This is a genomic window from Sinomonas atrocyanea, assembly GCF_030811715.1.
Lineage (GTDB): Bacteria > Actinomycetota > Actinomycetes > Actinomycetales > Micrococcaceae > Sinomonas > Sinomonas atrocyanea_A.
The window spans coordinates 1-56442 of sequence record NZ_JAUSRH010000005.1; the positions used below are offsets into that span (position 1 = coordinate 1).

51 protein-coding genes and 2 pseudogenes (1 of these 53 only partly in view) are annotated in these 56442 nt (G+C 70.0%); 17 read left to right on the forward strand and 36 right to left on the reverse strand.

From position 1 onward, the window contains the following. Positions 1–175 precede the first annotated feature (175 nt). The 4 genes from J2W21_RS09465 to J2W21_RS09480 form a co-directional block, all read right to left on the reverse strand. On the reverse strand, positions 176–655 hold the full coding sequence (locus J2W21_RS09465; RefSeq protein WP_307114261.1) for a carboxymuconolactone decarboxylase family protein: 480 nt from the start codon (positions 653–655) through the stop codon (positions 176–178). 54 nt (positions 656–709) lie between these two features. Further along, entirely contained in the window at positions 710–1900 is a 1191-nt protein-coding gene (locus J2W21_RS09470; RefSeq protein ID WP_307114262.1) for a 4-hydroxybenzoate 3-monooxygenase, read from the reverse strand. Positions 1901–2060: 160 nt separating this feature from the next. Beyond that, complete coding sequence (locus J2W21_RS09475; RefSeq protein ID WP_307114511.1) at positions 2061–2810, reverse strand: IclR family transcriptional regulator; 750 nt, start codon at positions 2808–2810, stop codon at positions 2061–2063. Between the two features lie 82 nt (positions 2811–2892). Then, positions 2893–3972, reverse strand: a complete 1080-nt coding sequence (locus J2W21_RS09480) for a tellurite resistance/C4-dicarboxylate transporter family protein (RefSeq protein WP_307114263.1) — start codon at positions 3970–3972, stop codon at positions 2893–2895. 71 nt (positions 3973–4043) lie between these two features. Between J2W21_RS09480 and J2W21_RS09485 the strand changes: the two genes are divergently transcribed. The 4 genes from J2W21_RS09485 to J2W21_RS09500 all read left to right on the forward strand — a co-directional run bounded on the left by J2W21_RS09485 (position 4044) and on the right by J2W21_RS09500 (position 7427). Continuing rightward, a complete protein-coding gene (locus J2W21_RS09485) occupies positions 4044–4670 on the forward strand; it encodes a HutD/Ves family protein (RefSeq protein WP_307114264.1) in 627 nt (208 codons plus the stop codon). Between the two features lie 185 nt (positions 4671–4855). Continuing rightward, positions 4856–5566: an HD domain-containing protein gene (locus J2W21_RS09490; protein WP_307114265.1), complete on the forward strand. Its 711-nt coding sequence runs from the start codon at positions 4856–4858 to the stop codon at positions 5564–5566. Between the two features lie 69 nt (positions 5567–5635). Continuing rightward, positions 5636–6427: an IclR family transcriptional regulator gene (locus tag J2W21_RS09495; protein ID WP_307114266.1), complete on the forward strand. Its 792-nt coding sequence runs from the start codon at positions 5636–5638 to the stop codon at positions 6425–6427. A 133-nt stretch (positions 6428–6560) separates the two neighbouring features. Beyond that, a complete protein-coding gene (locus J2W21_RS09500) occupies positions 6561–7427 on the forward strand; it encodes a CPBP family intramembrane glutamic endopeptidase (protein ID WP_307114267.1) in 867 nt (288 codons plus the stop codon). Here the strand turns inward: J2W21_RS09500 and J2W21_RS09505 are convergent. Continuing rightward, on the reverse strand, positions 7388–8947 hold the full coding sequence (locus J2W21_RS09505; RefSeq protein WP_307114268.1) for a hypothetical protein: 1560 nt from the start codon (positions 8945–8947) through the stop codon (positions 7388–7390). The two genes, J2W21_RS09500 and J2W21_RS09505, sit on opposite strands and share 40 nt — an antisense overlap. A gap of 240 nt (positions 8948–9187) precedes the next feature. Between J2W21_RS09505 and J2W21_RS09510 the strand changes: the two genes are divergently transcribed. The 3 genes from J2W21_RS09510 to J2W21_RS09520 are packed head-to-tail and all read left to right on the forward strand — an operon-like array spanning position 9188 to position 11690. After that, positions 9188–9739 (forward strand): flavodoxin domain-containing protein, encoded by a 552-nt coding sequence (locus tag J2W21_RS09510; RefSeq protein ID WP_307114269.1) that lies wholly within the window; start codon positions 9188–9190, stop codon positions 9737–9739. Positions 9740–9766: 27 nt separating this feature from the next. Further along, positions 9767–10399, forward strand: a complete 633-nt coding sequence (locus J2W21_RS09515; RefSeq protein ID WP_307114270.1) for a VC0807 family protein — start codon at positions 9767–9769, stop codon at positions 10397–10399. Between the two features lie 55 nt (positions 10400–10454). Further along, positions 10455–11690, forward strand: coding sequence for an MFS transporter (locus J2W21_RS09520; protein ID WP_307114271.1), 1236 nt, complete (start codon positions 10455–10457; stop codon positions 11688–11690). A gap of 261 nt (positions 11691–11951) precedes the next feature. On the opposite strand, the gene J2W21_RS09525 is transcribed toward J2W21_RS09520, so the two are convergent. Continuing rightward, the gene (locus J2W21_RS09525; RefSeq protein ID WP_307114272.1) at positions 11952–12662 is read right to left on the reverse strand and encodes a hypothetical protein; all 711 of its coding nucleotides are present in this window, start codon (positions 12660–12662) and stop codon (positions 11952–11954) included. 425 nt (positions 12663–13087) lie between these two features. Between J2W21_RS09525 and J2W21_RS09530 the strand changes: the two genes are divergently transcribed. Next, complete coding sequence (locus J2W21_RS09530; RefSeq protein ID WP_307114273.1) at positions 13088–13333, forward strand: hypothetical protein; 246 nt, start codon at positions 13088–13090, stop codon at positions 13331–13333. A gap of 73 nt (positions 13334–13406) precedes the next feature. Here J2W21_RS09530 and J2W21_RS09535 read toward each other — a convergent pair whose 3' ends face one another. The 5 genes from J2W21_RS09535 to J2W21_RS09555 all read right to left on the reverse strand — a co-directional run bounded on the left by J2W21_RS09535 (position 13407) and on the right by J2W21_RS09555 (position 19345). After that, on the reverse strand, positions 13407–14714 hold the full coding sequence (locus J2W21_RS09535) for an MFS transporter (protein ID WP_307114274.1): 1308 nt from the start codon (positions 14712–14714) through the stop codon (positions 13407–13409). After that, positions 14707–16164: an FGGY-family carbohydrate kinase gene (locus J2W21_RS09540; RefSeq protein WP_307114275.1), complete on the reverse strand. Its 1458-nt coding sequence runs from the start codon at positions 16162–16164 to the stop codon at positions 14707–14709. The genes J2W21_RS09535 and J2W21_RS09540 overlap by 8 nt, the downstream gene beginning before the upstream one ends. A gap of 26 nt (positions 16165–16190) precedes the next feature. Further along, positions 16191–16979, reverse strand: a complete 789-nt coding sequence (locus J2W21_RS09545; protein ID WP_307114276.1) for an SDR family NAD(P)-dependent oxidoreductase — start codon at positions 16977–16979, stop codon at positions 16191–16193. 95 nt (positions 16980–17074) lie between these two features. Beyond that, positions 17075–18517, reverse strand: coding sequence for an FAD-binding oxidoreductase (locus J2W21_RS09550; protein WP_307114277.1), 1443 nt, complete (start codon positions 18515–18517; stop codon positions 17075–17077). A gap of 228 nt (positions 18518–18745) precedes the next feature. Beyond that, positions 18746–19345, reverse strand: a complete 600-nt coding sequence (locus J2W21_RS09555) for a glycerol-3-phosphate responsive antiterminator (RefSeq protein ID WP_307114278.1) — start codon at positions 19343–19345, stop codon at positions 18746–18748. A 279-nt stretch (positions 19346–19624) separates the two neighbouring features. Here J2W21_RS09555 and J2W21_RS09560 point away from each other — a divergent pair, with 279 nt between their 5' ends. Then, positions 19625–20290, forward strand: a complete 666-nt coding sequence (locus J2W21_RS09560) for a peptidoglycan-binding protein (protein WP_307114279.1) — start codon at positions 19625–19627, stop codon at positions 20288–20290. A 12-nt stretch (positions 20291–20302) separates the two neighbouring features. Further along, the gene (locus J2W21_RS09565) at positions 20303–22684 is read left to right on the forward strand and encodes a hypothetical protein (RefSeq protein WP_307114280.1); all 2382 of its coding nucleotides are present in this window, start codon (positions 20303–20305) and stop codon (positions 22682–22684) included. Between the two features lie 317 nt (positions 22685–23001). Here J2W21_RS09565 and J2W21_RS09570 read toward each other — a convergent pair whose 3' ends face one another. The 4 genes from J2W21_RS09570 to J2W21_RS09585 all read right to left on the reverse strand — a co-directional run bounded on the left by J2W21_RS09570 (position 23002) and on the right by J2W21_RS09585 (position 28516). After that, positions 23002–23334, reverse strand: coding sequence for a hypothetical protein (locus J2W21_RS09570; protein ID WP_307114281.1), 333 nt, complete (start codon positions 23332–23334; stop codon positions 23002–23004). 53 nt (positions 23335–23387) lie between these two features. Beyond that, positions 23388–24659 carry a carboxylesterase family protein gene (locus J2W21_RS09575; RefSeq protein WP_307114282.1) on the reverse strand — a complete coding sequence of 424 codons (1272 nt, stop codon included), beginning with the start codon at positions 24657–24659 and terminating at the stop codon, positions 23388–23390. Positions 24660–24808: 149 nt separating this feature from the next. Beyond that, positions 24809–26788 carry a flavin-containing monooxygenase gene (locus tag J2W21_RS09580; RefSeq protein WP_307114283.1) on the reverse strand — a complete coding sequence of 660 codons (1980 nt, stop codon included), beginning with the start codon at positions 26786–26788 and terminating at the stop codon, positions 24809–24811. A gap of 117 nt (positions 26789–26905) precedes the next feature. Continuing rightward, complete coding sequence (locus tag J2W21_RS09585) at positions 26906–28516, reverse strand: FAD-binding oxidoreductase (RefSeq protein WP_307114284.1); 1611 nt, start codon at positions 28514–28516, stop codon at positions 26906–26908. Between the two features lie 80 nt (positions 28517–28596). Between J2W21_RS09585 and J2W21_RS09590 the strand changes: the two genes are divergently transcribed. Continuing rightward, positions 28597–29577, forward strand: coding sequence for a LysR family transcriptional regulator (locus tag J2W21_RS09590; protein WP_307114285.1), 981 nt, complete (start codon positions 28597–28599; stop codon positions 29575–29577). A gap of 19 nt (positions 29578–29596) precedes the next feature. Here J2W21_RS09590 and J2W21_RS09595 read toward each other — a convergent pair whose 3' ends face one another. Beyond that, a complete protein-coding gene (locus J2W21_RS09595; RefSeq protein WP_307114286.1) occupies positions 29597–30931 on the reverse strand; it encodes an NtaA/DmoA family FMN-dependent monooxygenase in 1335 nt (444 codons plus the stop codon). A 194-nt stretch (positions 30932–31125) separates the two neighbouring features. Next, entirely contained in the window at positions 31126–32511 is a 1386-nt protein-coding gene (locus J2W21_RS09600; RefSeq protein ID WP_307114287.1) for an MFS transporter, read from the reverse strand. Positions 32512–32718: 207 nt separating this feature from the next. Here J2W21_RS09600 and J2W21_RS09605 point away from each other — a divergent pair, with 207 nt between their 5' ends. From J2W21_RS09605 to J2W21_RS09615, 3 genes are read left to right on the forward strand one after another with little or no spacing between them, the layout of a single operon-like run. Then, positions 32719–34215 (forward strand): 4-hydroxyphenylacetate 3-hydroxylase N-terminal domain-containing protein, encoded by a 1497-nt coding sequence (locus J2W21_RS09605; RefSeq protein WP_307114288.1) that lies wholly within the window; start codon positions 32719–32721, stop codon positions 34213–34215. Positions 34216–34249: 34 nt separating this feature from the next. Then, a complete protein-coding gene (locus J2W21_RS09610; RefSeq protein ID WP_307114289.1) occupies positions 34250–35692 on the forward strand; it encodes an MmgE/PrpD family protein in 1443 nt (480 codons plus the stop codon). A 46-nt stretch (positions 35693–35738) separates the two neighbouring features. Beyond that, positions 35739–36887 carry a flavin reductase gene (locus J2W21_RS09615; protein WP_307114290.1) on the forward strand — a complete coding sequence of 383 codons (1149 nt, stop codon included), beginning with the start codon at positions 35739–35741 and terminating at the stop codon, positions 36885–36887. Positions 36888–37163: 276 nt separating this feature from the next. On the opposite strand, the gene J2W21_RS09620 is transcribed toward J2W21_RS09615, so the two are convergent. From J2W21_RS09620 to J2W21_RS09640, 5 genes are all read right to left on the reverse strand, one after another. Then, positions 37164–37325 (reverse strand): alcohol dehydrogenase catalytic domain-containing protein, encoded by a 162-nt coding sequence (locus J2W21_RS09620; RefSeq protein ID WP_307114291.1) that lies wholly within the window; start codon positions 37323–37325, stop codon positions 37164–37166. A gap of 141 nt (positions 37326–37466) precedes the next feature. Beyond that, a complete protein-coding gene (locus J2W21_RS09625) occupies positions 37467–38303 on the reverse strand; it encodes an ABC transporter ATP-binding protein (RefSeq protein WP_307114292.1) in 837 nt (278 codons plus the stop codon). A gap of 50 nt (positions 38304–38353) precedes the next feature. After that, the gene (locus J2W21_RS09630; RefSeq protein ID WP_307114293.1) at positions 38354–39190 is read right to left on the reverse strand and encodes an ABC transporter permease; all 837 of its coding nucleotides are present in this window, start codon (positions 39188–39190) and stop codon (positions 38354–38356) included. Beyond that, complete coding sequence (locus tag J2W21_RS09635) at positions 39183–39959, reverse strand: ABC transporter permease (RefSeq protein ID WP_307114294.1); 777 nt, start codon at positions 39957–39959, stop codon at positions 39183–39185. The genes J2W21_RS09630 and J2W21_RS09635 overlap by 8 nt, the downstream gene beginning before the upstream one ends. 6 nt (positions 39960–39965) lie before the next feature. Beyond that, the gene (locus J2W21_RS09640; protein WP_307114295.1) at positions 39966–40967 is read right to left on the reverse strand and encodes an ABC transporter substrate-binding protein; all 1002 of its coding nucleotides are present in this window, start codon (positions 40965–40967) and stop codon (positions 39966–39968) included. Positions 40968–41240: 273 nt separating this feature from the next. On the opposite strand from J2W21_RS09640, the pseudogene J2W21_RS19800 reads away from it, so the two are divergent. Beyond that, positions 41241–41492 (forward strand): annotated as a pseudogene (locus tag J2W21_RS19800) (aldehyde dehydrogenase family protein); the annotation flags it as partial. Positions 41493–41503: 11 nt separating this feature from the next. Here J2W21_RS19800 and J2W21_RS09645 read toward each other — a convergent pair. From J2W21_RS09645 to J2W21_RS09665, 6 genes and pseudogenes are all read right to left on the reverse strand, one after another. Further along, positions 41504–42148, reverse strand: a complete 645-nt coding sequence (locus J2W21_RS09645) for an MBL fold metallo-hydrolase (RefSeq protein ID WP_307114296.1) — start codon at positions 42146–42148, stop codon at positions 41504–41506. Between the two features lie 73 nt (positions 42149–42221). Beyond that, a pseudogene (locus J2W21_RS19805) lies at positions 42222–42437 on the reverse strand (MBL fold metallo-hydrolase); the annotation flags it as partial. A 20-nt stretch (positions 42438–42457) separates the two neighbouring features. Then, positions 42458–44182: an FAD-dependent monooxygenase gene (locus tag J2W21_RS09650; protein WP_307114297.1), complete on the reverse strand. Its 1725-nt coding sequence runs from the start codon at positions 44180–44182 to the stop codon at positions 42458–42460. 5 nt (positions 44183–44187) lie between these two features. Further along, positions 44188–45042, reverse strand: coding sequence for a fumarylacetoacetate hydrolase family protein (locus J2W21_RS09655; protein WP_307114298.1), 855 nt, complete (start codon positions 45040–45042; stop codon positions 44188–44190). Positions 45043–45092: 50 nt separating this feature from the next. Continuing rightward, positions 45093–45968, reverse strand: coding sequence for a VOC family protein (locus tag J2W21_RS09660; RefSeq protein ID WP_307114299.1), 876 nt, complete (start codon positions 45966–45968; stop codon positions 45093–45095). Between the two features lie 81 nt (positions 45969–46049). Continuing rightward, positions 46050–46739, reverse strand: a complete 690-nt coding sequence (locus J2W21_RS09665; RefSeq protein WP_307114300.1) for a GntR family transcriptional regulator — start codon at positions 46737–46739, stop codon at positions 46050–46052. Positions 46740–47475: 736 nt separating this feature from the next. Here J2W21_RS09665 and J2W21_RS09670 point away from each other — a divergent pair. Continuing rightward, positions 47476–48351, forward strand: coding sequence for an Ltp family lipoprotein (locus tag J2W21_RS09670; protein WP_444965508.1), 876 nt, complete (start codon positions 47476–47478; stop codon positions 48349–48351). Positions 48352–48451: 100 nt separating this feature from the next. On the opposite strand, the gene J2W21_RS09675 is transcribed toward J2W21_RS09670, so the two are convergent. The 7 genes from J2W21_RS09675 to J2W21_RS09705 are packed head-to-tail and all read right to left on the reverse strand — an operon-like array spanning position 48452 to position 55192. Further along, positions 48452–48862, reverse strand: a complete 411-nt coding sequence (locus J2W21_RS09675) for a rhodanese-like domain-containing protein (protein ID WP_307114302.1) — start codon at positions 48860–48862, stop codon at positions 48452–48454. 2 nt (positions 48863–48864) lie between these two features. After that, the gene (locus tag J2W21_RS09680; protein WP_307114303.1) at positions 48865–49497 is read right to left on the reverse strand and encodes a bifunctional 4-hydroxy-2-oxoglutarate aldolase/2-dehydro-3-deoxy-phosphogluconate aldolase; all 633 of its coding nucleotides are present in this window, start codon (positions 49495–49497) and stop codon (positions 48865–48867) included. 18 nt (positions 49498–49515) lie between these two features. After that, a complete protein-coding gene (locus J2W21_RS09685; RefSeq protein ID WP_307114304.1) occupies positions 49516–50448 on the reverse strand; it encodes a sugar kinase in 933 nt (310 codons plus the stop codon). A gap of 6 nt (positions 50449–50454) precedes the next feature. Then, positions 50455–52023, reverse strand: coding sequence for an N-acyl-D-amino-acid deacylase family protein (locus J2W21_RS09690; protein ID WP_307114305.1), 1569 nt, complete (start codon positions 52021–52023; stop codon positions 50455–50457). Between the two features lie 26 nt (positions 52024–52049). After that, positions 52050–53363 carry an amino acid aldolase gene (locus J2W21_RS09695; RefSeq protein WP_307114306.1) on the reverse strand — a complete coding sequence of 438 codons (1314 nt, stop codon included), beginning with the start codon at positions 53361–53363 and terminating at the stop codon, positions 52050–52052. 27 nt (positions 53364–53390) lie between these two features. Further along, positions 53391–53783, reverse strand: coding sequence for a RidA family protein (locus tag J2W21_RS09700; protein ID WP_307114307.1), 393 nt, complete (start codon positions 53781–53783; stop codon positions 53391–53393). A gap of 38 nt (positions 53784–53821) precedes the next feature. Beyond that, positions 53822–55192: an MFS transporter gene (locus J2W21_RS09705; protein WP_307114308.1), complete on the reverse strand. Its 1371-nt coding sequence runs from the start codon at positions 55190–55192 to the stop codon at positions 53822–53824. Positions 55193–55342: 150 nt separating this feature from the next. Here J2W21_RS09705 and J2W21_RS09710 point away from each other — a divergent pair, with 150 nt between their 5' ends. Continuing rightward, positions 55343–56083, forward strand: a complete 741-nt coding sequence (locus J2W21_RS09710; protein WP_307114309.1) for a helix-turn-helix transcriptional regulator — start codon at positions 55343–55345, stop codon at positions 56081–56083. 57 nt (positions 56084–56140) lie between these two features. On the opposite strand, the gene J2W21_RS09715 is transcribed toward J2W21_RS09710, so the two are convergent. Continuing rightward, positions 56141–56442, reverse strand: partial view of a DUF4230 domain-containing protein gene (locus J2W21_RS09715; protein WP_307114310.1) — the end only. Its footprint extends 313 nt past the window's final position; 302 of the gene's 615 nt are visible here — the last part of the coding sequence; its start codon lies off the right edge, out of view — the gene reads right to left on this strand; its stop codon occupies positions 56141–56143.

Below are 56442 nucleotides of genomic sequence, written 5' to 3' on the forward strand. Positions count from 1 at the left end.
CCGCACGGACGGTGCCGGGAAGCACGAACGGCCCTGGCCCGCACGGACGGTGCCGGGAAGCACGAACGGCCCTGGCCCGCACGGACGGTGCCGGGAAGCACGAACGGCCCTGGCCCGCACGGACGGTGCCGGGCAGCACCGGTCGTGCGGGCCAGGGCCGGTCGTGGGAAAGAGGCTAGGGCTGGACCTTGTGCCGGCTCACGATCGAGACGCGGTTGAACGCGTTCATCGTCACCGCCGCCCAGGCCAGCGCGGAGAACCGGGCGTCGCCGAGCTCGGCGCGGGCCTTGGCCAGCGTGTTGAGCCGCTCCTCGTCGTCGGGCAGGAGCGTGACGGCCTCGGCGACGTCGAGCGCGGCGCGCTCGAGCACCGTGAACAGCCCCGCCTCCCGCCACGCCGGCAGGACGTGCAGCTTCCGCTCGGGCACGCCCGCCTCGACCGCGAGCCGCCCGTGCAGGTCGAGGCAGTACGCGCAGCCGTTGATCTGCGAGATCCGCACCGAGGCGAGTTCGACGACGGCGCGCGGCAGCCCGGCGTCGTCCGTCGCCTTGCGCACGGCGAGGGTGAGGCCGTTGAGGGCCTTCCACGCCGCGGGGTCCGACTTGTCGAGGTAGAAGGAGGGCTCATCAGTGAGGTCCGGGACTGCGTTGGTCATGGACCCATCTTCGCCCGCGGCCCCTCGCCGCGGGCGAACGGCGCGGCAGCCCGACTACTTGCCCTGCCACCCCGTGTAGCACTCGGCGATGTAGGCGCGGCCGTGCTCGGACTCGAGCAGCGAGCGGAGCTCCCCGAGCTGGCGGGCGCGGAAGAAGTCGTGGTTCTCCTCGCTCGGGACGGTGTGGAGGAGCGTGGTCATCCAGTAGGAGAAGTACTGGGCCTTCCAGACGCGGTCGAGGGCGCGGTCCGAGTAGGTGTCGATCAGCGCGGTCGAGCCGGACTTGAAGTAGGAGTCGAGGGACTCGAAGAGGAGCTTGACGTCGTGCAGGGCGAGGTTGAGGCCCTTGGCGCCCGTGGGCGGGACGGTGTGGGCGGCGTCGCCGGCGAGGAACAGGTTCCCGTGCCGCATCGGCGCCTGGACGAACGAGCGGAACGGCAGCACGACCTTGTCCGTGATCGGCCCTTCCTTCAGCTCGAAGCCGTTGCCGTTGACCCGCAGGCGCAGCTGCTCCCAGATCTGCTCATCGGTCCAGTCGGCCGGATTGGTGGTCGGGTCGCACTGGAAGTACATGCGCTGCATGGTGTCGGTGCGCTGCGAGATGAGAGCGAAGCCGTGGGCCGAGTTGGCGTAGATGAGCTCGGGGGCGCTGCGCGGGGCCTCGGTGAGGATGCCGAACCACGCGAACGGGTAGGCGTTGAAGTACGTCTTGCGGCCGGACTCCGGGATCTGGTGGCGGCAGTACGAGCGGGACCCGTCGGCGCCGACGAGGATCTGGGCGCGCAGCTCGAAGTCGTGCCCGTCCGCGTCGGTGAAGTAGACCTTGGGGGTGCCGAGCAGGTCGTAGACGTCGGTGTTGGAGCACGAATAGCGCACGTCGCCGCCGTCGGCCTCGCGGCGGGCGGCGAGGTCGTCGAAGACGTCGTTCTGCGGGTACAGCCACACCGACTGGCCCACGAGGCCCTTGAAGTCGATGCGGTGGCCCTCGCCGTTGACCCGGAACTCGGTGCCCTCGTGCTCGTGGCCGTTGCGGAGCACGTTGTCCACGCCCGAGTTCACGAGGAGATCCACGGAGCCGGCCTCGAGGATGCCGGCGCGGATGGTGGCGGAGATCTCCGCGCGGCTGCGGATCTCCACGACCGTGCTCTCGATGCCCGCCTGGTGCAGGAGGTGGGAGAGCATGAGGCCTGCGGGGCCTGCGCCCATGATGGCCACCTGGGTGGTGATGACGGTGCGATCGCCCATGATCGTTCCTTTCGGGTTCTTCGGGGCACGGGACCGGCGGGATCCGCTGCGGCGTGCGTCTCCCTCGAGTGTGACGCGGCTCGCTCGCCCGGCGAACTGAGATTCCGTTGATCGGAACCAGGACGGAAAAACGAGAGCATCGGTATCGCCGCCGCGCCCCCTACTCCCCCGGCGCCCCGAGCTGCCGCCCGATCCCGCGGGCGGCCGTCTTGAGGGGCGGCACCAGCTGCTGCATCCGCACCTCCGCGAGAGGTACGACGACGCCGATCGCCGCCACCGCGCGCCGCTGGCGGTCGTAGATGGGAACCGCAATGCCCCACGTGTCAGGATCGACCACGCCGGCGAGCTCGGCGTACCCATGGGTCGCGGCGGCGGCGAGGAGCTGGCGCACGTGCTCGGTGGTCGCCTTGCCGGTCGGGTCGCGGAAGCGCGCGAGGTAGGCGGCCTGGACGTGCGGCGGCTGGGCGGACATGAGCGCCACCCCCGCGGAGGAGACGTGCACCGGCATGCGCCCTGCCACCTTGGCCCGGTTCGCCACGGAGCCGCGCCGCGAGAGGCGCTCGACGAACAGGACGTCGTCCCCCTGCAGCACCGCGAGGTTCACGTTCTGGTTGAGGACCTGGTGGATGTCGTCCATGAACGGCAGGGCGGCCTGGCGCAGCACGAGCGTGGGCGAGTTGCGGTTCACGAGCTCCCACAGCCGCAGCCCCAGCTGGACCTTGCCGCCGGGCGCCTGCTCGAGGAGGCGGTGGCCGGCCAGCTGGTTGACCAGCCGGTGCGCGCTCGTGAGCGGCAGGCCCGCGCGCGCGGCCAGCTCGCCGAGCGGCAGGGAGCTGACGCCCTCGGGGAACGCCTCCAGGATGCGCACCACGCGGTCCACCACCGAGTCCCCGGACCCCGAGTTGGCCATGGCTCCCCCTCCGTTGCTGGCGGCCGATTCCATTCAATGGTCCCACGGACAACGGGGGTCAGCTCCGCCCAGAAGGTGGGCCTCAGACGGCGCGCGGGGCACGCGGGCGCACGAGGGTGGCCCACAGGTGCCACAGCATGCCGAGGAACGCCGCCGTGAACGCGGCGACGGCGACCCACAGCTCGGCCCGGCCGATGAACTCGACGATCGGGAGCCGGTCCGCCCGGCCGAGGTAGATGCCGGCCACGGCATACATGCCGAGGGGGAAGATCACGCTCCACAGGCCGGGCTCGTACGCGAGCGGGACGCGGTGCACGAGGTGCCGCCACCAGCCGGCGGCCAGGAGCACGGGAAAGAGCCAGGACGCGAACGCCCAGAACACCACCGACGCCCCGGCCACGAGCCCCCGCGTCGCGTCGGCCATGGGCGCGCCGGCCATCTCGGCGATCCGCGCCCCGGCCAGGACGCTGATCGCCATGGCTCCCATCGCCACGAAATAGTGCGGCCGCAGGTCCTCGGGCCGGATGGGATAGGTCATGAGCCGCAGGGACACGAAGATGCCCACGGCGGCATAAAGGATGAGCCCCACCGACCAGGCCACCACGGCGACGAGGGCGAGGGCCGGCCGCCAGTCGTCCCCGGCCGCCGGCTCGAGCGACGCCGAGGCCACCGCCACCGACTGGCTCGCGACGCACCAGATGAACCACGACCCGTTCGCGTGCCGCACCACGGGCCGCTCCTCCCGGCCCAGCACCGCGGTCCACGGCACCACATAGCCGAGCACCGCCCACACGGCCGCGGACACGGCGAGGAGCGCCGCGGTCGCGCCCAGCCAGCCGGCCATCCCGAGGCGGACGCCGAGCACGTTCGTCCCGGCGATGAACGTGAAGAAGCCGAACGCCCGCCCTGGGTCGAGGAAGTCGCGGGTCATGTCGGCGCGGAACCCCACGAGCCTCGCGAGGCTCAGGACCAGGATCACCGCGTACGAGAGGGCGCAGACCGCGAGCAGCGCGGACGAGAGCCAGTAGATGCCCTCGAGCTCGAGGCCCACGGAGATGATCCCCGAGGCCATCGTGAGCGCGAAGTACCCAGGAGTGAGGGTCTGCACCGCCGCGCCCACGCGGGCTCCGAAGGCCTTCGGCAGGGTCGCGGCGGCGCTCATGGCACCCAGCTTAGGCCGCCTCCGCGCGGCCTCCCGCCCCGTAGCCTTGGAGCACCGACGGAAGGACGCCCATGCCCGCGCACATCATCCGCTTCGCCGACCTCTCCCCCGCCCGCTGGCGCAACGGCGGCGGGACAACCGTCGAGATCGCCCGCGGGCGCACCCACACCCGTGCCGACCCGGCCGGCAACGACCGCGCCGCCGGCGAGGACTGGGACTGGGACTGGCGGCTCAGCATCGCCGACGTGGACCGCGCCGGCGACTTCTCCACGTTCGAGGGCATGGACCGGGTCCTCACCGTGATCGACGGCGAGCTGCTCGTCCTCACGGTCGACGGCCGCGAGCACGGGCTCGAGCGCTACCGCCCCCTGAGGTTCGACGGCGGCGCGCCCGCGAGCGCGGTGCTCCCCACCGGCCCCATCCGCGACCTCAACCTCATCACCCGCCGCGGGGCCTGCTCGGGGTACGTAACCATCCTCGAGCTGTCCAAGAAGCGCTCCCTCCCGCTCGGGCCGGGCCAGCTCGGCGTCCTCCTGCAGGGCGACGCCGTGGCCGCGCCGGGTGGGGATACCGCAGACGACCCCGGCACTCCCCTCGCGCGCTACGACACCGTGGTCGGCGGCGAACCTGCCCCGACCGTGAGCGGCCGCGGCTTCCTGGCCGTGGTCTCGGTGGAGGCCGAGCAGCCGGACGAATAGCCCCGGGCGTGCCGACACAACCGGGCATTTCGACACAACTCAGGGCCCAGATCCGGCCTCATCTGCCGCAGGAGCTGCCGAGTTGTGTCGATATGCCCGGCGCCTGGGCGCACCGCCCCGGAGCACTTCCACCCAGCGGAAGCGGACGGTGGCGCGGGCCACGCCCGCCGCGGTGGACTGGTCCCATGGCTCTCAAGCACACCGCGACCGCCAACCACGTGGGCCGCGACGTGAGCGCGTCCATCCCCGACGAGGCGGACGGCGTGTTCAGCCTGGCCGACGGGCTCGGGGGAGAGCTCGATGTCGAGCTGGCACGGATCTGGCCGCGGGCCGTGGTGCACCTGGGCGTGCGCAGCAACGACGCGCACACGCTCTACGCCGTGGCGATCGCCCGGTCGCTGCTCGCGGCGCACCCCGAGGCCGACGCCGGCGTGGTGCTCCCGGCGATCATGCTGCACGACATCGGCTGGTCCAAGGTCCCCCCGGACGAGGTGCTCGAGGCCATCGCGCCCGGCGGCGGCCGGCCGGACCTCGTGCTGCTGCACGAGAAGGAAGGCGCACGGCTCGCCGAGGGGATCCTCGCCGAGGCGGGCGTGCCGCACGAGCGGGCGGAACGGATCGTGGAGATCATCGACGGGCACGACTCCCGCCGGGAGGCCCTCTCGATCGAGGACGCGATCGTCAAGGACGCGGACAAGACGTGGCGGCTCACCCCGCACGGGCTGGACACGGTCATGGACTGGTTCGGGCTCGACCGCGGGCAGGCGCTCCGCCTGTGCGCCTCGCGCGTGAACGGGCACCTGTTCACCGACGCCGCGCAGGCGCTCGCCCGAGGCCTTGCGGCCGTCGAGTCGGCCAACCTGTGGCCGGAGCGGGCGGCGCTAGAGTTGCCCTAGCCGCGGGGCGCTGGGCCCGGCAGCCCCCGCGACGGGCGGGGGCAGGCGGTCACGGGCGAGGAGGCGCGGATGGCGGGCGGCAGCAGCGAGCCGGGCCGCACCGTGACGTCCAAGGCCCTCGCGATCCTCTTCGCGTTCGAGTCCGGGCGCCGGTCCCTGAGCCTGTCCGAGCTGGCCGAGGCGGCGAACCTCCCGCTGAGCACCACGCACCGGCTCGTCGGCGAGCTCGTCGACTCAGGTGCCCTGGCCCGGGACCCGCAGGGGCGCATCCAGCTCGGGATCCGCCTGTGGGAGCTGGGCCAGAACGCCGGCCGGGCCCTGCGCGACACGGCCCGCCCGTACCTGCAGGACCTGTTCTCCCTCACAGGCGAGACCTCCCATCTGGCCATCCGGGAGGGCCACGAGGTGCTCTACATCGACAGGATCTACGGCACCAAGCGGGTGCCGCGGGCCTCGCGCGTGGGCGGCCGGCTGCCCATGCACGCCACAGCGGTGGGCAAGGTGATCCTCGCGTTCGAGGAGGACTGGGTCCGCGACGCCTACTTCAACCGCCAGCTCGAGCAGCCCACGGCCTTCACACACGTCAACCCGGCGCGGCTCGCCGACGAGCTCGTGCAGATCCGCGAGCAGGGCTACGCCACCACCGCCGAGGAGGTGCGCCTGGGCTCCGCCTCCCTCGCGGTCCCGGTGTTCCACACCGGCCGGATCGGCGCGGGCCTGGGCATCGTGGTCGCCTCCTCGCAGGCGGCCGGCATGCTCCGCCACCTCCCCACGCTGCGGGGCATCGCGGCCCAGATCGAGCGGGCCACCGCGCACATCCCGCTCGAGACGCTCCGCGCGAGCGCGAAGATCGAGAGGTGACGGACGACGGCGGGCGGCCGCCCGCCGTCGTCCGCCCGGCTCCCGTGGTCGGCGCCCAGGAGGAGACCATGTCCCCTGCCCCGGCGGCTCCTGCAGGGTGAGCATGGGAGGAGGGCCAGGGATCGAGGACACGATGAGGACCACCCAGGCAGGATTCAGCGCCTTCCTCCGGCGGCACTCCGTGGCCGCCTACTACGTGCTCGCCTTCGCCATCTCCTGGGGCGGGATCCTGGCCCTCCTGGGGCCCGCCGGGATGGTGATGACGGGGGCGACGACGCCGCCTGCGGCCGGGGGCGCGCTGCTGGCGGGCCCGGCCGGGGCAGGCATGATCCTCACGGCAGTCCTCGAGGGGAAGGCCGGGTTCCGGGAGCTGGCGCGCAGGCTGCGCCGCTGGCGCGTTGGGGGCCGGTGGTACGCCGTGGCCCTCCTGACCGGGCCGCTGGTCATGCTCGCGACCGCGGCTGCGATCTCGCTCGCTGTCCCGGGCTTCTATGGCGGCTTCGCGTCCCCGGGCGACCTGTGGAGCACGGTGGCGGGCGCGCTCGCGGTGGGCGTCTCGGTGGGGATCTTCGAGGAACTCGGCTGGACGGGGTTCGCGCTGCCGAGGCTGCGGCGGCGGCACGGCATGCTGTCCACCGGGATCCTCATGGGGGTGCTGTGGGGCGCCTGGCACTTCCCGATGTTCGCCGGCAGCGCCGATCCTTCCGGCGTCCTGCCGCCCGCGCTCATCGTGGCCGTCTTCCTGTTCGCGTGGCTGCCGCCGTACAGGGTGCTCATGGTGTGGGTCTACGACCGCACCGGGAGCCTGTCCCTGGCGATGCTCATGCACGCCCCGATCTCGGCCACCACGCTCGTCCTGTCCGCGATGGCCTCCGAGGCGAACGGGGGCGTCGCCATCCTGTTCCCGGTGCTCGGCTGGGGCGCTGCCCTGTGGGTGATCGTGGGGGCCGTGGGCCTGGTTCAGAGACCGTCGACGATGGCGGCGGTCGCCTCCAGGTAGGCCTCCTGCGTCTCGGGGGCGAGGTTCTCGAAGATGATGTCGGCGCCGTCGTCGAGGGCCTCGTCGTGCGGGGCGACGACGATCTGGCGCACGTAGTGGCCGAAGTGGTCGCGGATGCGGGCCAGGCGCTCCTCGTTGGCGGTGGCGCGGGCCTTGCGGTTCTTCGACGGGAGGGCCGGCTGGGTGACCAGGAGGATGCCGCGGCTGAGCTTGTCGGCGAAGCCCATGTCCACGAGCGTGTCCACGGTCGCCGCGAGGGTCTTGGAGGAGTCTTCCTTGTTCATCGCCACGAGCACGATCTCGTCCGCGATCTCCACGGCGGCCTGCCAGGTTCCGGCGGTGGAGGCGTTGCCGGTGTCCACGAGGGCGAGGTGGTAGAACTGCCGCAGCACCGTGTGGAGCTGCACGAACGCGCTCCCGTCGATGACCTCCTTGTCCCCGGCCTGGTTCTGGGAGGCGAGGACGTGGAACTTGTTCTCGCCCTGGGCGCGCACGTAGTTGACGAGCTCGTGGGCGTTGGAGGGCTGGGCGAAGCGGTCGATGTTGGCCAGGAGGTCCGCGGCCGTGTGGTCGTGGCTGGCCTGCATGGCGCGGTCGCCGAGGGTTCCCTTGTTCTCGTTGTTGTCCCAGGCGAGGACGTTGCCGCCGCGGACGCGGCCGAGTGTCGCGGCCGTGAGGTAGCAGCTCGTGGTCTTCGAGGCGCCCCCCTTGAGGTTCACGAACACGACGCACTTGTGGCCGGCGAGGCCGCGCTGCACCGAGGCGCGCCACTCGCGGCGGGTCATCTCCCGCTCCCCCGGTGCCAGGCGCAGGGCGCCTCCGGAGAGGGTGTTGACCGCACCCTGCCAGCCCTCGCGCGCTGGGCTCTGGGGGACGGCGGGCCTGGAGGCGGCGAAGTCGGCAGCGGTGGGACGGCGGCGCCGCTCGCGCAGCGGCGCCTCGCTGCGGGCGTCGTCGCGGGCGCCGTCGCGGGCCTCCTCGCGGATCGGCGCGGCTGCAGCCTCCCGGGCCGAGGCGGAGGCAGCCGCCGGGGCATGCGTTGGCGGCGCAGGCGTGGCTGCCGCCCGCTCGAACGACGCCGGCTCGAACGCCGGTGCCTCAAACGGCGCCGGCTCAAACGAGGCCGGCTCGAACGAGGCCGGCTCGAACGACGGCGCGTGCGAGGGGAACGCCGGCGCAACGGCCGCAGGGTCGATGGACGGCGAGGCGTGGGCCGGGGCGTGGGCAGGCGCCGGCGGGACGCCGAGGGACGCGTCGAACCCGGACGGGCCCGCCGATCCGTACGGGGCATCCACGGCGAACTCGCCGTTGCCGTGCACGAGCAGTCGCTGCTCACCGGCCGGCTCGGAGATCTTCAGGTGCACGGGGGCGTCGATCTCGGCGGCGGTGGCCACGGCGGTTGCGTGGACGGACTCGCGGGCCGTTTCGAGGTCGGGATAGGCGGTGCGCCAGGTCCTGCCGTCGGAGCCGGTGATCTGGGCCTCGCCCGTGACGGACAGCACTGCGTCGATCTGAGTCATCGGTCCCTCTCTCTTCACCCGCGGTGGGCGCCCCTGCCCCGGAGCGGGGCCGTGCGGTCTGGGGAGACGGGCGGTCCCGCCCCAACAGACCGCCAAGGCAGCTTACGGCATCGGTGAAGGGCATGACAGCTGCATCCCGGCCCGGCGGCCGCACAGGTTCGGGTCTTTGGGCCGTGTCGCCCCCGGCGGAGGCAGAACAGAATCTCCCTACAGCCCTGGAGACTCCTGGAGGGGGCCACCGTGAAGCGCGTTCTCCTCGCCTATGGCGCGGCCGGCGGGCAGACCGCGAAGATCGGCGACGTCGTGGCCGAGGTCCTCCGCTCGCACGACATCGAGGCCACCCTCATAGACCTCAAGACCGTCCACGACGCAGACCCTGCCCCGTACGACGGCGCCGTGGTGGGCGCCTCCGTCCACCTGGGCCGGCACGACAGGCACGTGGTGGACTTCATCCGGGCGCACGCGGACACGCTCAACCGCATGCCCACCGCGTTCTTCTCGGTGAGCCTCGCGGTCGAGGTGGACCCCGCCGAGGCCAGGGGCTACGTCGAGCGGTTCGAGCAGGAGACCGGCTGGCGGCCCGACCGGGTGGCACTGTTCGGCGGCGCGCTCGTCTACACCCACTACGGGTTCGTCCGCCGGCACCTCATGAAGAGGTGGGCCGAGGGGCAGAAGCCCGGGCTCGGCACCGACGTGAGCCGCGACTACGTGTACACGGAGTGGGACGCGGTCCGCCGGTTCGCCGAGGACGTCGCCGCGGATGTCAACGCCAGCGGGACGCCCCGGGCCTGACCGGCCCGGACAGCCGGGAGAATCCGCATGACCCCACCGAAGGACGTCCCCCCGTACTCCGCGTTCGTGACGAAGGCCCTCGTCCGGGGCCTCGCCTGGGACGTCGGACTGCCCGTGGTCACCTACTATGCCCTGCATCTGTTCGGCGCGGGCGACTGGGCCGCCCTGCTGTCCGCCACCCTCGTCGCGGCCGCCCGCGTCGCGCTGGTCGCGATCCGCCACCATTCGCTCAACGCCTTCGGCCTGCTCATGGTGATCGTGTTCGGACTCGGCCTGGTGCTGTCCTTCGTCACAGGAGATCCGAGGTTCCTGCTGCTGAAGGACTCGATCACCACGGCCGTCGTCGGCCTCACCTTCCTGTCTATGGCCGCGCTGGGGCATCCCCTGACCCTGGAGGCTGCGCGCAGCTGGAGCCCGGACCGCGCCGCGGAGCTCCTGACCCAGTTCCGCACGAGCGCCCCCGCCCGGCGATGGCACCTGAAGATGTCGGTGGTGTGGGGGCTGGGAATGCTCGCCGAGGCGGCGGTGCGGGTGCCGCTCGTCTACCTGCTGCCCATCGACGTGATGGTGGTGGTCTCGGCCGCCCTGACCGTGGCTGCCTTCGGCGCGCTCATCCTGTGGACCGGGCGGGACCTCAGGCGGCAGCGTGCCTCGGCGTGACCCACCCGGACAGCGGAACCTTGGCACCGCCTCCCCCGCGTGCAAGCCTCGGACCGTGACCACCGTGAGGCGCCCCCGCTGGCTGACCCGCAACGTCGCGACTCTCTCCGGTGTGAGCTTCCTGCAGGACGCCGCGAGCGAGCTGCTGTACCCGATCCTGCCGATCTTCCTCACCACCGTGCTCGGCGCCCCGGCCGCGGTGGTCGGCGCGGTCGAGGGCGCGGCGGAGGGCGCGGCCTCGCTGACCAAGATCGTGGCCGGGCGGCTCGCGGACCGGTCCTCGAAGCGGCGCCTGATCGGCCTCGGCTACGGGCTCGCGGCGGTGGGCAAGCTCATCATCGCCGTCGCGGGCTCGTGGCCGGTGGTGCTCGTTGCGCGCTGCGTGGACCGCCTCGGCAAAGGCATCCGCGGCGCACCCCGCGACGCCCTCCTCATGGAGGGCGTGGAAGCGGACAGCCGCGGCCGGATCTTCGGCTTCCACCGGATGGCGGACACTCTCGGCGCCGTGGTCGGGCCCGCCCTCGGCCTCGTCCTCTACGAGCTGTTCCACCGGCAGATCGCGCCGCTGCTGTGGGTCGCCGTGGTGCCGGCCGTCCTCTCGGTGCTGCTCGTCGCCGTGGTGCGGGAACAGCGCAGGGCCCCCGCCGCCGTCGTGCGCCAGGGGGTGCCGCGACGCACGACGCCGGCCGCGCACCCGGGCGGCCCGGCCCGCCTCCCGGCGCGGCTGCGGCTGCTCATCGGGGGGCTGGCGGTGTTCTCGCTCGTCAACTTCCCGGACGCGCTCCTGCTGCTGCGGGCGCACGATCTGGGGCTGACGACCGAGGGCGTGATCGGCGCGTACATCCTCTACAACGTGGCGTACGCGGGCCTGTCGTATCCAGCGGGGGCGCTGTCCGACCGGCTCCCGCGCCACCTCGTGTTCGCCGCGGGGCTCGGCTGCTTCGCGGCAGGCTACCTGGGCCTCGGGCTCATCAGCGAACCCGGATGGGTGTTCCCGGTGCTGACCGTGTACGGCGGGTTCGCGGCGGCGACCGACGGCGTGGGCAAGGCGTGGGTCTCGAGCCTCGCCCCGGCGCAGGTGCAGGGCCGCGCGCAGGGGCTGTTCCAGGGGCTCACCGGCGGCGGCGTCCTCGTCGCCGGGATCTGGGCAGGGCTCGCGTGGGGCGACGCCGGCCGCGTGCCGCTGCTGGTGAGCGGGGCCGCGGGGCTGCTGCTCGCCGTCGGCCTCGTCGTGGCGGGCCGGCGGCTGGGTGCCGCCATTCCGCCGCGCGCTGCTCACCCTGCGCAGTGAGAACCGGGGACGGCGCTGGGGCGGCATCCCCGGACCGCGGAGGCCACGAAGGCTCCCGCGGCCCGAGGCTCGCTTCATGCCTGGTCCTCTACATGGGGTCGGGCCAGTTGCCGATGCCGCTGGCGGGGCCGATCGCGGTGGGTGTGCCGAGGATCGCTCGGCTGCCGTGGACGTTCATGGTGCATCTCCTGGGTTGACATGGGCGCGCGAAGGCGCGGGGACGATATCTGTCGCCCGTGAAGAGGGCAGACTCGTCCCCTGTCAGCCGGGAGTTGAGCCGGGATCGAACGTGCGGGAGGCAGGCGCGGGGCAACGGGCCGCCCTAGCGCGCCCGAGGACCAGCAGAGCCGGAATGAGCACAGACCCGGTGAGGGCCAGCGGAACCGGCGAGCCCCCGCCCAGCCCGGTGGCGGTCCCGGATGTCCCCGAGGTCGGCACGGGGGCCAGGGGCACGATCGGCCCGCCGTCCGGAGCCGTGGAATCAGTGCTGGCAGAACCTGCGCGGGCGCCAAACGGGGCCGAGCCCACGCCGTGCACCGGGTCCCAGGGCGCTGCGCTGCCCGAGACGCGACTGACCCGAGCGGCTGCGGGAGCCGGGGTCGCTGGTTGCGCGGGAGCCGCTGCGGGAGCGGGAGCTTCGGGGACGGCGCCGGAGGCCCGCGTCCCGGCCGACGCCGGAGGCTCGCGCAAGGACGTGATGTCCGTCGGCGCTGGGAGCCGGTCCGGGATCGACGCGGGGTCGGCCACGGCGGAAGCGACGCCGTCGCCGAGGGACCGCACCGTGAGGGCGATCTGTGAGGCGGCGCTGTCCGCGACCGGCGTGAGCGGCCTGAGCGGTCGCGCGAGCAGGGGCGCCGCCGAGGACGGCGCCGCCTCGACGGCCGAGGCGACGGCCGACGTCGTGGTCCGCACCGTGGAGGCCACCGCCAGCTGGGCGGTCTGGACCGCGGGCTGGCCGGCGAGCGCTGTCACGGCCGGAACGGGCGCGGGCGGGACTGTTGACGAAACACTGGATGCCGAGGCCGCGGAGCCCGAGAGGAGCAGCCATCCGAGGCCCAAGCCGGCGGCGAGGCCGGCCCGTCGAGCGAGGGCGAGCGCGAGCGCACGCACTCGTGATCCAGGCGTTGACCGCACCTCCCCCTCCTCCCAGACAAGGGTTCGCTTGCCACGCAGTGCGCCCATGCTAGGCCGCACGAGCCGACACCGCCAGACTCGGATCGACCTCATCGGCCAGCCGACCCGGCAGCGGGAACTTGGGCTTGCCCTGGCGGTCGCGCAACCTCTTCCGGCCAGTGGAAGCCGGCCCGCGCCCGGCTTTCCCCGTCCAAGGCAGGGCCCCTACACTCGACCCCGCAGCCCTGTGGTCGTTAAGCAGAAGCGTCACGAGGAGGACGGTCATGGTCGACGTCACCGGCATGCTCCACGCCCTTCGGCCCGAGGAGCTCCAAACGCTCCGATCCCGTGGTCCCGCCCAGATTCTGGACGAGGCGCTGCTGGAGGCCATCGATACCGCGGCGGGCGGTCCCGGGGAGGGACGCGGGTACTACGTGGTCCACGGGCACCTCTGGCCGGTGGAGAACCGGGAGTACCACCTCCGGGCTGACGTTGCCGAGGAGCTGTTCGGGCCGGAGGCACCCGCCTGAGGGTCGCCAATGTCGCAGAGGAGGGCGGGGGTCGCTACGACCCCCGCCCTTCCTTCATCCCTGAAGCTACGGGCTAGCCTGCCGCGGGGAGTGCTGCGCCCACGGTGGCGGCCTCTGCGGCCCTCCGCCTCTTCATGAGCACCGCGAAGTAGGCCGCCGCACCGGCCCCGATGACGCCGATCACGGCCGTGACGATGAAGAACAGGCTGTTGGCGCCCGCGACGTCCTTGCCGAACGCTGCGTAGATGGCACCGCTGATCTGCGGGATGACGATGTCGGGGAGGTAGCCGACGAAGGAGATGATCCCGATCGCGATGCCGGTCGCGGCGGCGGGCACGCGGCAGTCGTCGAGCAGGGACCAGTAGACGCCGCGGATGGCGTAGAGGAACAGGCCCACGGCCACCACGAGCACGTCTGCCACGGCGGTGGATCCGCTGGGGAGAAGGCTCAGGCCGACCAGTCCTGCTGCCGCGGCGGTCATGGCGACGGCGAGGACGCGGGACTTGCCGAGCCTGTCGGCGAGGTAGCCTCCGCCGAATCCGCCGATCGGGCGCATCCAGAGCATGATCACGGTGACGCCGCCGGCGTTGACGGGCGAGACCGCGAGGTTCACGTTGAGGAATCCGGAGAAGTAGTAGTGGGCCCAGAAGAGGGTGTAGCCGCAGAAGAGGACGATGCTCATGACCCAGACTTCGCGGATCTTGAGGATGCGGCGCACGGCGGCGAACGTGGACTCGACGGGCTCGTCCCGGGTGGCCTTCTCCTTGGTGTCCCCGTCCGAGAGGACGAAGAAGATCAGCACGGCGATGGCGATGAGGACCGCGCAGTACATGTAGACCACGGCCTGGAAGCCGGCCTTGGAGGACGCGAAGTCGGGGGTGCCGCCCCCGGCGAAGACGGCGAAGAGTCCCACGGCGCAGCTGGCGAGGATCGCCTCGACCAGCCCTCGTCCGCCGTCCAGGGCGCCGAAGTACTTGCCCTCCTCGCTCTTGTCGGCCAAGAGGCTCACGGTCTTGAGGATCGCGCTCCAGAACGTGAAGACGGTTGCGAAGCCCCAGGCGAGGTAGACGTACAGCAGCATGGACTTGTCCGGGACCTGGGCGTAGAACAGCCCGGTGACGGCGGTGACGGCCAGCGAGAACACGATCAGGTACCGCACCGGGATCCTGTCGGCCAGCCAGCCGCTGGGGATGTAGCCGATCACAAAGATGATTCCCAGCATCGAGTAGAGGTCGGCGAGCTCGGAGTTGCTCAGGTGGAACACCGTCAGGATGGTGGCTTCGAAGTTCTGGCGCAGGTAGACCAGGGGGTAGATCGCCCCGGCGGCCAGGATGAGCAAGGCGAGCTGAAAAATCTTCTTCGATCTGCCGAGCTTAGGCATGGGAGATGGCTCCTTTGTCATCTGTGAGGATCTGGTGGATTCTTTCGAGGATGGGGTCCGTCTGACGGGGTATTTCCCCCGCGACGGCGCAGAGTTCGGCGTAGAGCGCAGCGTTGTGGGGCGTCGGCTCGAACCGGTCGTGGCGCCGCACCATGTGCTCACGGGCTTCGTCGAAGCCGGTATAGATGCCGCAGGCCACGGCGGTGCAGATCGCCGCGCCGAGGCCGGCAGCGTTGCGGACGCCGTTCCTGACGACGGGGACGTTGAAGACGTCGGCGAAGATCTGCGAGGCGAGGTCGCTGTTCGAGCCGCCTCCGGAGAGGACGAGTGTCTCGACGCCGAGGCTCCGCTCCGCGGCCATCGCGTCCATGTTCCGCTTCATGGTGAAGGCGATGCCTTCGAGCACGGCCCGGTACATGTGGGCGTAACCGTGGCGTTCGTCGAAGCCGATGAACATCCCCTTCTTGAAGGGCTTGTTCGGCGGAGCGAGCCAGTCGAGGACGCACAGCAGCCCTTCGCTCCCGGCAGGAACGGCCGAGGCCGCGACGTTGAGGTGCTCCTCACTGCTCAGACCGGCCTCTGCCGCGGCGAGCGCGATCTCCGTTCCGAGCAGGTCACGGAGCCACGAGACGGTCCACATGCCCCGTCTGATGCCGGCGCACTCGTAGATGTAGCGGTACGGCTCGGATGCGAAGTTCGAGAAGAAGTTCTGCGGCTCGGGGGCGAACTCCTTTCCCATGACCATGCCCGCGATGTACGTGCCGAGCGAGACCATGCCGGTGCCGCCGTCCCGGAGTCCCGAACCCAGCGCCTCGGTGGCCTTGTCGTTGGCCGTGTGGACAACGGGCAGGCCCTCGGGGATGCCGGTGTGGCTGGAGAAGGCGCTGTTGACGTATCCGCCGATGTCCCCCGGCATCTGCAGGCGGTAGAGCATGTCGCGCGGCACCTTGAAGGAGTCGAACGTCTCCCGGTCGTCGAACCAGTCCCAGGTGCGGACGTCCATCGGCCAGGGGCCGATGTAGTTGGCGACGGTGTCCGTCAGCTCGCCGGTGAGGCGTCCCATGAGGTACCCGGAGGCGGTGGTGACATAGGCCACCTCCTCGTTGGTGTGCTCGTAGGGCCTCGACAGCCTGTCGTCCATCCAGCTCTGGACGGGCTCGGCGAGGGTGCCGTCGCTGCGGACCAGGGCCCTGCAGCAGCGGATGCTGCAGAGCCCGACGCCGACGATCTCGGCGGGGTCGCCCGGGAACGCCTTCATCACCCGGGACGCCGCGGCGACCAAGGACGTGTAGAGATCGTCATCCGGGTGCTCAGCGATCCCTGATCCGGGCGTGTGCATGGGCGCCAGCGGCTGGCTCGCCTCGCACACGACCTTCCCGTCCGTGTCGAAGATGGTGGCCTTCGAACTCTGCGATCCCCCGTCGAGTCCGATGATGTACTTGCCGGTCATGGTTGGGTCCTAGTCTGCTGGGGCGCTCAGCGCACCAGATAGCCGCCGTCGACGCTGAGGATGTGGCCGTTGACGTAGTCCGAAGCCCTGCTGGCCAGGAACACCGTGGCGCCCATGAGGTCCTGGGTCTGGCCCCAGCGGTTGGCCGGGATGTGGTCCAGGACCCGCTGGTTGGCTTCCGGGTTGGCCCGGGTGTCCGCCGTCAGCTCGGTGGCGTAATAGCCGGGCGCGATGCCGTTCACCTGCACGCCGAACTGGGCCAGTTCGTCGCAGTAGGCCTTGGTGAAGCCGGCGATCCCGTGCTTGGTCGCGGCGTAGGCCGGTGACCATTGGCCCCCGAGGAAGGTGAACACCGAGCAGATGTTGATGATCTTGCCGCTGCGCTGGCGGACCATGTGCTGGGCGCACTCGTGGGCCATCTCGAAGGCAGCCGTAAGGTTCAGCGCCACCATGGGGTCCCACTGGGACCGGGTGTACTTGAGGACGTCAGGCTCGTTGATGCTCCGGCCGGCACAGTTCACGAGGATGTCGACGCTGCCGAACTCCTCGACGCACGCGTCGACGACCTTCTTGGGGTTCCCGGCGACGGTGATGTCGGACATCACGTAGGAGTACTTCGAGCCGGTCTCCGCCACCATGGCGGCAGTGCGGCCGTCGTCGGGCATGATGCTGGCCGCGAGGACGTTGGCCCCGGCCTTCGCCAGCGCGAGGGTGAAGGCCTGGCCGAGGCCGGTGTTGCCGCCGGTCACGATGGCGTTCTTGTTCTTCAGGGAGAAGAAGTTCATCTGGAAGTCGACGATGCTCGACTCGGACATGCGTGCTCCTGCTGGGTTCCTGGTGGTTCATGGGGGGCGTGGCCGAGGCGACGGCTCGGCCCCGTGGGGGGCGGGGCCCTGCTCGGGCTCGGCCCTCAGAGCGGGAAGATGGTTCCCGGGTTCATGATGCGGTTCGGGTCGAAGGCGGACTTGAGCGTCTCGAGCATGTGCAGCGAGGATCCGTACTCCTCCGCGAGGAAGTGGGTCCGGTGCTTGCCCACGCCGTGGTGGTGGCACATCGACCCGCCGCGCTTGAGGGTCTCCTCGACGATGATGTTCTGGATCGGGTCGTGGTAGACGGTGCGCTCCTCCGTGGGGTCCACGTCGATCTTGTAGTAGTAGACGAAGTACATGTTGGTGCCGTTGAGATAGCTGTGGCTCGAGTGGCCGCCGAGGAGCGTGAACTCGGCCGGGACCTCCCGGCGGATCCGGGCGAGGGCGCTCGTGTAGATGTCGTTGATGACGCTCCAGTTGCCCGAGATCTCGGTGGTGAAGCCATTGTTGAGGGTCTCGCGGATCTCGACCCTCTCCTCCTCGATCTTGGACACGTCCCAGTTGAGGTGGTTGAACCAGTCCTCGATGAGCGAGTCCGCGACGCGGTCCACCGCGGGGTACTGCGAGACGATCTCCTCGATCGCCGCTCCTGTTGCATCGGCCAGCGGCTGGGGGCCCTCGGCCATGAAGATCAGCACGCAGCGGCCGTCGGAGAAGTGCTTGAAGTGGTAGAGCCCGTCCTCCTGGTCGTAGAGCCGCGCGACGGAGGGCCGGTACCCCTGCGTGACGACCTCCCGGAGGATCTCGAAGCCCGTCTTCATGTCGTCCAGGAGGTACCCGTAGAAGCGGTTGTTCTCCGGGTAGTAGCGGAAGATCTTCACGCTCACTTCGGTGATGAAGTTCAGGGCCCCCTCGTTCCCGAGGATCAGGTGGCGGATGTCCGGGCCCGCAGCGCGGCGGGGGACATTCTTGATCCGGCAGATCTCGCCGTTGGCGAAGACGGTCTCGGCGCCGACGAGCATGTCCTCGATCCCGCCGTAGAGGGTGGAGAACTGCCCGATGGACCGGGTCGCGACGAGTCCGCCGAACTGGGCGATCGGCTTGGACTGAGGCGAGTGGCCCGTGGTGTAGCCGATCTTGCGGAGCTCGTCTTCGAGGTCCTGGAGGCGCACGCCGCACTGGACGGTGGCCAGCATGTTCTCGGTATCGATGTCGATGATCTCGTTCATCAGGGACCCGTCGATGACGACCGAGTCCTCGACGATGGTCTCGAGGCCGCCCTCCGTGGCCGACCCGCCGGTCTTCGGCACCACCGCGATGCTGTAGGCATTCGCCAGCTTGAGGACCGACGAGACCTCCTCCGGGGTCCGGGGCTTCACGACCGCCGCCGGCAGCGGGAGGGAGTAGATGCCGAAGACGTTCTCCACCTTGTAGTAGCGGTCCACGCTGTTCTCGCGGAGGGTCTGCTCGTCCGTGAGGACGCGCTCGCTGCCGAGGATGTCCACGTAGGCGCTGACGATCTCTTCGCGTGTGAGGTTAGCCAATTCCGATTCTTCCGTTCCTGAGTTGATGGGCTCGAGAACTCCGCGGCGGCTCGAAAAGGTCCACAAGAATTTGGCACAAAAAAAGAGAACAGCGATCCCCTTGGAATTGGGGGTCGCTGTTCTCTAGGTTTCGAGCAACCATTTCGGGACACGTCCCGAAACTGTATGAAGTTCTGAAGTGTGACGACTCTAACACAGCCTTCAAGCGGCTGTACAGAGGTCTCCGGTCTACATGAGCCAAACGCCGCGGTTGGACGACGCCACGGCCACAGCCCCCGCGCCGAGCGCCCCGATGACGTCCTCCTTGTCGCAGACCAGGCCGCCCGCGATGAGCGGAAGGTCCACGTCCTCGCGGAGCCACGAGATGACGCGGGGCATGCATCCCGGCAGAATTTCGATCGCGTCGGCACCCGAGAGGCCCACCTGCTTGGGCACGTTGTTGTAGCTGAAGGAATCGACGAGGAAGAGCCGATGGATGGCCATCAGGCCCGCGGTCTTCGCGGCACGCACAATCGCCGCCTTCGAGCTGAGAATTCCGTCCGCCTGCGTGCTCGCCTTCAGGAAATCGACGACCACCGGCTTGCTGGAGAAGCCGTCGAGCAGGTCGACGTCGACGAAGACCGTCTTTCCAGAGGCCTTCAGCGTGCCCACGATTCCGCCGATGGACATCACGGACCCGTAGAGGACGAAGACCACCGGGCAGGGAGCCTTGAGGACCGCTCGGAGTCCATCGTCGTCCTTGACGCTCGCGATGACCGGATGGCGCGACAGGACGGCGTCGATCTCGGCTGATTCCTTGGGCGTGCGGCGTGGCGTGGTCAAGGACATGGCTTGCATCTCCTGCTGTGAAGCTCTCTTCCCGCGGACGGCAGCACAGACGCGGTCCTCGAGAAAGGTCGACTAATCCTACCGCCTTGTCCCGTGGTGAAAGGAAGGAGAGCTGAGCTGCCGGCCGTCGTCGTCCGCGGCTCCGTGCTCCGACGACACGCCGGACGAGCTCCACCCTAGACAGACCGGTCTGTCTACTAATACTGTTCCGAAGCACGGGCTACAGAAGCACGGGTACGGCTGAGAAGGCGCCCCAGAGCGCCGGAATGGAGCAGGGTGATGGGGGAAAATCCGGGAATGCAGCCACTGTCGGATGAGGAGCTTGCGGCGGAAGGCATCACCGCACTGCCGGACAAGGAAGTGGCGTCCATCCTCGACCTCAACGCCGACCTGAATCTGGGGATCCAGGCCGCTGCCCCCATCGACCTGGGAGTGGCCGCGAACGCGAATGTGGCCGCACCCATCGATGCTTCCGCGTCGGCCAACGTCCTTTCGGCCGGCTCTACCGCGGCAGGGGTTGCGCATCAGGGAGCGCTGATCGACCAGGGCATCAATGCAGACGCGACCGCCAATTCGGTGCAGGACAGCAGCGTCGGGCACGCGGCTGGGACCGGCACCACCGACGGGTCGACAGCCTCTTCCCCTGCGCCCAGCGACGGGACCACGGGCGGTGCCACGACGACGACCGATCCGACCGGAGCCAACGGCAGCCTGCTGGACGTCAACGTGAACCTCGACGCCAATGCCGGCATCGCTGCCCCAATCAACGGTGCAGCAGCCGCAAATGCGAACGTCGCCGCACCCATCAACGCAGGTGTGGCGGCCAACATCGGGACGGTGGACAGCACGTCCGTCGCCGATGCCCAGCAGGAAGCGGTCATCAGCCAGCACGTGGACGGGGCTGCGACAGCAAGCTCTGACCAGCACTCGAACCTGCAGCAGTAGGCTCCTGTGACGGTGCCTCCGGGACGTGCGCCCGCGCCTGCGGCCCCGGCGTCCTCGGCTCCGGACATCGGCGGCCATGTCCCGGCACGTGCCGAGGGTGTGGAGCTGATCGGTGAGCTGAAGGGCTCCGGCTACCGGGACGCACCGGCTCTCGTGCGCCGCGCGGACGGCCAGACCCTGCAGCTGACGCCGCTGCTCTATTCGGTCCTCTCCGCTGTGGACGGAACAAGCAGCATCTCGGAGATCGCGGGGCGCGTGAGCCAGGGCTCCGGCCGCCTGATCACCGCAGAGAACGTCCGCACGCTCATCGACTCGAAGCTGCTCCCCCTGGGACTGCTCGCGCGGGCCGACGGTTCCCAGCCGGAGGCCCGCCGGTCGAACCCGCTGCTGAGCCTGCGCTTCCGCTACACGGTCACCGATGAAGAGAAGACGCGGCGCCTGACGGCGCCGTTCGCGGCCCTCTTCCGCCCCTGGGTTGTGGTCCCGCTCGTAGCAGCCTTCCTGGTCGTGAGCTGGTGGGTACTGGCGGAGAAGGGGCTCGCCTCCGCCACCTATCAGGCGTTCGACAGCCCGGGCCTGTTGCTGCTCGTCGTCGCCGTGACGGTCTTCTCCGCGGGATTCCACGAATTCGGCCACGCCGCTGCCGCACGCTACGGCGGCGCCACACCGGGCGCCATGGGAGCCGGCCTCTACCTCTTCTGGCCCGCCTTCTACACCGACGTGACCGACTCGTACCGCCTCGGACGTGGCGGGCGCGTCCGCACGGATCTGGGCGGCCTGTACTTCAACGCCATCGTGACAGTGCTCATCGCCGGGATCTGGTGGGCGACGCGGTACGACGCCCTCCTCCTCGTCGTCCTGACCCAGATCCTGCAGATGATCCGCCAGCTCACACCTCTCGTGCGCTTCGATGGCTACCACGTGCTCGCAGACGTCACGGGCGTCCCCGACCTGTACCACCGGATCCGTCCTACGCTGCTGGGCCTGCTGCCGTGGCGCTGGGGACATCCCGAGACGAAGGCGCTGAAGCCGTGGGCGCGCGCGGTCGTCACCCTCTGGGTCCTCATCGTGGTTCCCATCCTGCTCGGCAGCCTCGCGCTGATGGTCATCACGCTCCCGCGCGTCCTCGCGACCGCCTGGACCAGCACGGTCCGCCGCGAGGACAGCCTTGCTGCCGCCCTCGGCCAAGGCGATTATCTGGGCGCAGGCGCGCAGGGCGTCATGATCCTCGCCGCCGCCCTCCCCGTCCTCGGAATGGCCCTGATCCTCTTCCGGATGGTGACCCGCGGGGCGCGCAACATGTGGCAGAAGACGCGCGGCCGTCCGGGCCGCCGCGCAGCCTCCCTGGTCGCCGGGATCGCCGTCGCGGCGCTCCTAGCCTCCATCTGGTGGCCCAGCGGATCGACCTACCGCCCCATCCAGCCATACGAGCGCGGCACCGTCGCGGATGCCCTGGCCGCGCGGGCTCCCGTCACGGATCGCCTTGTGCAAGGACAGGAGGGGCGGGTCGCCGCGATCTGGCCGCAAGGGGCAGCCAAGCCGACGGCGGACAAGCCCCAGCTGGCGATGGTCCTCGTACCCCGCACCGGCCAGGCCCCCGCGCCGGGGAACGCCCACGGCGCGGCACCGGCCCCGGCACCGGCTTGGGTCTTCCCCTTCAGCAAACCGAGCTCCCCAGGCGATGGTGGAAATCAGGCCCTGGCCGTCACCACCAAGGACGGATCAGTTGTCTACGACGTCGCGTTCGCGATGGTCTGGGTCCAAGACGGCTCCGCGCTCAACGTGAACGAGGCAGACGCGTTCGCCAGCTGCCGGGACTGCGCCGCCGTGGCTGTCGCATTCCAAGTGGTGCTCGTCGTCGGCCAGGTCCACACTGTGGTCCCGCAGAATCTGGCCGTCGCCGCCAACTACAACTGCACCCAGTGCCTCGCCTACGCGGTGGCCAACCAGCTCGTCCTGACCCTCGACGGGCCCCTGAGCCCCGCCGGAATGGCCCAACTCTCCAAGCTGTGGGACGACATCGGCTCGTTCCAGGCCACCATCCAGGATCAGCCGCTGACGCAGATCCAGGCCCGCCTGGACCAATACGCGGCACAGATCCGGCAGATCATCCAGCAGGACCCGTCCGCGACCCACCAGGCGCCGAGCGCCACCCCTTCTGCCCGGGAAACAGCCGGCGCAACACCTAGCGCCCCGCTGCCAACCGCCCCGGCGGCACCCGGGGCCACCGCGCCAGACACCACCACGGCACCCTCGATGTCAGGGGAAGGAGCATCCGCGCCGCCTGGAACCGAAGCCCCCGCCCAGACCACCGCTGCCGACCCCACCGACGCCCCGCAGCCCGCCGATCCCGCCGCAACGCCCGTCCCGGCACAGACCACTCCCGCAAGCTGACCTCTTGCACCGTGCGAGAAGGGCGCGGAAGGTGGGCGGTTTGGACATCGGCCCTATCGCTGGTCCGAGCTTCTCCGGCCTAGATGCTTCATGCACCGCCGGGCAAGGCTCTTGCTCAGCCCTGCGCGGCGCGCCAGATCCTCGGCTCTGATCGCCGCCCACTTGTCAGGGGCCTCTTTCAAGAGAATGGTCTCGACGCGTCTGACGGCCCAGACTGGAAGGGCTGCCTGGCTCATCCGGCCCCCACGGGACCGGCGTCTGGCACGTGGACGTGCAGACTGCCCGTGGTTCCCGTCTGCTCCATGTCCTTCCTCACCTCAGGCCTCGGGCAGGGATGTCATGTGGAGGGACAGGAGCCGCCATTTCCCAGTCGGCCCCAGGCGCCAGAGGCCGCTCGTCGCTGACTGGATGGAGCGCGTGACCCCTTCGGAGGTGCGCAGGTCCAGCTGCACTGTCCCCCATCCTGCCGCGGTGCCGGCGCCGAGGGAGCAGGCCTTCTCGAGCTGGTGGCTCATGGACCGGTACTGCACCGTCCGGGCCAGGACGTACCCGCGGAGGCCTTCGGCAGTGTCCCGTCGCCCAGTCGAGTGCGTGTAGATGAGCTCCCGATCGAAAAACTCGTCCCAGCGCGCCGGGGCTGGCGCAGCCATCCATGCGCACCGCGCCGCCTCAGCCTACGCAAGCTCCTCCAGGAGGGTTCTGCTCACGGCTCCGCCCGCCGGACGGGCTCACCGCGCCCGAGATCGGGCACCCGTGCTGTGCGCACCTGGCCGCCGGCGAGCCCGACGGCGCGGACCTCCCCCGGGCCGGTGGTCATGGACTCTCCTGCCAGCGCCCGCACGAGCGGCTCACGCCAGACCGCAGCGACCGCGACGAAGGTGGCATCGTCGAGTCCGGCGAGCATGGGGGCGTCACGCCACTGCGAGCGGTCTCCGAACAGGAACGGGAGGTCGAAGCAGTGGGCGGCGCCTGCTCCCGCGGGCGCCTCGACGTCCAGCCGCGACACGTGCACGGGAATACCGGCCCCCCTCAGCTCTGCTGCCAGTTCACGCGCTGGCGACGAGAACTGGTACTCCGTCATGTCCGAGGTCATGCGTTCCCAGGCGCTGCTGGCGGATGGCCGATCGTCCGGCCTCTTGAAGTGCCGGGCGCGGAACCCTGCGGCGGCCTGCTCGGGCAGTTTCTCGGCGGCGCCAGGAGGGATGAAGGCGCGCGCCTCGTGGGCGGTGGTCGAGAGGAGGACCTCGCGGATGTCGCCCAGGCGCCCGACCGCGGCGCGCCAGTCCTGGACGTCGCCGGCGAGCCGACCCCCGGCCAGAGGCTGGACCCCGAGACCGCGGCCGGCCCACGCACGGTTGATGGTGGACGAGGCGGCCACGAGGCAGGCGGCGTCAGCGTCAGCCGGGTCGGCGCCGCCGAGGGCTTCCGCGAGCAGCCGGCGGCGCTCAGCTGAGCCGTTCGGACCAGGCGGTGGCTGGTAGGGAAGGCTGAAGAGTGCGAGGCGGCGGATGCGTCCGGCCAGCGAGGGATCCTGCGCGGCCGCGAAGGCGAGCCAGGCCCCGGCGGACTGGCCCGCGAGGGTCACGTTCTCCGGGTCGCCGCCGAAGTGCGCTGCGTGCTCGATGGCCCAGTCCACTGCGGCGAGAACGTCGGACACGGTGGCGACAGTCCCGTCGGGGCCAGGCAGGAAGCACGCTGCGGCGCCGAGCCGGTACGCGGGAACAACGACGACCGCATCTGCGGCCTCGGCGAGCACCGAGCCATCGTGCCAGCGGACCGACGCACCCCCTGAGACGTACCCACCGCCGGGCAGGAACACGACGACGGGCGCGGCGGGACCAGCACCGGCGGGAGCGTACACGCTCACTTGGAACGCGTCGTCCTCCTGCTGCACCTGGGAAGCCGCCGGACCGAGCAGCCAGTCGAGTCCGCCCGGCTGTTGCGGGAAGACCATCTGCTCCTCGGTCGTGCCCACTGGCGCAGGAGGGACAGGCACCGCTCGCGGGGAGAGCCCGCCGTCGTCCGCTGTCCCGAGGCGAGCCCACCGGCAGCGGGTGATGACGACGCCGCCTGCTCCATGCGGATCACCCAGAGAGCGGGACCGCTGCCCCGCTTCCGCGGCGCTCACGGGATCGGCTCGTACTGGGCCGGGTCGAGCTCGCGAGTCAGCTTCCAGTATTCCAGGACCGGAAGGGGCCAGATCTGGGACACCCGCCCGAACCTGTTCTTGTACCAGGTGTGGACGCTCGGGTGGCCCCAGGCCTTGGTGGCGCTTGCAGCATCGAGGCGTTCGTAGAACCCATCGAGCACCTCCTGCTTCAGGTCGAGCGCGGCCCAGCCCTGCTCGAGTTCGCGGCGGATGCCGTCGAGGGCGTACTCGAGGCCGTACTCGATCATGGAGAACAGGCTGCCGTTGACCACGTGGCCGGTGTTGGGTCCCGAGACGATGAACAAGTTGGGGAAGCCGGGCACGGTCATGCCGAGGTAGGCCTTCGCGTCTCCGCCCCAGTACTCGTGGAGATCGCGGCCGCCGCGGCCTGTGATGCGCAGCGGCTCGAGGAACTCGCTGGCCTGGAATCCCGTGGCGTAGACGACGGCGTCGAGTCGGTGCAGCGTGCCGTCCCCGTCCACGATGCCCTCGGGAACGAAGTGGTCGAGCCCGGAGGTCACGAGGGTGGTCTGGGGCTTCCTGAGGGAGGCCGCCCAGACGCCGTTGTCGCGGAGCATGCGCTTGCCGCCGAGCAGGTAGTCCGGGGTGACTTTCTCGAGGAGGTCCGGCCGACCGGCGTACTGCTCGGCAAGGATCGCGCGAAGCGACTCCTGAACCCTGTGGTGGACTTCGGAGATCGAGTCGCTGCCGGCCCACTCGGGGTCGATCACCGTGGTGTGCTGGCGCCCCTCGACGCCGAGCCAGTGCTGCCACAGCCGCAGCCACTGGCCGAAGTGCGGCAGGTGGTCCGAGAGCCAGAGGACGGCGTCTGGCATGTCGTCGTAGTACATCGGAGTGGGCAGCATCCAGGGCGAGCTGCGCTGGAAGACCGTGAGGGAAGCGACCCGGTCCACGATCGCAGGGACGATCTGGTAGGCGCTGGCTCCTGTGCCCACCACCGCGACCCTCTTGCCCTCGATGTCGACTCCGTGGTTCCATTCCGCCGAGTGCATCTGGGCGCCGGTGAATGACTCCCGGCCCGGAGTGGCGGGGATCTTGGGCCGGTCGAGCTGGCCCACCGCCGTGAAGACGGCGTTGACCCGGTGGACGGTCGTGGTGCCGCCCACGAGTACGCGCACGTCCCATTGGCGGGAGTCTTCGTCCCAGGTGATGGACTCCACGTCCGCCCCATAGACGATGTCGTCGAGGAATCCGCCGCGCTCCGCGACCGTGCGCGTGTAGTCGTGGATCTCGTGGCCCTGGGAGAACTGCTGCGGCCAGTCGTCGCGCTGGGCGAACGAGAAGGAGTACGCGTAGTTGGGAGTGTCGAGGCGCACGCCCGGGTAGGTGTTCTTCCACCACGTGCCGCCCACGTCGTGGCCCTTCTCGAAGACCGTGACCTCGATCCCGGCCTGCTTGAGCCGGTATGCGGTGGCCATGCCCGCGACTCCGGCGCCGATCACGGCAGCCGAGAACGTCCGGCCCGGCGCGACCTCCTCGACGCGCCACCGCGGGCGGCCGTTCGCCTGCGGTGCGAGGGCCATGTCGTGCTTGAGGAGTGGGCGGTATGCGGCGTCGGCGCCGTTGGTGATCCAGTCGACCACGGAGTCGGCCTCCTCGTCGCTGAGGGTGCGGACGCGGGTGATGCGCTCATCGCGGACCCGCTTGAGCGCGGCGAGCGCGAGCTCGCGCGCCTCGGCCTGCTGCTCTTCGCTCATGCCTCCGTGGGGCTTGCCGACGGTGTCGACGGGCGGCTGCGGGGGGCGGAGGTCGTCGCGCAGGATGCCGAAGTCCCCGGTCGCGGCTGCGAGGGCGACCATGAGCGCCGGAAGCTCGACCGACTTGACGGTTTGGGCGAGGAACGCGTCGTCCTCGGTGATGGGGGTGTACTGCTCGCGCGTGTAGAGGTCGTCGACCTCGCAGGCGAGGTCGACGGGTGCCAGCGATTCAGTCACAGTGCTCTCCTCGTGTGAAGGGCCGCCCGGGTGAGCAGCGTCACGTCCACATCCATAATAGACAATAAAATGTAATGATGTGCTAATAATGCATTCTATCGGTGGGCCCCGGCGACCTCAGCCGGCCGAGGAAAGCAGAGGGGCGGTCGCGTCAGACGAGCGGGCCGCCCGGAACCGGGCCGGCCACACGCCCTGCTTGCCGGGGGCAATGATGCCCTTCGGGTCCACGGCGTCCTTGAGCAGCTCCTGGAACCGGAGCGCCGCGTGGTCGTTGAAGTCGAATCCGCCGGCGATCCGGTCCATGTAGTCGACGTGGCTGCGGTACGGCGCGTAGCCGCGGGCGCGGGCCGCATCGAGGAGCCGCACATACAGCTCGCGGGCGCGGGCGAGCATCTCCTCGTTGCCGCGCTCGAAGAAGATCATCGTCACGTGGACCATGTGGCGCGGGTACAGGTGGTAGCCGATGTACAGGTCGAAGCCGCACTCGGCGTACAAGGCCTTCGCCTCCTGGTAGAACTCGTAGACCTCCTCGCCGCGCGCCGGGATGATCGGCGCCGCGTCGATGTGCCCGCCGTTCTCCGACGCCCACGCGACGGTCGAGAGCGGCCGGAGCGTGGGGACGCCGGCCATCTGGGTGCGGTCGGCCTCGGCGATGCGCTCGTGCTCGAGCGCTCGGCCGTCCTCCCCCTCATAGATCCGCGCATCGACCACCGCGTCCGGGATCGCGGCGGCGACACGTTCGCGCACGATCTCGAGGCGCCGGCGCACGAGGCCCGGGTCGCCATACAGGCCGAACTTGGCGTTCCACTGCCCGATCCCGAACTCCCGGCGCATCTCGTCGAGCCGCCAGTCGGGGATCGAGCCTTCGCCGTCCCAGAAGTCCTTCCGCGCCCCGCGCATCGTCGCGGCGCGGACCACGTTGCCGCACAGCGCGTTGTTCTGGATGATGTCCTCGCGGCGCAGCTGCGTCAGAACGTCGATGAGTGCCGGGAGGTCCTCCTCGCGCTCAACCATGACGTCCCCGTTCGCGAACGCCTGCGGAGCAGGCATCAGCCACAGGCCGCCGGAGACGACGACGCCGAGGTTGGACTGGGTGAACAGCCCGTCCAGCGTGGGCCCGAAGCCGCCCTGGAAGATCGGGCCGAGGTCTGAGTCCCCCATGGCACCCATGCCGGTGCGCAGCAGGTCGCCGTCGGGCAGCACGACCTCGAGCCCACAGAGGCTCTTGACGTGGTCCCCGAGCGGCGTCATGCCGTAGCCGCGGTCGAGCATGTTGCCCAAGATCGAGCCCCAGCCGAGGGCGGGGACGCTCATCCAGAGATCGAGGCCGTGCTCCTTGATGTACTCGAACAGGTCGAAGAACGTCACGCCCGGCTCGACCACGGCGTACCCGAGCCTGCCGTCCACTGAGAGGATGCGGTTCATCCGGGAGAGGTCGAGGGCGACCATCCCGTGGTCTCGCGGCTCGGGGCCGCCGTAGCCGAGGTTCCTGCCCCGGGAGAACGTCCACAGCGGCGTCTCCGTCTCGCCGGCGAGGCGCACGACAGCCTGGACCTCCTCGGTGCTCCCGGGCCGGACGCCGGGCCACGCGGGGCGACCGCTGTTGAGCGGGTAGGGGTCGAGATAGCCGCCCTCCCCGCCGGGGCGGACCACGTTGTCGGGGCCGACGATCTCGGCGGCACGGCGGAGGAACTCCTCGCGGGGATCTGTGGCGGGATGGCTGGACATGTTCGCTTCTTTCGTTGTTCTCGCTAGTTCTTGTGCGACTGGCCCGGGGAGCCACCACGGCAGGCCGCTAGGCTGGGCGCGTGATCCCCGAGCAGCAGCCCGCCCTCACGCTGAGGCAGGCGTGGCATTTCGTCGTGGCCGCCGAGTCCGGCACACTGGCCGAGGCCGCGCGCCGGCTGCACATGGCGCCGTCCGCCATCTCGACCTCGGTCGCCGAGCTCGAACGCGCCGTGGGCTCTGAGCTCCTCGTCAAGCGCCGGGCCAAGGGGGTCTCCCTCACGGCCACAGGTCGCGAGGTCCTCGGCATGGCCAGGGACCTGCTCCGGCTCGCCGACTCGATCGCGGCGCTCTCCCGCGAGGACCGCTCGCAGCTGCGCGGGCCGCTCACGGTGGGCTGCGACATCACCCTCGGGCCCACGATCATCCCGGCGATGCTGAGCGACTTCGCCCGGCAGTGCCCGGGGGTCGAGGTGGACTTCGTGGAGGGCTTCCACGAAGACGTCCAGGAGCGGCTGCTCGCCGGCGCGCTCGACGTCGCGTTCGTGTACGACGCCGCGGTGGACCCCGCGCTCACGACGGTCGCCCTGGCCACCGCCGCACCCCACGTCCTCCTGCCTGCGGAGCACCGGCTCGCCGAGTCCGCGACCGTCCGGCTCTCGGACATCGCCGAGGAGCCGCTCGTGCTCTTCGACTCGCCGCCCCTCGGCAGCCGGGTCCTGCAGCTGTTCCACGAGGCGGGAGTGGTGCCGACCGTCCGGCACCGCTCCCGTTCCTACGCGACGGTGCGGTCGCTCGTCGCAGTGGGCCGCGGCGCCGCTGTCCTGTACCAGCAGAAGGCGCTCGAGGCGCCGTACGCCGAGCTGGGCGTGCGGCTGCGGCCACTGTCCGTGCGCGGCGCGCTGGCGCGCCCGGTGCAGGTGGCCCTCGCTGCGCCCCGCAGCACGCGCCCTTCGGTGCGGGCACGCGCCTGGATCGACGTTGCGCTCGAGCTGTTCACCGGTGACGGGGCGGCCGACGGCGTGCCCTCCGACGGTGCGGACCGCGCCGTCGGCGCGGACTGAGCAGCGCACGGGGCCCCACTCAGGCGAGCGCGGACTCGCGCCTGGACGAGGGGTACGGCAGCCCGAGGTTCTCGCGGAGCGTGGACCCCTCGTACTCATGCCGGAAGTAGCCGCGCTCTGCGAGCTCGGGGACGAGCGTGTCGCAGATGAGCGCGAACCCGCCGGGGTTGAACGGCGCGTTGAGGTTGAAGCCGTCGCACGCGCGGGCCTCGAACCACTCGATCATGCGGTCGGCGACGGCACCCGGGGTGCCGGCCATCCACTGGTGCCCGGTCGAGCGGGCCAGATCCACGATGAGCTCTCGCAGCGTCATGCCCTGGTCGACGCTCTTGCGGCGGTAGATGTGGTAGCGCGAGCCGCGGGAGGGGTCCTCGGTGAACCACCCGGCCGGGATGGACTCGTCGAGGTCGAGGGAGGACAGGTCGAGCTTGAGGTCCGCGCCGACCTGCTTGCGGCCATTCTCCATGTGGATGTTGCGCGCGAGCTCCATGGCGAGCTCGTCAGCCTCGGCCTGCGTCTCGCCCAGGATGGGCAGGATGCCGGGGATGATCTTGACGAGTTCGGGATCGCGCCCCTTCGCGGCGGCCTTGGCCTTGAAGTCGGCATAGAACTCGATGGACGGCTGCAGGAGCGGCTGGGCCGTGTAGATGCCGTCCGCCACCGACGTGCCGAGCTCCACCCCGGGTCCGGACGAGCCAGCCTGGACGAGCACCGGCCGGCCCTGCGGCGAGCGTGGTCCGGGCAGGGGGCCCTGGACGCGGAAGTGCTCGCCGACGTGGTCGATGGTGTGGATCTTGGACGTGTCGACGTACCAGCCCGATTCACGGTCGTTGATGACGGCGTCGTCCTCCCAGCTGTCCCAGAGCTTCTGGACGACCTCGACGAACTCGGTCGCGCGGCGGTAGCGGGTGGGGCCGTCGGGGGCCTCGGTGAGGCCGAAGTTCTGGAAGCCGTCCGAGCTCGTGACGATGTTCCAGCCGGCTCGGCCGCCGGACATGTGGTCGAGCCCGGCGAGGAGCCGTGCGACGTTGTAGGGCTCGTAGAACGAGGTTGAGATCGTGCCGATGAGGCCGATGTTGTTCGTCACCGCGGCGAGCGCCGCGAGCGTCGTCATGGGCTCATAGAAGCCGTTCATCTTGATGTCGCCCCGCATCACCGTGTTGGCGTGCGCGATGTCGCCGAAGAACACGGCGTCGAGCTTGGCCGCCTCGGCCATGCGGGTGAGGTCGGCGACGAAGTCGAAGTTGGCGAGCTCGTCCGCCCGGCTGCCGTCCATGCGCCAGCTGTCCTTGTGGTAGCCCGCCGGCAGCATGAACGTGGTGAGCACCATGTGGTGTCCGCGCGAGTTGGTCATCGAGAGTTCCTTTCAGCGCACCGGGCCGCATCGCCGCGGTGATCCCTTCCATCGTGGCCGCGAGACTTCATCTCGTAAACCATCGAAATTAGGATGATATGTTCTGAAAAATCGTCTTTATAGCGCACGACGGCGCCGAGTCCCCTGCGCGCACGGGCCGCGGGGCGGCGTCGTGCGCGGCGGGGCAGAGACGTTCAGCCCGAGGTCGCGGCACCCTCCGGGGCCCGGCGAGGAGCCCGACCCTGGGCGCTCTCGCCGTCGGCACCGGGGTGCGCACCCTCGCGGCTCAGGAAGACCGCGACGAGTCCGGCGACGAAGATGGCGGCCCAGGCCACACCCACGAGCACGAACGAGCCGCCGCCCACCATGACCAGGACGGTCGCGAGCATCGGGGTGAGGCCGGCGCCGAGCGTCGAGGCGGTCTGGTACGAGAGCGAGGCACCCGTATACCGGACGGCGGCCGGGAACTGCTCCGAGATGTACGCCCCGATCGGGCCGGCAAGGAGGCCTTGGACGACGCCATTGCCCACGATCACGGCGACGGAGAAGCCGAGGAGGGTGCCGTCGTGCATGAGGACGAGTGCGGGGTAGACCCACAGCAGGCCGAGGATCCCGCCCGTGGCGAGCACAGTGCGGCGCCCGAGCCGGTCGCTCAGGCGGGCCGCGGCGAAGCACACCACGATCGTGACGACAGCTGCCACACCCTTGACGTTGAGGATGCCCTCGCGATTCACGCCCTGCTCGTACGCGACCGAGACGCCCCACGAGGTCAGGAAGCCCTGGCAGGTGTAGAAGCCGAGCGATGCGACGAGCGCGAGGAGCAGCGGGCGCCAGTGCTTCCGGAACACCTCGACCACAGGCAGCGCCTTGCGGTGGTGTGCCTCGACAGACTCGGCGTCGAGCTGCTGGAAGACCGGCGACTCGGCCACCTGGAGCCGGATGACCATGCCGATGAAGATCAGCACGGCAGAGAGCAGGAACGGGATGCGCCAGCCCCAGTCGAGGAACGCGTGCCCCGTGACGGCCGAGACGCCGGAGACCACGAAGGTGGCCACGAGGCCACCGGCGGGGCCGCCCGAGTTGGCGAACGCGGCCGCGAGGCCGCGCTTGGAGGCGGGGGCGTGCTCGAGGGCCATGAGGGTCGCACCGCCCCACTCGCCGCCCACAGAGATGCCCTGGATGATGCGCAGGGCCACGAGGAGGATCGGCGCGGCGAGCCCGATGCTCGCCTGGGTGGGGAGGAGGCCTACGGCGACCGTGGAGAAGCCCATCATGAGCATCGAGATCACGAGCATGCGCTTGCGGCTCACGCGGTCGCCGAAGTGGCCGAACACGACGCCGCCGAGCGGCCGGGCGACGTAGCCGACCGCGAGCGTGCCGAACGAGGCGAAGAGCCCGACGGCCGGCGGGAGGTTCGAGAAGAAGACCTTGTCGAAGATGAGGGACGCGGCGGTGGCATACAGGATGAAGTCGTAGTACTCGATGATCGAGCCGATGGCGCTCGAGGCGAGGATACGGCGCAGGTCCTTGGTGTTGAGCGTGTCAGAGGGGCGCTCGGCACGCGACGGTGAGTGCTTCATAGGGGTGCCTTCTGCGGGGGAAAGGTGATCGGTTTCACCACAGGATGACACAGATCACCCCACCGCAGAACATTGTGAGCTCGAAAAAACATTATTTGCCGATTCTGCAGCTCTGGGTCCTGACCCCTTGCGCCCCTCGACTCAAGTTTGTAATCTCTAGCACAGAATGTATTTTCTTGCCCTAGGGCACGACACAAGGAGGTCACCGTGGCAGCACGGACCGGAGAGCAGTACCGAGCCGGACTCGCGGACTCGCGCGAGGTGTGGCTCGGCGACCAGCGCATCGACGTCGCGACCCACCCGGCATTCGCGGGGTCGATCGCTGGCATGGCGGCGTACTTCGACTACCAGCACAAGTACGCGGACGACTGCCTCATGGTGGAACCGGAGACCGGCGAGGAGCACAACGTCTCCCTCCTGCGTCCGCGTACCGCGGAGGACATCGAGCGCCGCCACCGTGCGTTCGACCGCCTGGCCCGCTACTCGAACGGCATGCTCGGCCGCACCCCCGACTACGTCAACGTGGTGCTCGCCGGTCACGCGAGCCGCAAGGACATCTACGACCGCTCGGGCGACCCGGTCTACTTTGAACGTCTCGAGGCCTACTGGCGCCTCGTCCAGGAACAGGACCTCGCCCTCACGCATACGATCGTGCACGCAGCCATCGACAAGAGCGTCGGCGAGCTCCAGGGCATCAACGAGGACCTCACGCTGCGCGTCGTCGAGCGCACCGAGGCTGGCCTCGTGGTCCGCGGCGCCAAGATGCTCGCGACCCTCGGGCCGATCGCCGACGAGCTGTACGTCTACCCGGCGGTGCCGATCCAGAAGGGCTACGAGGAGTACGCGCTGTCCTTTGCGATCCCCGTCGCCACGCCGGGCGTCGTGGCCGTGTGCCGCGACCACTACGGGGTGGACATGGACATCGTGGACCGGCCGTTCTCCTCGCGCTTCGACGAGCAGGACGCCGTGATCATCTTCGACGACGTCCTCGTCCCGTGGGACCGCGTGTTCATCGACGGCGATCTGGGCGTGTACAACGCGATCAACGCCGCGACAGCTACCGGCAACACGCAGCAGCAGACCGCGATCCGCGCGTGCGTCAAACTCGAGTTCGCCTACGACCTGTGCACCCAGATGGCCAAGGTCACCGGCACCGAGGGCAAGCCCGAGACGGCCTCGATGCTGGGGGAGATCTACTCGTACCTGCGCATCGCCCGCTCCGTGGTGGCCGACGCCGAGAACCGCGCCTCCGACTGGGGCGGCGGGGCATTCTTCTGCCACGACGACATCTCGTCGCTGCGCACCGTCATGCCGATCTGGATGGCCCGGGTCAACGACGTCATCAAGGCCATGGGCTCGCACAATCTCCTCGCGACCCCGACCGCCCGCGCCTTCGAGGACCCGCGCCTCGGCCCGCTCCTGCACAAGTACCTGCCCGGTGCCAACGGGATCGCCCCCGAGGAGCGCGCCCGGATCTTCCGCACCGCCTGGGACTTCGCCGGCTCGGCCCTCGGCAGCCGCATCGAGCTGTACGAGCGCTTCTATCTCGGGTCCGTAGCCCGCGCACGCGCCCTCGACCACAAGAAGGCACAGGCCAAGGGCGAGGCCGGCGCGTATGCCGCGATGTTCGCCGAGGCCGGCATTGCGCCCGTCCCGACGGCCTCCGACGAGCTGGACGACTTGGCAGCTGCACCGACGAGCTGACCCGGCCGACCTCAGGAAGAGACAGGAGACGATGATGAGCGCACCCGCAGACACCGGGCGCCAGTATGCCGAGAACATCGGCGACGAGCCGGGCCCCAAGGCTGCGCGGGCGGAGCTCACCGGGCGCCTGGCCTCGCACGTGGTGGACACGCGCTCGGCCGACGTCTCGCAGGAGGCCAGGGAGCGCGCCGTCCTACGCGTCCTGGACGCGGTGGGCTGTGCGCTCGCGGGGCACCGCGCGCCGAGGGCGGCGGAACTCGTGGCGCTCGCTGCGTCGTGGGGCGGCCGGCCGGACGCCCGCATCCCCGGCACCGATGTGAGGGTGCCCGCGCGCACCGCGGCGTGGGCAGGCAGCATCCTGACCCGCACGTTCGACTTCGAGCCCGTGAGCGCCGAGGGCCCCAACGGGCAGGAGGTCGCCGCGCACATCACCGGGACCACGGTCCCCGTGGCGCTCGCGGAGGCCGAGCGGCGCGGGGCGAGCGGCTCCGAACTGCTCGACGCGCTCGTGCTCGCAGACGATGTGACGGCACGGCTCGCCGTCGGCAGCGGCTTCGACGTCTACTCCGGCCAGGACAACACCGGCACCGTCAACGGCGTCGGGGCGACGGCCCTGGCCGCGCGCCTCGCCGGGCTCGACGCGCACGGGCTGGTAGACGCGTGGGGCATTGCGGTCCAGCAGCTCGGCGGTTCCGTGGCCCCGATCTTCGACCACGCGCCCGCGTTCCGGCTGCCGATGGCGTTCGCCGCGCAGGCGGGCGTGACCGCCGTCGAGCTCGCGGCTATCGGGTACCGCGGAGAACAGGACCCGCTCGCGGGCCGCTTCGGCTTCCTCGACCGGTTCTGCGCGGAGGCGCGGGCCGATCACATGCTCGAGCGGCTCGGCGAGGTGTTCTGCGCCGACCGCGTCATCAAGCCGTGGAGTTCGTGTCGCGCGAGCCACCCCAGCCTCGACGCCGCGGCCCGGCTGCACGCCCGGGGCGTGCGCCTCGCCGACGCCGCCCGCATCCGCATCCACGTCACGCCGCGCACCGCGGCCGGGTTCGTGGGCGCTGGATGGGCCCCCGGGCGCACCCCCGAGGTCGACGCCGCGTTCAGCCTCCGCTTCACGGCCGCGGCCGCGCTCGCACACGGCACCGTCCGGCCGGAGCACCTCCTCGCTGCCGCCGACCCCGCACTCGGCGCCGCCGCAGCCGCCGTCGAGATCGTCCCCTCGCTCAACCCAGGCGAGTACCTCACCGCCGAGGTCGAGGTCCTCACCCACAGCGGTGCGACGTTCCGCGAACGCGTCGACGCACCGCTGGGGGACCGCCACCGCACACCGCTCACGCCGGCCCAGGTCGAGGAGAAGTTCCTCGCGAATGCCGAGTTCGCGGGCCTTCCCGCGGACCGTGCCCGCCGTGCTCTGAGCCTCGCCCTGGGCCTCGCCGACGCGCCAGGCGTCGGGCCGCTCCTCGACGCGATCACACTTCCGTGACCCTGTTGCCCCACGAACCTATGAGTTCTGTCCAAAGGAGGACACCATGACCGCCCAGCCCCTCGCCGCCGAAGGCCCCATCGTCGATCCCGTCGTGTTCCGCAATGTCGTCGGGCACTTCGCCTCCGGCGTCACGGTCATCACCACCGTCGTAGACGGCAAGCCGTACGGCACTACGGCCTCAGCCGTCTCGTCGCTCTCGATGGACCCGCCCATGATGCTCGCGTGCCTCAACCGCTCGTCGTCGACCCACGACCGCGTGGTCGAGGCCGGGGTATTCGGCATCAACATCCTCGCCGAGGAGCAGGCGGCGCTCGCCTTCCAGTTCGGCCGCAAGGGCGGCGACAAGTTCGAGGGCGTGGGCTACACGATCTCCGAGAACGGAGTCCCACTGCTCGACGGCGCCCTCGCGACGATCGAGTGCCGGATTGCCGAGACCGCCACGGGCGGGACCCACACGGTGTTCCTCGGTCTCGTGGCCGAGGCCAGCGCCGCAGACCGGCAGCCGCTCGCCTACTACCGGGGCACAATGGGCCGCCTCGAGCGGGTCCTCGAGGTCAAGGCGTACGACGGCGTGCGCGACTGGGTGCTCAGGCGCCGCACCCCGCTCGGCTCCGTCCTGGACCCGGTGGCCATCGGCGAGGCGATCCGCTCCGAGCCCGAGCAGGTGCAGAACGCGCTCGTGAAGCTCACCGCCGAGGGGCTCGTGTCCCGCAACGACGAGGGCCTGCTCGAGCCGCAGCCCATCACCGCCCAGACGACCGACGCCGCCTACGATGGCCGCGCGACCATCGAGTCCGGCGTCATCGCCTCCCACCTGGGCCGGCTCACGGACGACGACGTCGCCGAGCTGCGCCGGATTGTCTCCGAGCTCGAGGCGCTGCGTGCCGAAGAGGCGGGTGACCTCGATGTGTTCCTCGGCCTCAATGTCGCGTACCACGACCGGCTCGTGGCCGTGGCCGGCTCCGCGGCCCTCGTGGACGCCTTCCGCCGCCTCGGCATCGGGACGGTGTGGCGACAGGCGCTCACGGCCGAGGAGTGGTCGCGCCAGCTCGAGACGGGCCATGTGCGCGACCTCACCGAGGCCCTGGCCGCCCGCGACGTCGACGCCGCGCAGGAGGCCCTCGCCGCCCATACGGCGTTCGGCAAGAAGCTCGCGCGCGACGTCATCGCCCGGCACGGCGGCACCGTCTGACCCAGCGGCTGAAGAGCAAAGGGGGCAGGACGCGACCAGCGCCCTGCCCCCTTTCGCGCCCCGGCGTTCCCCTCTCAGAACGTGATGACCGACCGCGCGATCGCGCCGGTCTCCTGCCGCGCGTAGGCATCATTGATCGCCTCCGAACGAGGTGACCGGCTCGCCGTCGCGCGTGAGACGGGCGGGGGCACCGGCCGGCGCCTGGCCACGCCGGGGTCGAGGCAGCGGAAGGGTGCCCCGCGCCGGCACTCGCGGCATACGCCGCAGAAGTCGCCTTCAGTGGCCGCGGTCGCCGACCGCGAGGTCCCACACTCCCCCGCCCACTTCGATGACCGTCCCGGCCATCTCGTGCCCGGCCACCATCGGCACCGGCCGCCCCCGGTCCACCGACGCGACGAGATAGTCGGAGGGGCACAGGCCCGCGGCCGCGACTTCCACGAGCACCTCGTCGTGGAGCGGACGATGCCGTCGCGCAGGTGCACGAGCTGACCGGGGGCGGGGTAGGCACGCTCGGCGCCAAGAGGGGCCGGGTCTACCGACCCGGCCCCTCCGCCCGCTCAGAAGCTTGCTGCCCGGCGCTCAGTCCTTGCGCAGCCGGTGCATGATGCGGGCACGCGCCTCGGCGAATCGGGGGTCCGCCTTCGTCTCGAGCTGGTCGCGCTGGTCGCCGAACCCGGTCTCGATCACGTCCACGACCGTAGCGGGCTTGTTGGCGATGACCACGACCTTGTCCGCGAGGTAGAGGGCCTCGTCGATGTCGTGCGTGACGAGGAGGACCGTCACGCCGAGCTCCTGCTGGAGGTTCAGCACAAGGTCCTCGAGGTCGAACCGGGTCTGCGCATCCACAGAGGCGAACGGCTCGTCCATGAGCAGGACCTTCGCCTCGTACGCGAGCGCCCGAGCGATCGCGACGCGCTGCTGCATCCCGCCGGACATCTCCCACGGGAACTTGTGTCCCTGGCCCGCGAGGCCCACGGCCGTGAGGTTCTTCTCCGCGGCAGCGTTCCGCTCTGCCTTGCCCATGCCCTTGCCCTGGAGCGGGAAGGCGACGTTCTCGAGCGTCGTCATCCACGGCATGAGGGAGCGGCTGTAGTCCTGGAACACGACCGCGAGGTCGGGGTGGGGCCCGTCGATGACGTCACCGGAAACCGTGATAGTGCCCGACTGCGGGCGGAGGAGCCCGGAGAGACACCGCAGCAGGGTCGTCTTCCCGACGCCGGACGGGCCCACGATCGAGACGAACTCGCCGGCGGCGATGTCCAGGTCGAGGTCGGCAAGGATCGGATTGAGCGAGGCGCCGACGCCGTAGCTCATGCTGAGCCCGCGCACCGTCATCACGTCCCCGCCACGCGCGGGGGCGTGCTGCGCCGCCCCCTGGGCCGGGGCTGCCTGGACGGGCTGGTCCTGAATGGTCATGGGAACTCCTGCAGTGGCTTGAGACCGGGGTGAGGTGGACGGCGTCGTGCTCATTGGGCACCCGAGGCGTGGTACCAGCTCAGTACGCGGCGCTCGATGAGGACGAACAGCATCGAGAGGATGTAGCCGACGATGCCGACGAGGAGCGCACCCGCCCAGGTCTCGGGCACCTGGAACGTGGCCGAGGAATTGAGGATGTAGAAGCCGAGGCCCTCAGTTGAGGCGAACATCTCGGACACGACCATGACCGTGATCCCGATCGGCAGCGCCACGCGGATGCCGGCCATGATCTGCGGCAGCGCCGCCGGGAGCACGACCCTTCGGAAGTAGAGCCCGCGCGGGATCCGGTAGACCTGCGCGAACTTGCGCACGGTGGGCTCGACGCCGAGCACGCCGTCGATCGTGTTCAGCAGCACGGGCCACATGCACGCAAACGCGATGGTGCCCACCTTGGGCCCCTGCCCGATGCCGAACGTGCCGATGATGAGCGGCACGAGCGCGGCCTGCGGGATCGAGCGGAAGAAGTGGATGATCGGGTCCACGACGTCGCCCAGCCACTTCGCCTCCCCCAGCAGTATGCCGAGGGCGATCCCGACGACGATTGCGATTGCGAGGCCGCCGAACAGGTTGCCCAGGGAGTAGGTCGCTCCCGCCGCGATCACACCGTTGCCGAGATCCCGTACGAGGGCTTCGAGGATCGTCTGCAGCGGCGGGACGAAGAAGTTCGTGCTCCTGGCCGTCGCGAACCACCAGGCGGCCGCGACGACCACGATCAGCCACGCGCGCTGGACGATCGCCCCGGCCACGGTGGGCCGGGAGCGGCGGGCGCGGCGCGGCGTCGTGCGAGCGGGACGGGGACCGGCGGCGCGGAACGTGGTGCTAGTCATCGATCTGCCTCTTCCAGGTCAGTGCGTGGCCCTCGACCTTCTGAAGGATGACCGCGAGGGTCCACCCGACGAAACCGGTGAACAGTAGGTACGCGAAGGCGAGGTCCCAGCTGGCGTTCTGCTGCATGAGGGTGATCTGGCGCCCGATGCCGGGGGCCTGGGAGATGACCTCGACACCCACGGCGACAAGGATGGAGATGGCCGAGGAGATCCGAACACCCGTCGCGATGAACGGCAGCGCGCCCGGGAGGAGGACCCGGCGGAAACGGAGCAGCGGTGGGATGCGGAACACCGCGACGGTGTCCGCGACGGCGGCCTCCTGACGCCGGGCACCGTAGATCGTCTGGATCAGGATCGGCCACAGCGCGCTGAGGGCGACCACCACGATCTCCATCCGGGTATTGGACCCGAGGAGCATGATGACAACGGGCATGAGGGCGAGCACGGGGAACGAACGGCCGAAGTCGATGAGGATCGCCGTGGAGCGGTCGAGGAAGCGCACCGATCCGATGAGCAGACCCAGCACCACCCCCACCAGGGTGGCGATGACCCATCCGGCCAGGGCCGCGAGGAGCGTCCCTCCCAGTGCCTGCCAGAACGCGGGGCTCACGACCGAGGCCGCGACGGCTGCGCAGACCGCGCCGACCGCGGGCACCATCGAGGGAAGGAGCCCAGCGGCGACCACCGCCTGCCACACCCCCAGCAGCAGAGCGACCGCGAGCATGCGCTGGCCGAGGAGCCGGAGGTCTCGGGAGCGGAGCAGTGTCATCGGGTGCTACTTCCCCGCCGACGCCCGCTGCGGCGCCTGCTCCCACAGGATGTCCTTGACCGAGACCGCCTTCTGGAGGAGGCCGAAGTGCTTCATGGCGTCCACGCCGTCCTGGGCCTCCTTCACGTTGAACGTCACATCGGCCGGGACGAACGTCTTGGGCGCCTTGGAGATGTCCGCCTGGTTCACATCGGCGTAGACCTTGCGGACGTTGTCGAGATGGCTCGGGTCGCTGTAGTAGGCCACCGCCTCGGTCATGGCGTCGTCGAACTTCTTCGCCGTCGCGGCGTTCTGCGCAAGCCACTGCGTCGTCGACGTCCACACCGTCACCGGCATGTTCGCCTGGTACTCGCGCACGGGGTTCGAGATGCTCACGTAGCCGGCCGCAAGGATCTGGTGGTAGAAGCTGTCCGCGGCGACGACGGCGTCGACGGTCTTGCGCTCGAGGGCTGCCTGCATGCCCGCGTAGGGGACGGCGACCTCCTTGACGGTGTTCACGTCGACGCCCGCTCCCTCGAGGGCCTGCAGGACCGGGATGTCCCCGCCGGTCTTGACCCCGACGACTCCGATCGTCTTGCCCGCGAGGTCCTTGAGGCTCTTCACCGGTGAATCCTTGGCGACCAGGACCCCCGAGTTGTCGGACTTTGCGTCGACCATGCCGTTGCCCCCGATGACCTTGACCGGGACACCCTTGGCGGCCGAGGTCGCGACGTTGATCCAGGAACCGATGCCGATGTTGACGTCGCCGGAGACGACCTGGGCCAGGAGGGCAGCGGGATCGGCGCCGCGAACGATCTCGACATCGAGGCCGTGCTTGGCGAAGTAGCCCTGCTGCTGGGCGATGTACGCGGTCTCGAATTGGATCGGGGCGACGGCCACCTTGATCTTCGCGGTCCCGCCCGGTGCAGCTGCCTGGCCGTCACCGCCACAGGCCGCGAGACCGAAGGATGCCGTCGCGGCGACGGCGAGGGCTGCGGCGCCCCGGAGGAAAGAACGTCGAGTGGTCATGAGTTGGTCTCCTGCGTGTTCCGGCGGCGGCGCCGCGAGGTGCTGGGCAACGGAAAAAGGCCCGAGTAGGAACTGGTGCATCTTCGGAATGAAAATGCATTCCTTTCAACGTAATGTAACCTTGCTCTTACCGTGTTGCAAGGGTCACAGTCGATGGGGCCGCAGCGGCCTCTAGGAGTGCGACCATGACAATCGCCCACCAGCCAGCCCTTCCCCCGCTCCTAGCGGAGCCTCTCGGCCTGTTCATCGACGGCGGCTTCAAGGCCAGCACCGGTGGCGACTTCACCGTGGTGGACCCCTCAACCGGCGCCCACTGGCGACCACGACGCTCGCCTCGCCGGCCGACGTCGACCTCGCGGTGCCAGGGCATCGAGATGCTGCCTGGCCAGCGCGAACGACAGCGACTACGGGCTCAACTCGATCGTCTGGACCCGCGATCTGAGCCGGGCCCTCCTGTTCGCCGAGCGGGTCAGGGCCGGCAATGTCAGGGTCAACACTGCTTCCGGCATGGACCCCAACCTGCGCTTCGGGGGGATTCAAGCTGCCGGGCTGGGGCCGCGAGAACGGCCCGGAGGGCATCGAGGCGTACACCGAACTGAAGACAGTGACCGCCAGCCTCGCCTAGGCACGGCGCGTCGGGGGCTGGAAGCCACCTCGATCTCGTCGAGGTCTTCCAGCACCCGGAGCTCTCCGTGGAAGTGCTCGGCCGCCCGCCTCCACGTCGCCGGCGACGCCCCCTGCGGGACCAGGTGGTGCAGCCCCAGCAAGCGCACCCCGGCCCGCTTGGCGAGCTGTCCGGCCTCCTCAGGGGTCGTGTGGGCGAGGCGGTGGTGGCGCATCGAGGCGGCCACGTGCTCCGGGGCCGCGCCTGCATGCATCGCCTCGACCGCGGCGAGGTCGATCGCCTCGTGGAAGAGGACGTCGGCGCCGCGGGCGAGGAGCTCAAGGTTGGCACTCGGGCCGGTGTCCCCGGAGACGACCACCGATCCGTAGCGAGATGCGACACGGAAGGCGAACGCCGGCGCCACGGGCGCGTGCTGGACAAGTGTCGCGGTCGCCGTGACCCTGGCGTCGCGGAAGACCTCGAACGGTTCCATCGGCGGGTGCGGGTTCTCGTCGGGGTCGTATCCTCGCCCCTCCGGGAGGGCGATGTCCTGGGCCCGCAGGAGCAGCTCGACCATCTCCGACGTCCCCTGAGTGGGGCCTGGAGCGGAACGCGAGGCCGCCCATGACCATGACCGAGTTCAGATCGATGGTGTGGTCCGAGTGCATGTGGGTCAGGAAGATCCCCGCGAGGTCGGGGAAGCGCAGGCCGGCTTGGACGTACCGCTCGCCAACGCCTGAACCGCAGTCGATGAGATAGACGGAGCCGTCCACCACGACAGCCGCGGCGATGCCAGCGCGGCGCGCCCCTGGGCCGGCGGCGCGCCAGAGCGGGCCGCCCGCCGTGCCGAGCGCAATCGCCCGCATGCCGGCGCGCTCCCGCCCGGTCACGGCTGGGCCGGGCTGAGGAGTGCAGTGCTGGAGAACTGCTCTCCGAGCCGCGGCAGCACGGGCGCGAGAGCGGCGTAGGCCTCCTCACGGGAGCCTGCGGCCACCACGGCGGCGACGTAGCGGTCCGGACGCACCAGCAGCTCGTAGCCCACCGCTGCATCGAGGATGCCCGCGTCGACGGGGCCTGCCACCGAGCGCACCGCAACCGATTCGGCTCCCGGGCGTGTCACGGCGAGTTCACCTGGGCCAGTGACGGTGATCCATGCGAACCCGGACCCGATCAGGTCGTCGAGCCTGGACACCGTTCCGCCGGCCGCAGGCACGACGTCGGGCTGGGGCAGGGCGCGTCCGAGCAGATCCGCGGCCGCCGCCGGGGTGCCGGGGGCAACCGGCACAGCCAGACCTTCGTGGTAGCGCGGCTGGCGGAGGAACTTCATGGTCGTCAGCCACGTCTTCAGCCGCGGGAGGATTTCGAGCGCGGGCACGGCGGCGTCGCGGAGCACGCACACGAACGAGTTCGTGCTCATGACGACCGCGCCGATGCGCTTGGACAAGCGGACCATTTCTGCTGCGTGGGGCTTGCGCTCCGCCTCGTACGAGTCCATCAGCGAGTCGCCGGCGCGTCCGTGGACGGCTTCGGCCACACGCCAAGCTGCGGCCGCGGCGTCGCGCAGGCCCGCGTTGAGGCCTTGGCCCGCGAAGGGCGGCATGAGGTGGGCGGCGTCGCCCGCGAGGAGGATCCTGTCCTGCCGCCACCGGGCTGCCACGCGCTGCTGTGCCGTGTAAACGGCGGCGCGGCGCACCCTGAGCCGCTCCACGTCTTGGTATTCGCCCACCAGGGCTCGGATCGACGCGGGCGAGAGCATCGCATCCTCGTCCTCGCCGGGCAGGAGCATGAACTCGTAGCGGCGTCGCCCGTGGACGCCCGGCACTACGACGGCGGGCCGAGTTCCGTTGCAGTGGAACGACGCATACGGCTCGCCGGCGCCTGCATCGAGCAGGTCCACGACGATCCACTTCTCCACCTGCGTCGAGCCCTCGAGCCCGATCCCGAGCGCCTTCCGGGCGAAGCTGCGGCCGCCGTCGCACGCGAGGAGCCACTGGGAGCGGAACGTCACGGTGGTCGGTGGGCCGACGGCCGGGTTTGGCAGGCTCTCGGCTCCGGCGTGATGGACGTGGTCTCTCCTGCCGGCCGATGCCAGCGCGAAGGCCTCGTCCTGGGCCAGATCGCCCCGGAAGCCCTCGCTGCGAGGACCCCGGCGGGCCGCCGTGAGCTCGACGAGGCCATCCGCTTGGACGAGTTCCGTGGCCTCGGTCGCGAAGTGCAGCTGGATTCCGGGCCGCGCCGCTGCGGCCTTCCACAGCAGGCCCTCCATGACCGGCTGGTCGAATTGGCTCTTGCCAGGCTGGCCGAGGCGGGGGCGCGGCGGGCGGACATCAGCCAAGACCTGCCCCCGCCTGCCCGTGTACCGCGCACCGGTGCCGAGGAGCGTCTCCGGGGCGAGCTCTGGCAGGACGCCGAGCTGCTGCATGATGCGCAGCGCCTCATCGGTCGCGCTGATCGCGCGCGGCTCGTCCCCGGTGCCGGCGTGCTGCTCTACCACCGCGACGCTCAGGCCGGCGTCTGCCATCAGGCAGGCTGCGGTGAGGCCGGTCGGCCCGGCGCCCAGGACGACCACGTCAACGTCGACACTCTCGCTCACGGGAATCGGGGCAGTCATGGCGTTCAGGCGTCCAGAGTCACCGTGTTGGACAACGTGCCCAGGCCCGTGATCTCGACCTCGACCACGTCGCCCGCAGACAGGAAGCCCTTGGGCTCCATGAAGAGGCCCACTCCGCCGGGGGTGCCCGTGACGATCACGTCGCCGGCGGAGAGCTTCGTCCAGGCCGTGACGAATTCGATGATCTGCGGGATCGAGAAGTACAGGTCTGCCACGGAGGCGCTCTGCCGCACCTCGCCGTTGACCCGCGTCTCGAGCTTGAGCTGGTCCACGTCCCCCAGGTCGGCGGCCGGGACGAGGTAGGGGCCGAAGGCACCCGTGCCGGGGAAGTTCTTGCCGGGGGTCCACTGGGTTGCGGCAAGCTGCCAGTCGCGCACCGAGAAGTCGTTGTACGCGGCATAGCCAGCCACGTAGTCCCAGGCGTCCGCGGCCTTCACTCTGTAGGCGTCCTTGGAGACGACCAGGGCCATCTCGCCCTCGTAGTCGTACTGCGTGGTCGAGGCCGGCATGAGGGCCGGGGCGCGGTGGCCCATCTGGGAGTCCGCGAAGCGCGTGAAGACTGTGGGGGCCTTCTGGTTCGTCTTTCCGGTCTCCTCCTGGTGGCTGACGTAGTTCACCCCGATGCAGAGGATCTTGGCCGGATCAGTGATCGGCGGCAGCAGGGTGACCGCGGCCTCGTCGTACGCCGGGGCCTGGCGGGCCTGCTCCTCGGTCAGGGCGCCGAAGCGCCCGTCGACGACGATGTCCTTCAGCGCCGGGGCGATGCCCGCACCCGTCGGGCCCAGGTCATAGACCCGGCCGTCCAAGGACACTCCCCAGGTCGCGGCGCCGTCGGGGGTCGTAAAGGAGACGTAGTTCATGGAAGGCCTTTCGAATCGGTGCGGTGTGCAGGGGTGGCCGGAGCCGGGGGTCAGAAGTGGTGGTCGACGGGCGGGATGCCGAAGGTGCGGAAGTCGTCGGGTCGCCGATCGGACCACATGTTGTACCAGTTCTCGTCCTGGCCCCAGACGACGGGCTCGCGGTCGTCGTCGTAGATCTGCTCGAGGTCGGTGTAGAGCTCGACCACGGCGCCCGAGGACTCGACATAGTAGGCGGCGATGTTGTGGCCCGCACCGTGCCGTACCGGCCCCCAGATCAGCTCGCGGCCCTTCCGGTTCAACCGGTCGCCGAGCTTGGCGAGGTCCCCGACTGACTGGGTCTGCCAAGCGTGGTGGTGGAAGGTGCCGCGACCCTTGATGAGGGCTATCCCGTGATGATCGGGGTTGCAGCGCATGAAATACGCGAAGTCGTCGCCGATCACGTCGGAGAGGCGGAAGTCGAACACCCGGGAGAGGAACAGCATCATCCCGCGCACGTCGACCGGGTGAAAATTGATGTGCCCGTAGCGGTCGGGGCCGAACGAGAGGGGCCCTGCCTCCGCGGGCGCCATTCCGGTGTAGACCTCGAAGATCCACCCCTCGGGGCCTACGAAGGCGAAGCCGTCCGCGACCCCCGCGCTCAGGGGGCGGCTGGAGAGGATCTGGACGTTCTCCGCCGCGGCCCTCCGCCGCACTTCAGCGAGGGCGTCGCCGTCGCGTGCGATGAGGCCGAGTGAGTGGATGCCGTTCCGGCTCGACTCGACGTAGACGAGCTCATGGTGCACGGCGTTCGCCGCGAGATACACGCCCCCGTCGGTGCGCTCGGTGACGCGCAATCCCAGAATGTCGGTGGCATCGGCCACTGACGCGTTCAGATCGGTGGTCTGGATGGCCACGTGGCCCATCTCGCTGATCAATCCCCAGGACATCCGTGCTCCTTCGCTCGGCTCACTCCGGCTTCAAGGAGACACTATCGCAAAGATTGTGCATTATCCAGCGATAGTGCACATTTAGTTCGTCTTGAGCCCCACCTCTCCCGCGCTGCGGACGGCGGCCATGGTCGTCTGATAGTGGGTGCGGAGCAGCGCGGCCGTAAGGCGGGGGTCGCGCGCCAGTGCGGCGGCAAGGATGTCGCGGTGCTCCTGCTCGATGTCCCGATCCGCGTAGCGGGTTGCAGCCCCCGCCCAACGCCCGTAGAGCTGGCTCAGGTCGGAGAGGACCAGCGTGAGGTCGATCAGCACCGGGACCCCGCACGCCTCAACGAGCTTGGCATGGAAGGCTTGATGCGCCTCGTTCCATGCCTCGGTGTGCTCGTCCGGGTTCTCGGCCTCGCGGCGCTGGGTCCGCTCCAGCGTATGGTGCGCGGCCATGAGCTCGGACTCCCAGTCGAGGGTGCCGCGTTCGATCGCAAGGCGAGCCGCGAGTTCCTCGTTGACGCACCGCATCTCGGTGATGTCCTCGAGGTCGGCCAGGGAGAGCTCGGGGACGAAGAATCCCCGGTTGGGGCGCAGCAGCACGAGCCGATTGCCCACCAGTCGCGTGAGCGCCTCGCGGACGACCGTACTGCTCGTGTCGTAGTGCTCCGAGAGGGCCGTCAGCTGCAGCTTGGCCCCCGGCGTCCAGCGGCCAGCGAGGATGTCGCGTCGCAGCGCATCGTACAGGTGCTTCGAGAGCGTCTCCGCGTCGGTCTTCTTCGCCATGGCCGGATTATAGCAAGGGCGTCAGAAAACAGAACAACCGGTCAAATATATCCCTAGTCCGTGGCGATCTTTCCCAGAGGCTCACGGGCCTTCTACAGGTGCGTCACGAGCTCGACGACGAGCGCGGCCGCGCCGCCCATCTCGCCGAGAACGGGCATGTCACCGCCCGCCGAGACGAACTGGTCCGAGGAACCACGGCCCGGGAGCGCCTGCGCCCTCCGGAATGACTTCCTTCGGAGGGCCCTCGCACCACTATTTCTCACGACGTCGGGGGGGCATCATCAGGTCGACTAACGTGAAAGGAGCGGGACCGGCATACGAAGGGGTCAAAAGTCTCTTGACAATTCGTCGCCGCCAAGGTTGCCCAAATGGGAAAAGGTAGCTGCTTCAGCATTCGCATTCGCCAGTGACGGAGTGACCGGTTACGCGTGCCTTTCTGAAGCGGTTAAATCGCTGCCGCCGGGTTATGATTCCGTTTGCGGGCAGTCACGCCCGTGACGCTATTGGGGGAAGCGGATATGTCTGTGACCACTGGCTGGCGCAATGCGCCGCCGCTGCGGCTTGGTGCTCTACGCCTTGCTCCCTCAGCGCCCATCGACGCACCCACCCCGCACGATTCACATTGCACGTCGGTGAGGTGTCCTCTGAAAGGACTCTCATGAGCCATCCTAACCTCGCGCCTTATCCCCCAAGTCCCGGCTACGGGAAGATACAGCCGAGCAGCAAGTCATTCCTTGTGACCTGGTTGCTGTCCCTCCTCGTCGGCGTCTTTGGCGTGGACCGGTTCTACTTGGGCAAAATCGGCACCGGCGTCCTCAAATTGATCACCTTCGGCGGATTCGGCATCTGGGCACTTATTGACCTGATCCTCGTCCTAGCCAACAAGACCCGGGACAAGCAGGGGCTGCCGCTGGAGGGTTACGACAAGCACAAGAGGATGGCCCTAATCGTCACCGCCGCCCTCGTCCTGCTGAGCATCATCGTCAACTCTGCCCGGGCTGCGTCCACTTCCACATCAACGCCCGCTGCCTCCTCTGCACCAGCCGCCGAAACCTCTGCCACCGCTGCAGCCACGGCAACCCCGACAAGGGATCCTGCTGCCGCAGCTGCGGAGGCCTCGGCGTCCGCCAAGGCCGAGGCAGACGCCTCTGCGAAGGCCAAAGCCGACGCCGACGCCAAAGCCAAGGCCGATGCGGAGGCCGCCGCTAAGGCCAAGGCCGACGCGGACGCCAAGGCGAAAGCCGATGCGGAGGCCGCAGCCAAGGCCAAAGCCGATGCCGCAGCAAAGGCTGCTGCTGACGCTGCTGCAGCCGCTGCGGCCGGGACGCTGAGCCAGCAGAACGCTCTGCAGAAGGCTGAAGACTACCTCGGTTACACGGCCTTCTCACGCACAGGCCTGATTCAGCAGTTGGAGTTCGAGAAGTACTCGGCCGCGGACGCGACATGGGCCGTCGATCGGGTCAAGGCCGACTGGAACAAGCAGGCAGCCCTGAAGGCCAAGGACTATCTGAATTTCACTTCCTTCTCCCACGCTGGACTGGTTGACCAGCTGGTCTTCGACGGCTTCACGCCCGCTCAGGCAGAGTACGGAACCAGCCAAGCCGGTCTGTAGAGACTCGCCTCGGACTCAGATGCCCCGGTCCTAGTCGGACCGGGGCATCGTCTTCCGCCCGGGACTCGATGCTTAGCAGCACACAATCCGAGAATGCGGCCTACACGTGGGTGACGAGCGGGTCCGGCCCCGCCTTCTCCACCCCGCCTGCCCGCTCCACCGGGAAACCATTGCGGACCCAGTATTCGTATCCGCCGATCAGCTCGCGCACGCTGAACCCCTCGGCGAGCAGACGACGCGCGGTGTGGGTCGCACCGTTGCAGCCGGGCCCCCATCCGTAGACGATGAGGGTCCGGTCCGACGGCAGGCTGGCCAGCCCGTCGTCCAAGACCAGGGCATCCTTGGGCAGGTGCAGGGCGCCGGCAACGTGGCCCTGATCCCACGACGATTGCCGGCGTGTGTCGACAATGACGGCAGTACCAGCGGCCTGCGCCTCGGCGGCTGCGACGACGTCGATCTCGTACGCCAGCTTCGCGTCCACGAACGCCAGCAGATCACTCTGCGCGACCACCGCTACTCCCCTGTCTGCACCGACCGACCGGAGGTCCCCATCAGTTCCGCGAGCTTGGGGAGCTGGGACGGGTCCTCGAGCGCCGATCCGACCGCAACGACCTTGGCGCCGGCGGCAAGGAAGTCGGCCGCGTTCCCGGCGTGCATCCCGCCGGTGGTGACGAACTTGGCCGCGGGGAAGGGGCCTTTCATCGCCTTGATCCACTCGGTGCCCAGCACGGAGGCGGGGAAGGCCTTGAGCCAGGTCAGGCCTTCCTTGAGCGCGATCTGGACCTCGCTGGGCGTCGCCACCCCGGGCAGCGGCAGCAGCCCGGCATCTGCCGAGGCGCGCACCACCTCGAGGTCGAACCCGGGAGCCACGGTGAAGTGGGCGCCGGCCTCGATGGCCTGCTGCACGTGCCCGGCCGTGACGACGGTGCCCGCGCCCACGACCTTGCCCCGCTCGCGCCCGGCCGCGGCCACGACGCGCAGCGCCTCGACGTCGTCGGGGGTCTGGATGGGAAGCTCGACGACGTCGATGCCGAGGTCCCAGGCGGTCGTCGAGACGGCGAGGCTCCTCTCCACCCCGATGCCGCGGAGGATCGCCATGAGCGGCGCTCCGCCGAAGATGCTGCTGAACTCAGAGTTGTCGATCATCGCCAAGGATGGGTCCTTTCAATCGGTGGAATGCGTGAGCGCTGCGGCCGCGGCAGCGGGAGGATCTGCGACGAAGTCGCTCATCGAGAGCAGGACCAGTCTCGCCCGTTCGTGCCCGGCGCGGAGCCGACCGGAGGCGTCCGCCCCGTTCATGTCGGCGGCGAGGTAGCCCGCGGCGAACGCGTCGCCGGCGCCGACCGCCTCCAGGACCTCGGTCGGGATCGCGGGCTCGAACACGGTGCCGTCCCGGCCGAGCTCGGTGGCGCCGACGTCGCCGTCCTTGACCACGATCCTGTGCGGCCCCGGCAGGAGGACCCGCACGTCCTCCGGCGTGGCGCAGCCCCACAGGGCGTGCGCCTCGTCGAGGCCGACGAAGACGACGTCGGCCCGGTTGGCCAGCTGGCGCAGGACGTCGGCGGCCGCGCCCTCGGGCCACAGGGACGGCCGGTAGTTGACGTCGAAGGTCAGTGTGGCCCTGCTGGCAGCGACGCGCTCGATCACGGCGTCGACCAGCGCCGCGCAGGTCGCCGACAGCGCGGGGGTGATGCCCGAGAGGTGCACCACGTCGGCGTCCTCGAGCGGGACGCCCGCGAGGGTCTCGGGGCTCATCCGGGACGCGGCAGACCCGCGCCGGTAGTACAGGACCCCGTGGCCGGGGTCCTTGAAGTAGACCCCGGTGGGGGCCTCCGGGTCGGCCGTGACCCACCGCGTGTCGACGCCGCGGCTCCGGATCGACTCCACGATCCGGCGTCCGAGGACGTCGTCGCCCACGGCGCTCACCCAGGCCGAGTGCACCCCCAGATGGGCGGTGTGGCAGGCGACGTTGGACTCGGCGCCGCCCGGGTGGAGGCGGACGTCGTCGGCCGTGGCGAGGGACTCGGCACGCGCGGGAGTCACCATCATCATCGTTTCCCCGATGGTGATCAGGCGTGGGTTCGAAGTGTGCAGCATGACTCCCTATTCTCCGATCTGCTCGCGCCTCAGGCCGCGTCCCGGCGCGCCGTCAACGAGCGCGCCGCCCGCGAGCACCGGCCGGCCGGCCACCAGGACGTCGTCGATGCCCACCGCCTCGCCGAGCGGCTCCTCGTACGTGGCGGTGTCGGCGACCGTCTGAGGGTCGACGACGACGAGGTCGGCGATCCACCCCGGCGCCACCCGACCGCGGCGCCCCAGACTGAAGCGAGCCGCCGGGGCCGTCGAGAGGTGGCCGGCCGCCTCCGGCCAGGACCACGTCGGCGTCTCCCGCACGAATTCGCGCAGGTACCGCGCGAAGGTCCCGCGGGCCCGAGGATGCGGGTGGGCACCGACGAAGATGCCGTCGGAGCCGCCGATGTGCCCGGGGCTGGAGAAGATGGCCGCGAGCTCGGAGGTCGGCCGCTCGTGGCGCACTGCCATGATGGCGTTGACCTCCAGGCGGGAGGCGGCCAGCACGTCCAGCGCGAAGTCGACGGGATCGGTGCCGTTCCGGGCGGCAGCCGCATCGAGGGTGAGGCCGTGGGCCCAGTCGAACTCGGGGGCGGCGATGTGGGCCAGCGTGATCATCGAGGGCCACTCGGGCCCCAGGCTCGCGTTGCGCTCCACCTTCGGGAACCACTCGCGGCGCAGCAGGTCCCGCTGGGCAGGGTCGCGGATGGCCTCGACGACGGCCTCCGCGGGCAGCAGCGAGAGGTCCGGCGGCAGCAGCGGCATGGCCAGCAGCGTGCAGCCGCGGGTGTAGGGGTACGCGTCGAAGGTGGCGTCCACGCCGGCGCGGGCGAGCGCCTCGAGCTGCGCGGCGACGATGTGCGCCTGGGCGTGGAAGTGCGAGATGTGGACGCGGGCGCCGGAGGCCTCGGCGATGCGGGCGATCTCCTCGATCCCCGCGGCGGAGTTGGCCTCGTATCCGCCGCGCATGTGGGTGACGTAGACGCCGCCGGCCTCGGCCACCGGCGCGCACAGCGCCGCGATCTCGTCGGTGGTGGCGAAGATTCCGGGGGCGTAGTCGAGTCCGGTGGACAGCCCGACCGCGCCGTCGCGCATGCCGTCCTCGACGAGTGCGGCCATGGCGGCGCGCTGCTGCTCGTCGGCCGGGGCGGTCGAGCGCCCGCAGACCTCCCAGCGGACCGTCCCCGCGGGAATGAGGTAGGCGGAGTTCAGCCGCGATCGGCCGTCCGCCGCGGCGAGGTAGGCGGCCACGCCACCGCCGGCGTAGAGCGGGTGCGGGCCGTTGATGGCGGCGAAGTAGTCGCTCGCGTAGGCCCCGTCGCCCGGGGCGTAGGAGACCCCGTCCTGGCCGGCGATGACAGTGGTCACCCCCTGCTTGAGCAGGGCCCGCTGCACCGACTCGTCCTCGAGGAGGCCGTCGGCGTGCGAGTGGGCATCGATGAATCCGGGCAGCACGTACCGCCCTGTGCAGTCGAGGACCTCGTCACCGGGCTCGGGGGCGATCTCCCTGATCTCGGTGATCAGGTCGCGTTCGACGGCGACGTCGGCCTTCCGCATCCCCGTGCTGTCAACGAGTGTGCCGCCGCGCAGGAGCAACCGCATTCGTGCGCCTTTCCGTGGAGAGATGGTCAGAAGAAGGTCTGGACGAGGTCGACCACGCGGTCGTCGACCTGCGAGGCCACGACGGGCAGGTAGCGCCACTTGTCGAACGTGGTGCAGGGGTGCGAGAGCCCCAGCGCCACGACCGAGCCGAGCGCCACGTCGTCGCCCGCCAGCCCCAGGTAGCTGTGCTGGTCGTTCATGGCGAGGACCGAGGCATCCGTGAGCGGCGACCACGCGCCGTCCAGATCGGCCGCGACGGCGCGGGGCACCGGCAGCCCCTCGTCGAACGGGAAGTCCCGCTTCCCGCCGTCGAGCAGCGCCAGGCCGCGCTCGGGGTGGGACACCACACGGGCGACGCCGCGCATCGCCGAGCGCAGTCGGCTCGCCGTTGTTGGGGTGGCGGCTCGGGCGCTCCCCTCGTCGAACGGGGAGATCTGGCGGTAGAACCCGTCGTCGTGCGTGATGTAGGCGCCGCTGCGCAGTGTCCACAGGGTCCGCGAATCGCCGGCGCGCGAATCGTTTGCCATCGCGCTGCCGAACACGTCGGCCACCACGTCGGGGTAGGCGCTTCCGCCCGCGGTGACGTAGAGGTCGCCCTCGCCGTCGTAGAGGTCGGCCAGGGCCTGGTGCAGGTCGACCTGCCGCTCCACGTAGGAGCGCACGGCCTTGAGGGCTTTGTCCGATCGGTCGTGGGCGAGGGCGCCCTCGTAGCCGGAGACCCCCGCCAGGCGGAGGACTTCCGAAGCGGCAGCCCGCCGCGCGACGTCGTGCGCCTCGGCGAGCGTCCGCGCCCCGGTGCGCCCACCGGGGGCGCCGAGCTCGACGCAGACGTCCACCGGCCGCGGCGTGCCGGCCCGCCGGAGCCCCCGCTCCATCGCCTCCAGGGTCGCGATCGAGTCGGCCCAGCAGACGAAGCTCAGCTCGGGGTCCGCCAGCTCGCCGGCGAGATAGGCCAGCGAGCGCTCGTCGACCACGGAATTGGCCAGCATGATGGAGTCCAGGCCGAAGCTGCGCGCGGTGCGGACCTGCCCCATGGTCGCGAGGGTGATGCCGAGGCTCCCGGCGTCGAGCTGCCGCTGCCACAGCGAGGGAGCCATGGTCGTCTTGCCGTGCGGCATCAGCTCGAGCCCGCGGCCCGAGCACCACTGGGCCATCACGTCGACGTTGTGCCCGATCAGCTCGTCGTCGAGGACGACGATCGGCGTCCAGAACTCCGAGAGCCGCGGCCCGCTGGCGAGGAACTCGCCCACCGTCATCCCGAACGCGCGGGCCGGGATCCCCTTGTCGCGTGCGGAGAGGCGGGCGTTGCCCAGCTCCTCCAGTCGCAGCTTCCTTGGCATGTCTTCCCTTCGAGTGTCAGGTGTTCCTCAGCGGCCCTCGGGCACCGCGGCGACGACGTCGATCTCCACGAGGATGTTCGCCAGCTGCGAGCCGACCGTGGTGCGGACCGGGTAGGGCTCGGAGAAGAACTCCTGGTAGGCCTCGTTGAAGGCGGCGAAGTCGGCCAGGTCGGCGAGATGGACGGTGGTCTTGACGCAGTCGTCCAGCGTGAGGCCGCGCTCGGCCAAGATGGCCTGGATGTTGCGCAGCACCTGGCGGGTCTGCTCGCCGACCGAGTCGGCGACGGCGCCCGTGGCCGGATCCTGCGGGCCGAAGCCGGCGGTGTAGACGAATCCGTTGGCCTCGATCGCCTGGCTGTAGGGGCCAGCGGGCTGCGGGGCGTTGGTGGTGCGGAAAGCGGTCTTGGTCGTGACGGTCATGAGGTGTCCTCTTCTCTCTGAGTCTCGGTACGTAAGGTCTAGTGGCTGGAGGTCTCGGTGGCGGTTGCCTCGGCCGCGGTGTCGTGGAGCCGTCCCGCGTCCTCGGTGTCCGGCCGGAAGGAGGCGTAGGCGGTGGCGACGACGCCGATGAGGGCGATCACCGCGACGTAGATGATCACGGGCCACACACTGCCGAAGGCGGCGGAGAGCGCGGTCGCGATGAGCGGGGCGAAGCCGCCGCCGATCGTGTTCGAGATCTGGTACCCGATGTTGACCCCGGTGGTGCGGGCCTCGACGTCGAACATCTCGACGAGCATCGTCTGGAGCGTGCCCTGCATGGCCACGCCGGGGATCACGAAGCCGATCACCATGCCGAGCCAGATCAGGATCGCGGTCTGGGTGCTGAAGAGCGCGAAGGTCGGGTAGACCAGCAGGGCGAAGGCGATGCACGCCCCGATGTAGACCTTGCGGCGGCCGATCCTGTCCGAGAGGCTTCCCCACATCGGCGCGACGAAGATCTGCAGGACGCCGACGATCATGGTGCCGATGAAGCCCACCTGCGCCTGGGTGCCCTTGGACACCATGTAGGCGAGGCCGAAGGTCAGCACGATGTACCCGGCGATGCTCTGCGGCAGGCCGATGAGGATGCCGAGGATGGCGTTCTTCGGGTGCCGGAAGACTTCGCGGAGCGGGGACTTCCGCTTGGCGCCCGCAGACTCTCGGTTCGCCGACAGCTCCTTGAACTCCTCGGATTCCTCCAGCTTGGACCGCAGCACGATCGCCACGATGGCCAGGACCAGGGCGAGGAGGAATGGGACGCGCCAGCCCCACTCCATGAAGAACGACTTGGGGCCGGCGCCGAAGGCCGCCATCAGGCCGGCCGAGGCGACGTTGGCGATGCCGGCGCCGCTGATCAGCAGCGCGCCGTACAGTCCGCGCTTGCCAGCCGGGGCGTGCTCGACGACGAGCGCGGCCGCGCCGCCCATCTCGCCGCCGACGAACAGGCCCTGCAGCATCCGGAAGAAGAGCAGGAGGATCGGTGCGGCGATCCCGATGGTGCTGGCCGAGGGGATCAGGCCGATGGCCGCCGTGGAGATGCCCATGCCGATGACCGTGATCATCAGAGTGGTCTTCCGGCCCATGCGGTCGCCGATGTGGCCGAAGACCAAGCCGCCGATCGGCCGGAGCAGGAAGCCGAACGCGAAGCTGGCGAATGAGGAGAGCGTTCCGACCACCGGGTTGGCAGCCGGGAAGAACACCGCGGGGAAGACGGTGGCCGAGGCCAGCCCGTAGAGGTAGTAGTCGAAGTACTCCATGAGTGTACCGATCGCGCCGCCAGCGACCGTGCGGCGCTGCTTCGCTGAGATCGAGCGCCACCCCGATTGCGGTACCTGGTATGCCTGTGCCACGAGAGCCTCCTTGCCCCGATGTGTGCAGATGCGGTGAGTGCGGGCGGCGAGTCGGCCTGCCCTTCGATGACGAAGCTAGCACCCTCTTGAACAGTCTGTCTACGGCTAATACAATTTGTCTATGGCCTTCGCGGCGCGTAGGACTGACCCATGAGCGAGGTAGACATGACCCTGACTTCGGCCCAGCCGGCGGCGGACCACCCGCTCGCCCGCATGGGAACGTACGAGTCCGTGGACGAGATCCTCGCCGTGTTCCGCCCGGCCATGCACGCGATGGCCGCGGCCGTGGGGCCCGGATGCGAGGTGGTGCTCCACGACCTCTCGGCGCCCGACGTGGACCTCGGCCATACGATCGCGGCGATCGAGAACGGGCACGTGACCGGGCGCGAGGTGGGCGGCCCGTCGTCGAGCCTCGGCGCCGGCGTGCTCCATAACCAGGGCGCGGACCACAACGCGTTCGGCTACCGCGGCTTCACGGCCGACGGCCGCGAGCTGCGGTGCTCCTCCGTGTACTTCCGCAACTCGGCCGGGCGCATCATCGCCGCCCTCTGCATCAACTTCGACGTCAGCACGATCCAGCGCCTGCAGTCCCTCCTCCAGGGCCTGCTGCCGGCGGCCGCCTCGGACTCCCCCGAGCAGCCGAACGAGTTCTTCGGCCGGGACCTCGTGGCGGTGATGGACGCGATGGTCACCGAGGCCATCCGCGAGGTCGGCAAGCCCGTGGACCAGATGAGCCGCGACGACCGCATCGCCATCCTCACCAAGCTCGACCAGCAGGGCGTGCTGCAGATGCGGAAGGGCATCGACCGCGTCGCGGCGCGGCTGGGGATCTCGCGGGTGACGGCGTATTCGTACCTCGACGAGGCGCGGAACCAGCCCGGGGGCGAGTGACGGCACTGGCCGACAGCGCGCGTACGGGCAAAGGGTCAGTCCGGGTAGAGGGTCCTACTAGGCCTCTTTGTCGAGGAAGGTGACGCTAATCCCGCCGGCTTTGAACAAGCCGGTGAGCATTGATTTGGTGTTCTCCGCAGCGCGCTTTCGAAGTTCTGAGTCCTCGGCGGCCGCTGCCAACTTGGATTCAGCGAGCTTGTAGAACTGGGCTTGTTGTGGCGTCTCCATTGCATCGGCAATCCGGTCGAGGACGCCGCGGTCCTGGGAGAAAACATAGGATCGGTCGTGGTCAAGGTTCGGCTTGTCGAGCTGCGCCTTCGGCAGCCGCACCGTTGCTGACTTGCCGTCGGAGGAGACCA

Excerpts from the sequence above, each read along its gene's own strand:
- J2W21_RS09465 (WP_307114261.1), bottom strand. The coding sequence starts at position 655 with ATGACCAACGCAGTCCCGGACCTCACTGATGAGCCCTCCTTCTACCTC.
- J2W21_RS09470 (WP_307114262.1), bottom strand. The coding sequence starts at position 1,900 with ATGGGCGATCGCACCGTCATCACCACCCAGGTGGCCATCATGGGCGCA.
- J2W21_RS09475 (WP_307114511.1), bottom strand. The coding sequence starts at position 2,810 with ATGGCCAACTCGGGGTCCGGGGACTCGGTGGTGGACCGCGTGGTGCGC.
- J2W21_RS09480 (WP_307114263.1), bottom strand. The coding sequence starts at position 3,972 with ATGAGCGCCGCCGCGACCCTGCCGAAGGCCTTCGGAGCCCGCGTGGGC.
- J2W21_RS09485 (WP_307114264.1), top strand. The coding sequence starts at position 4,044 with ATGCCCGCGCACATCATCCGCTTCGCCGACCTCTCCCCCGCCCGCTGG.
- J2W21_RS09490 (WP_307114265.1), top strand. The coding sequence starts at position 4,856 with ATGGCTCTCAAGCACACCGCGACCGCCAACCACGTGGGCCGCGACGTG.
- J2W21_RS09495 (WP_307114266.1), top strand. The coding sequence starts at position 5,636 with ATGGCGGGCGGCAGCAGCGAGCCGGGCCGCACCGTGACGTCCAAGGCC.
- J2W21_RS09500 (WP_307114267.1), top strand. The coding sequence starts at position 6,561 with ATGAGGACCACCCAGGCAGGATTCAGCGCCTTCCTCCGGCGGCACTCC.
- J2W21_RS09505 (WP_307114268.1), bottom strand. The coding sequence starts at position 8,947 with ATGACTCAGATCGACGCAGTGCTGTCCGTCACGGGCGAGGCCCAGATC.
- J2W21_RS09515 (WP_307114270.1), top strand. The coding sequence starts at position 9,767 with ATGACCCCACCGAAGGACGTCCCCCCGTACTCCGCGTTCGTGACGAAG.
- J2W21_RS09530 (WP_307114273.1), top strand. The coding sequence starts at position 13,088 with ATGGTCGACGTCACCGGCATGCTCCACGCCCTTCGGCCCGAGGAGCTC.
- J2W21_RS09535 (WP_307114274.1), bottom strand. The coding sequence starts at position 14,714 with ATGCCTAAGCTCGGCAGATCGAAGAAGATTTTTCAGCTCGCCTTGCTC.
- J2W21_RS09540 (WP_307114275.1), bottom strand. The coding sequence starts at position 16,164 with ATGACCGGCAAGTACATCATCGGACTCGACGGGGGATCGCAGAGTTCG.
- J2W21_RS09545 (WP_307114276.1), bottom strand. The coding sequence starts at position 16,979 with ATGTCCGAGTCGAGCATCGTCGACTTCCAGATGAACTTCTTCTCCCTG.
- J2W21_RS09555 (WP_307114278.1), bottom strand. The coding sequence starts at position 19,345 with ATGTCCTTGACCACGCCACGCCGCACGCCCAAGGAATCAGCCGAGATC.
- J2W21_RS09560 (WP_307114279.1), top strand. The coding sequence starts at position 19,625 with ATGGGGGAAAATCCGGGAATGCAGCCACTGTCGGATGAGGAGCTTGCG.
- J2W21_RS09570 (WP_307114281.1), bottom strand. The coding sequence starts at position 23,334 with ATGGCTGCGCCAGCCCCGGCGCGCTGGGACGAGTTTTTCGATCGGGAG.
- J2W21_RS09585 (WP_307114284.1), bottom strand. The coding sequence starts at position 28,516 with ATGTCCAGCCATCCCGCCACAGATCCCCGCGAGGAGTTCCTCCGCCGT.
- J2W21_RS09595 (WP_307114286.1), bottom strand. The coding sequence starts at position 30,931 with ATGACCAACTCGCGCGGACACCACATGGTGCTCACCACGTTCATGCTG.
- J2W21_RS09600 (WP_307114287.1), bottom strand. The coding sequence starts at position 32,511 with ATGAAGCACTCACCGTCGCGTGCCGAGCGCCCCTCTGACACGCTCAAC.
- J2W21_RS09610 (WP_307114289.1), top strand. The coding sequence starts at position 34,250 with ATGAGCGCACCCGCAGACACCGGGCGCCAGTATGCCGAGAACATCGGC.
- J2W21_RS09615 (WP_307114290.1), top strand. The coding sequence starts at position 35,739 with ATGACCGCCCAGCCCCTCGCCGCCGAAGGCCCCATCGTCGATCCCGTC.
- J2W21_RS09625 (WP_307114292.1), bottom strand. The coding sequence starts at position 38,303 with ATGACCATTCAGGACCAGCCCGTCCAGGCAGCCCCGGCCCAGGGGGCG.
- J2W21_RS09630 (WP_307114293.1), bottom strand. The coding sequence starts at position 39,190 with ATGACTAGCACCACGTTCCGCGCCGCCGGTCCCCGTCCCGCTCGCACG.
- J2W21_RS09635 (WP_307114294.1), bottom strand. The coding sequence starts at position 39,959 with ATGACACTGCTCCGCTCCCGAGACCTCCGGCTCCTCGGCCAGCGCATG.
- J2W21_RS09640 (WP_307114295.1), bottom strand. The coding sequence starts at position 40,967 with ATGACCACTCGACGTTCTTTCCTCCGGGGCGCCGCAGCCCTCGCCGTC.
- J2W21_RS09645 (WP_307114296.1), bottom strand. The coding sequence starts at position 42,148 with ATGGTCGAGCTGCTCCTGCGGGCCCAGGACATCGCCCTCCCGGAGGGG.
- J2W21_RS09650 (WP_307114297.1), bottom strand. The coding sequence starts at position 44,182 with ATGACTGCCCCGATTCCCGTGAGCGAGAGTGTCGACGTTGACGTGGTC.
- J2W21_RS09655 (WP_307114298.1), bottom strand. The coding sequence starts at position 45,042 with ATGAACTACGTCTCCTTTACGACCCCCGACGGCGCCGCGACCTGGGGA.
- J2W21_RS09660 (WP_307114299.1), bottom strand. The coding sequence starts at position 45,968 with ATGTCCTGGGGATTGATCAGCGAGATGGGCCACGTGGCCATCCAGACC.
- J2W21_RS09665 (WP_307114300.1), bottom strand. The coding sequence starts at position 46,739 with ATGGCGAAGAAGACCGACGCGGAGACGCTCTCGAAGCACCTGTACGAT.
- J2W21_RS09680 (WP_307114303.1), bottom strand. The coding sequence starts at position 49,497 with ATGATCGACAACTCTGAGTTCAGCAGCATCTTCGGCGGAGCGCCGCTC.
- J2W21_RS09685 (WP_307114304.1), bottom strand. The coding sequence starts at position 50,448 with ATGCTGCACACTTCGAACCCACGCCTGATCACCATCGGGGAAACGATG.
- J2W21_RS09690 (WP_307114305.1), bottom strand. The coding sequence starts at position 52,023 with ATGCGGTTGCTCCTGCGCGGCGGCACACTCGTTGACAGCACGGGGATG.
- J2W21_RS09695 (WP_307114306.1), bottom strand. The coding sequence starts at position 53,363 with ATGCCAAGGAAGCTGCGACTGGAGGAGCTGGGCAACGCCCGCCTCTCC.
- J2W21_RS09700 (WP_307114307.1), bottom strand. The coding sequence starts at position 53,783 with ATGACCGTCACGACCAAGACCGCTTTCCGCACCACCAACGCCCCGCAG.
- J2W21_RS09710 (WP_307114309.1), top strand. The coding sequence starts at position 55,343 with ATGAGCGAGGTAGACATGACCCTGACTTCGGCCCAGCCGGCGGCGGAC.